At 62.6% G+C, this 55,857-nt stretch carries 56 protein-coding genes, 2 tRNA genes and 1 pseudogene (2 of these 59 cut by a window edge); 36 read left to right on the top strand and 23 right to left on the bottom strand.

Annotation, left to right across the window (positions count from 1 at the left end; all coding sequences use genetic code 11):
• Both QM467_RS13280 and QM467_RS13275 read right to left on the bottom strand, forming a co-directional pair.
• Window positions 1-134 carry the start of a class I SAM-dependent methyltransferase gene (locus QM467_RS13280; protein ID WP_283366809.1) on the bottom strand. The gene continues 526 nt to the left of window position 1, outside the view, so the window shows 134 of its 660 coding nt (coding positions 1-134); the start codon lies at window positions 132-134; its stop codon lies off the left edge, out of view.
• The gene (locus QM467_RS13275; RefSeq protein WP_283366808.1) at window positions 131-1,822 is read right to left on the bottom strand and encodes an AMP-binding protein; all 1,692 of its coding nucleotides are present in this window, start codon (window positions 1,820-1,822) and stop codon (window positions 131-133) included. Before QM467_RS13275 ends, QM467_RS13280 begins: the two co-directional genes overlap by 4 nt.
• A gap of 186 nt (window positions 1,823-2,008) precedes the next feature.
• Between QM467_RS13275 and QM467_RS13270 the strand changes: the two genes are divergently transcribed.
• The 8 genes from QM467_RS13270 to QM467_RS13235 all read left to right on the top strand — a co-directional run bounded on the left by QM467_RS13270 (window position 2,009) and on the right by QM467_RS13235 (window position 7,545).
• The gene (locus tag QM467_RS13270) at window positions 2,009-2,401 is read left to right on the top strand and encodes an MAPEG family protein (protein ID WP_283366807.1); all 393 of its coding nucleotides are present in this window, start codon (window positions 2,009-2,011) and stop codon (window positions 2,399-2,401) included.
• A gap of 306 nt (window positions 2,402-2,707) precedes the next feature.
• Window positions 2,708-4,279 carry a signal recognition particle protein gene (ffh, locus tag QM467_RS13265; protein ID WP_283366806.1) on the top strand — a complete coding sequence of 524 codons (1,572 nt, stop codon included), beginning with the start codon at window positions 2,708-2,710 and terminating at the stop codon, window positions 4,277-4,279.
• A 127-nt stretch (window positions 4,280-4,406) separates the two neighbouring features.
• The gene (gene rpsP / locus QM467_RS13260) at window positions 4,407-4,766 is read left to right on the top strand and encodes a 30S ribosomal protein S16 (RefSeq protein ID WP_283366805.1); all 360 of its coding nucleotides are present in this window, start codon (window positions 4,407-4,409) and stop codon (window positions 4,764-4,766) included.
• Window positions 4,767-4,842: 76 nt separating this feature from the next.
• Window positions 4,843-5,373: a ribosome maturation factor RimM gene (gene rimM, locus QM467_RS13255; protein WP_283366804.1), complete on the top strand. Its 531-nt coding sequence runs from the start codon at window positions 4,843-4,845 to the stop codon at window positions 5,371-5,373.
• Between the two features lie 2 nt (window positions 5,374-5,375).
• Window positions 5,376-6,068 carry a tRNA (guanosine(37)-N1)-methyltransferase TrmD gene (gene trmD, locus QM467_RS13250; protein ID WP_283366827.1) on the top strand — a complete coding sequence of 231 codons (693 nt, stop codon included), beginning with the start codon at window positions 5,376-5,378 and terminating at the stop codon, window positions 6,066-6,068.
• A 49-nt stretch (window positions 6,069-6,117) separates the two neighbouring features.
• Window positions 6,118-6,193: transfer RNA gene (locus QM467_RS13245), tRNA-Thr, on the top strand.
• Between the two features lie 162 nt (window positions 6,194-6,355).
• Complete coding sequence (locus tag QM467_RS13240; RefSeq protein WP_283366803.1) at window positions 6,356-7,327, top strand: tyrosine-type recombinase/integrase; 972 nt, start codon at window positions 6,356-6,358, stop codon at window positions 7,325-7,327.
• A complete protein-coding gene (locus QM467_RS13235) occupies window positions 7,324-7,545 on the top strand; it encodes an integrase (protein WP_283366802.1) in 222 nt (73 codons plus the stop codon). Before QM467_RS13240 ends, QM467_RS13235 begins: the two co-directional genes overlap by 4 nt.
• An 86-nt stretch (window positions 7,546-7,631) precedes the next feature.
• On the opposite strand, the gene QM467_RS13230 is transcribed toward QM467_RS13235, so the two are convergent.
• On the bottom strand, window positions 7,632-9,614 hold the full coding sequence (locus QM467_RS13230; RefSeq protein WP_283366801.1) for a sigma-54-dependent Fis family transcriptional regulator: 1,983 nt from the start codon (window positions 9,612-9,614) through the stop codon (window positions 7,632-7,634).
• A gap of 443 nt (window positions 9,615-10,057) precedes the next feature.
• Between QM467_RS13230 and QM467_RS13225 the strand changes: the two genes are divergently transcribed.
• The 6 genes from QM467_RS13225 (at window position 10,058) to pqqA (ending at window position 15,946) form a co-directional block, all read left to right on the top strand.
• A complete protein-coding gene (locus QM467_RS13225; protein WP_283366800.1) occupies window positions 10,058-10,570 on the top strand; it encodes a QcrA and Rieske domain-containing protein in 513 nt (170 codons plus the stop codon).
• 25 nt (window positions 10,571-10,595) lie between these two features.
• Window positions 10,596-12,317 carry a methanol/ethanol family PQQ-dependent dehydrogenase gene (locus QM467_RS13220; RefSeq protein WP_283366799.1) on the top strand — a complete coding sequence of 574 codons (1,722 nt, stop codon included), beginning with the start codon at window positions 10,596-10,598 and terminating at the stop codon, window positions 12,315-12,317.
• Window positions 12,318-12,392: 75 nt separating this feature from the next.
• Window positions 12,393-12,860, top strand: a complete 468-nt coding sequence (locus QM467_RS13215; protein WP_283366798.1) for a DUF1097 domain-containing protein — start codon at window positions 12,393-12,395, stop codon at window positions 12,858-12,860.
• 30 nt (window positions 12,861-12,890) lie between these two features.
• Window positions 12,891-14,357 carry an aldehyde dehydrogenase gene (aldA, locus tag QM467_RS13210; RefSeq protein WP_283366797.1) on the top strand — a complete coding sequence of 489 codons (1,467 nt, stop codon included), beginning with the start codon at window positions 12,891-12,893 and terminating at the stop codon, window positions 14,355-14,357.
• A 231-nt stretch (window positions 14,358-14,588) separates the two neighbouring features.
• Entirely contained in the window at window positions 14,589-15,470 is an 882-nt protein-coding gene (locus tag QM467_RS13205; protein ID WP_283366796.1) for a transporter, read from the top strand.
• Window positions 15,471-15,772: 302 nt separating this feature from the next.
• Complete coding sequence (pqqA, locus tag QM467_RS19925; protein ID WP_446737777.1) at window positions 15,773-15,946, top strand: pyrroloquinoline quinone precursor peptide PqqA; 174 nt, start codon at window positions 15,773-15,775, stop codon at window positions 15,944-15,946.
• 387 nt (window positions 15,947-16,333) lie between these two features.
• On the opposite strand, the pseudogene QM467_RS13200 reads toward pqqA, so the two are convergent.
• A pseudogene (locus QM467_RS13200) lies at window positions 16,334-16,447 on the bottom strand (IS3 family transposase); the annotation flags it as partial.
• Window positions 16,448-16,594: 147 nt separating this feature from the next.
• Between QM467_RS13200 and QM467_RS13195 the strand changes: the two are divergent.
• The 4 genes from QM467_RS13195 to QM467_RS13180 all read left to right on the top strand — a co-directional run bounded on the left by QM467_RS13195 (window position 16,595) and on the right by QM467_RS13180 (window position 21,371).
• The gene (locus QM467_RS13195; RefSeq protein ID WP_283366795.1) at window positions 16,595-17,131 is read left to right on the top strand and encodes a hypothetical protein; all 537 of its coding nucleotides are present in this window, start codon (window positions 16,595-16,597) and stop codon (window positions 17,129-17,131) included.
• A gap of 433 nt (window positions 17,132-17,564) precedes the next feature.
• On the top strand, window positions 17,565-18,983 hold the full coding sequence (locus QM467_RS13190; protein WP_283366794.1) for a TackOD1 domain-containing metal-binding protein: 1,419 nt from the start codon (window positions 17,565-17,567) through the stop codon (window positions 18,981-18,983).
• 5 nt (window positions 18,984-18,988) lie between these two features.
• Entirely contained in the window at window positions 18,989-20,263 is a 1,275-nt protein-coding gene (locus tag QM467_RS13185; protein ID WP_283366826.1) for a glycosyltransferase, read from the top strand.
• A 28-nt stretch (window positions 20,264-20,291) separates the two neighbouring features.
• Window positions 20,292-21,371, top strand: a complete 1,080-nt coding sequence (locus QM467_RS13180; protein ID WP_283366793.1) for a hypothetical protein — start codon at window positions 20,292-20,294, stop codon at window positions 21,369-21,371.
• 125 nt (window positions 21,372-21,496) lie between these two features.
• Here the strand turns inward: QM467_RS13180 and QM467_RS13175 are convergent, their stop codons facing one another.
• Window positions 21,497-21,706: a cold-shock protein gene (locus QM467_RS13175; RefSeq protein WP_283366792.1), complete on the bottom strand. Its 210-nt coding sequence runs from the start codon at window positions 21,704-21,706 to the stop codon at window positions 21,497-21,499.
• A 269-nt stretch (window positions 21,707-21,975) separates the two neighbouring features.
• Between QM467_RS13175 and QM467_RS13170 the strand changes: the two genes are divergently transcribed.
• Window positions 21,976-22,596, top strand: coding sequence for a tetratricopeptide repeat protein (locus QM467_RS13170; RefSeq protein WP_283366791.1), 621 nt, complete (start codon window positions 21,976-21,978; stop codon window positions 22,594-22,596).
• Between the two features lie 2 nt (window positions 22,597-22,598).
• Here QM467_RS13170 and hemN read toward each other — a convergent pair whose 3' ends face one another.
• Window positions 22,599-23,951, bottom strand: coding sequence for an oxygen-independent coproporphyrinogen III oxidase (gene hemN, locus QM467_RS13165; RefSeq protein ID WP_283366790.1), 1,353 nt, complete (start codon window positions 23,949-23,951; stop codon window positions 22,599-22,601).
• 108 nt (window positions 23,952-24,059) lie between these two features.
• Between hemN and QM467_RS13160 the strand changes: the two genes are divergently transcribed.
• The 3 genes from QM467_RS13160 to cutA are packed head-to-tail and all read left to right on the top strand — an operon-like array spanning window position 24,060 to window position 26,446.
• Window positions 24,060-25,013: a 2-hydroxyacid dehydrogenase gene (locus QM467_RS13160; protein WP_283366789.1), complete on the top strand. Its 954-nt coding sequence runs from the start codon at window positions 24,060-24,062 to the stop codon at window positions 25,011-25,013.
• A gap of 57 nt (window positions 25,014-25,070) precedes the next feature.
• Window positions 25,071-26,123 carry a ferrochelatase gene (gene hemH / locus QM467_RS13155; protein WP_283366788.1) on the top strand — a complete coding sequence of 351 codons (1,053 nt, stop codon included), beginning with the start codon at window positions 25,071-25,073 and terminating at the stop codon, window positions 26,121-26,123.
• Window positions 26,114-26,446, top strand: a complete 333-nt coding sequence (gene cutA / locus QM467_RS13150; RefSeq protein WP_283366787.1) for a divalent-cation tolerance protein CutA — start codon at window positions 26,114-26,116, stop codon at window positions 26,444-26,446. Before hemH ends, cutA begins: the two co-directional genes overlap by 10 nt.
• Window positions 26,447-26,458: 12 nt before the next feature.
• On the opposite strand, the gene QM467_RS13145 is transcribed toward cutA, so the two are convergent.
• Window positions 26,459-27,070 carry a DUF938 domain-containing protein gene (locus tag QM467_RS13145; RefSeq protein ID WP_283366786.1) on the bottom strand — a complete coding sequence of 204 codons (612 nt, stop codon included), beginning with the start codon at window positions 27,068-27,070 and terminating at the stop codon, window positions 26,459-26,461.
• Between the two features lie 257 nt (window positions 27,071-27,327).
• On the opposite strand from QM467_RS13145, the gene QM467_RS13140 reads away from it, so the two are divergent.
• Window positions 27,328-28,161 carry an SDR family NAD(P)-dependent oxidoreductase gene (locus QM467_RS13140; RefSeq protein WP_283366785.1) on the top strand — a complete coding sequence of 278 codons (834 nt, stop codon included), beginning with the start codon at window positions 27,328-27,330 and terminating at the stop codon, window positions 28,159-28,161.
• Here the strand turns inward: QM467_RS13140 and galE are convergent.
• Window positions 28,158-29,150, bottom strand: a complete 993-nt coding sequence (gene galE, locus QM467_RS13135; RefSeq protein ID WP_283366784.1) for a UDP-glucose 4-epimerase GalE — start codon at window positions 29,148-29,150, stop codon at window positions 28,158-28,160. The genes QM467_RS13140 and galE overlap by 4 nt on opposite strands.
• Window positions 29,151-29,341: 191 nt before the next feature.
• Between galE and QM467_RS13130 the strand changes: the two genes are divergently transcribed.
• A complete protein-coding gene (locus QM467_RS13130; protein ID WP_283366783.1) occupies window positions 29,342-30,232 on the top strand; it encodes a UTP--glucose-1-phosphate uridylyltransferase in 891 nt (296 codons plus the stop codon).
• 18 nt (window positions 30,233-30,250) lie between these two features.
• Here QM467_RS13130 and QM467_RS13125 read toward each other — a convergent pair whose 3' ends face one another.
• The 4 genes from QM467_RS13125 to QM467_RS13110 all read right to left on the bottom strand — a co-directional run bounded on the left by QM467_RS13125 (window position 30,251) and on the right by QM467_RS13110 (window position 34,417).
• Entirely contained in the window at window positions 30,251-31,954 is a 1,704-nt protein-coding gene (locus QM467_RS13125; protein WP_283366782.1) for an outer membrane beta-barrel protein, read from the bottom strand.
• A gap of 118 nt (window positions 31,955-32,072) precedes the next feature.
• Window positions 32,073-33,167: an alkene reductase gene (locus tag QM467_RS13120; protein WP_283366781.1), complete on the bottom strand. Its 1,095-nt coding sequence runs from the start codon at window positions 33,165-33,167 to the stop codon at window positions 32,073-32,075.
• A gap of 106 nt (window positions 33,168-33,273) precedes the next feature.
• Complete coding sequence (locus tag QM467_RS13115) at window positions 33,274-33,516, bottom strand: DUF2312 domain-containing protein (RefSeq protein WP_283366780.1); 243 nt, start codon at window positions 33,514-33,516, stop codon at window positions 33,274-33,276.
• Between the two features lie 61 nt (window positions 33,517-33,577).
• A complete protein-coding gene (locus tag QM467_RS13110) occupies window positions 33,578-34,417 on the bottom strand; it encodes an N-formylglutamate amidohydrolase (RefSeq protein ID WP_283366779.1) in 840 nt (279 codons plus the stop codon).
• A gap of 161 nt (window positions 34,418-34,578) precedes the next feature.
• On the opposite strand from QM467_RS13110, the gene QM467_RS13105 reads away from it, so the two are divergent.
• On the top strand, window positions 34,579-35,007 hold the full coding sequence (locus tag QM467_RS13105) for a DUF1036 domain-containing protein (RefSeq protein ID WP_283366778.1): 429 nt from the start codon (window positions 34,579-34,581) through the stop codon (window positions 35,005-35,007).
• 31 nt (window positions 35,008-35,038) lie between these two features.
• Window positions 35,039-36,478: a pyruvate kinase gene (pyk, locus tag QM467_RS13100; RefSeq protein WP_283366777.1), complete on the top strand. Its 1,440-nt coding sequence runs from the start codon at window positions 35,039-35,041 to the stop codon at window positions 36,476-36,478.
• 158 nt (window positions 36,479-36,636) lie between these two features.
• On the opposite strand, the gene argE is transcribed toward pyk, so the two are convergent.
• From argE to QM467_RS13060, 8 genes are all read right to left on the bottom strand, one after another.
• Window positions 36,637-37,812: an acetylornithine deacetylase gene (argE, locus tag QM467_RS13095; protein ID WP_283366776.1), complete on the bottom strand. Its 1,176-nt coding sequence runs from the start codon at window positions 37,810-37,812 to the stop codon at window positions 36,637-36,639.
• Between the two features lie 121 nt (window positions 37,813-37,933).
• Window positions 37,934-38,326 carry a Co2+/Mg2+ efflux protein ApaG gene (apaG, locus tag QM467_RS13090; RefSeq protein ID WP_283366775.1) on the bottom strand — a complete coding sequence of 131 codons (393 nt, stop codon included), beginning with the start codon at window positions 38,324-38,326 and terminating at the stop codon, window positions 37,934-37,936.
• Window positions 38,327-38,409: 83 nt separating this feature from the next.
• Entirely contained in the window at window positions 38,410-38,631 is a 222-nt protein-coding gene (locus tag QM467_RS13085) for a hypothetical protein (protein WP_283366774.1), read from the bottom strand.
• 278 nt (window positions 38,632-38,909) lie between these two features.
• Entirely contained in the window at window positions 38,910-40,136 is a 1,227-nt protein-coding gene (locus tag QM467_RS13080; RefSeq protein ID WP_283366773.1) for a DNA cytosine methyltransferase, read from the bottom strand.
• A 9-nt stretch (window positions 40,137-40,145) separates the two neighbouring features.
• Window positions 40,146-40,421 (bottom strand): hypothetical protein, encoded by a 276-nt coding sequence (locus QM467_RS13075; protein ID WP_283366772.1) that lies wholly within the window; start codon window positions 40,419-40,421, stop codon window positions 40,146-40,148.
• An 87-nt stretch (window positions 40,422-40,508) separates the two neighbouring features.
• Entirely contained in the window at window positions 40,509-40,949 is a 441-nt protein-coding gene (locus QM467_RS13070) for a DUF1178 family protein (RefSeq protein ID WP_283366771.1), read from the bottom strand.
• Window positions 40,946-41,215, bottom strand: coding sequence for a glutaredoxin 3 (gene grxC, locus QM467_RS13065; protein WP_283366770.1), 270 nt, complete (start codon window positions 41,213-41,215; stop codon window positions 40,946-40,948). Before grxC ends, QM467_RS13070 begins: the two co-directional genes overlap by 4 nt.
• A 43-nt stretch (window positions 41,216-41,258) precedes the next feature.
• The gene (locus tag QM467_RS13060) at window positions 41,259-42,044 is read right to left on the bottom strand and encodes a ComF family protein (protein WP_283366769.1); all 786 of its coding nucleotides are present in this window, start codon (window positions 42,042-42,044) and stop codon (window positions 41,259-41,261) included.
• Between the two features lie 92 nt (window positions 42,045-42,136).
• Between QM467_RS13060 and QM467_RS13055 the strand changes: the two genes are divergently transcribed.
• The 3 genes from QM467_RS13055 to QM467_RS13045 all read left to right on the top strand — a co-directional run bounded on the left by QM467_RS13055 (window position 42,137) and on the right by QM467_RS13045 (window position 45,891).
• Window positions 42,137-43,015, top strand: a complete 879-nt coding sequence (locus QM467_RS13055; RefSeq protein ID WP_446737775.1) for a class I SAM-dependent methyltransferase — start codon at window positions 42,137-42,139, stop codon at window positions 43,013-43,015.
• A gap of 132 nt (window positions 43,016-43,147) precedes the next feature.
• Window positions 43,148-43,549, top strand: a complete 402-nt coding sequence (locus QM467_RS13050; RefSeq protein ID WP_283366767.1) for a DUF2946 domain-containing protein — start codon at window positions 43,148-43,150, stop codon at window positions 43,547-43,549.
• 56 nt (window positions 43,550-43,605) lie between these two features.
• Window positions 43,606-45,891: a TonB-dependent receptor gene (locus QM467_RS13045; RefSeq protein WP_283366766.1), complete on the top strand. Its 2,286-nt coding sequence runs from the start codon at window positions 43,606-43,608 to the stop codon at window positions 45,889-45,891.
• A 36-nt stretch (window positions 45,892-45,927) separates the two neighbouring features.
• Here the strand turns inward: QM467_RS13045 and QM467_RS13040 are convergent, their stop codons facing one another.
• Both QM467_RS13040 and QM467_RS13035 read right to left on the bottom strand, forming a co-directional pair.
• On the bottom strand, window positions 45,928-46,443 hold the full coding sequence (locus QM467_RS13040) for a disulfide bond formation protein B (protein ID WP_283366765.1): 516 nt from the start codon (window positions 46,441-46,443) through the stop codon (window positions 45,928-45,930).
• A gap of 4 nt (window positions 46,444-46,447) precedes the next feature.
• Window positions 46,448-47,029: a YqaA family protein gene (locus QM467_RS13035; protein WP_283366764.1), complete on the bottom strand. Its 582-nt coding sequence runs from the start codon at window positions 47,027-47,029 to the stop codon at window positions 46,448-46,450.
• Window positions 47,030-47,264: 235 nt separating this feature from the next.
• Here QM467_RS13035 and QM467_RS13030 point away from each other — a divergent pair.
• The 7 genes from QM467_RS13030 (at window position 47,265) to QM467_RS13000 (ending at window position 55,056) form a co-directional block, all read left to right on the top strand.
• Window positions 47,265-47,349 (top strand) — tRNA-Leu (locus tag QM467_RS13030).
• Between the two features lie 185 nt (window positions 47,350-47,534).
• On the top strand, window positions 47,535-48,761 hold the full coding sequence (locus tag QM467_RS13025) for a tyrosine-type recombinase/integrase (protein ID WP_283366763.1): 1,227 nt from the start codon (window positions 47,535-47,537) through the stop codon (window positions 48,759-48,761).
• 385 nt (window positions 48,762-49,146) lie between these two features.
• Window positions 49,147-49,761, top strand: a complete 615-nt coding sequence (locus tag QM467_RS13020; RefSeq protein WP_283366762.1) for a hypothetical protein — start codon at window positions 49,147-49,149, stop codon at window positions 49,759-49,761.
• A gap of 118 nt (window positions 49,762-49,879) precedes the next feature.
• Window positions 49,880-50,098, top strand: a complete 219-nt coding sequence (locus QM467_RS13015; protein ID WP_283366761.1) for a helix-turn-helix domain-containing protein — start codon at window positions 49,880-49,882, stop codon at window positions 50,096-50,098.
• A gap of 6 nt (window positions 50,099-50,104) precedes the next feature.
• Window positions 50,105-50,830 (top strand): hypothetical protein, encoded by a 726-nt coding sequence (locus QM467_RS13010; protein ID WP_283366760.1) that lies wholly within the window; start codon window positions 50,105-50,107, stop codon window positions 50,828-50,830.
• The gene (locus QM467_RS13005) at window positions 50,827-51,432 is read left to right on the top strand and encodes a hypothetical protein (RefSeq protein WP_283366759.1); all 606 of its coding nucleotides are present in this window, start codon (window positions 50,827-50,829) and stop codon (window positions 51,430-51,432) included. Before QM467_RS13010 ends, QM467_RS13005 begins: the two co-directional genes overlap by 4 nt.
• Window positions 51,433-51,546: 114 nt before the next feature.
• Window positions 51,547-55,056 carry a class I SAM-dependent DNA methyltransferase gene (locus QM467_RS13000; RefSeq protein ID WP_283366758.1) on the top strand — a complete coding sequence of 1,170 codons (3,510 nt, stop codon included), beginning with the start codon at window positions 51,547-51,549 and terminating at the stop codon, window positions 55,054-55,056.
• A gap of 251 nt (window positions 55,057-55,307) precedes the next feature.
• On the opposite strand, the gene QM467_RS12995 is transcribed toward QM467_RS13000, so the two are convergent.
• A protein-coding gene (locus QM467_RS12995) for a hypothetical protein (protein WP_283366757.1) crosses the window boundary here: on the bottom strand, window positions 55,308-55,857 show its 3' portion. It continues 230 nt past the right edge of the window; 550 of the gene's 780 nt are visible here — the last part of the coding sequence; its start codon lies off the right edge, out of view; the stop codon is at window positions 55,308-55,310.

Raw genomic sequence — 55,857 nt, 5'->3', positions numbered from 1 at the left:
AGCTCCTCTTCAGTCTTTTGCCACAGCTCGGTGGCCTCGTCGGCGAGATAAAGCGAGATCTCCGGCGCATGCGGAACGGGCAGCAGCCGGGTCTGCGCGCGGATGAAGGCCTCTCGGTCCAGAATCTGCGTCAATTTTCGAGACTGTCCTTGAGGCTGCGGCGCAGAACCTTGCCGACATTGGATTTCGGCAGTTCGTCGCGGAAGAAGAATTCACGCGGCACCTTATAGCCGGTGAGCCGCTCGCGGCAAAAAGCGCGCAGATCCTCCTCGGTCAGGCCATCCTCGCGCGGCACGACAAAGGCGATCACTTCCTCGCCAGTTGCGGCGAGCGGTCGGCCGATCACAGCCGCCTCGCGCACCTTGGGATGCTCGACCAGCACTTCCTCAACCTCATTGGGATAGACATTGAAGCCCGAGACGATGATGACGTCCTTGAGGCGGTCGACGATCTTGAACTGGCCGTCGGGCAGCATCACGGCGACGTCGCCGGTACGGAAAAAGCCGTCCTTGGTCATGGCGGCCTCGGTCGCCATGGGCCGGTCCCAATAGCCGGCCATCACTTGCGGCCCGCGCGCGCAAATTTCTCCGGCTTCGCCCATCGGGACAGGCTCGCCGGCGGAATTGCGGATCGAGATTTCCGTCGAGGGCAAAGGATAGCCGACCGTTCCGGAAAACTCCTCGAGATCGGGGCGGTTGGCGCAGAGCACGGGCGAGGTCTCGGACAGGCCATAGCCCTCGATGATCGCCTTTCCGCTGAGCTGTCGCCATTTGCGCGCGACCGCCGCCTGCATCGCCATGCCGCCCGCGACGCAGAAGACCACCGAGCTGAAATCGACCTTCCTGATATCGGGATGGTCGGCGAGGACGTTGTAGAGCGTGTTCACGCCGGCGAGAATATGGAAGCTGCTGCCGCGCAGGATCTTGACGAAGCCGGGGATGTCGCGCGGGTTGGCGACGAGCAGGCAGGAGCCGCCGGTGCGCATCTCGAACCAGAAACAGGCCGTCAGCGCATAGATGTGATAGAGCGGCAGGGCGGTGACCATGATCGTCGGCCCGACCTTGGCGAGCTGCGGCGCAAACCAGGCGGCGCTTTGCTCGACATTGGCGACGAGATTGCGGTGGAGCAGCATGGCGCCCTTGGCCGAGCCGGTGGTGCCGCCGGTATATTGCAGCACCGCGATGTCATCCGCCGCCACCTCGACCGCGCGCGGCGACTTGCCCCGTGTCGCGCGCAGCACGGCGGAAAAGGCGATCGCATGAGGCAGATCGCATTTCGGGACCGCCTTCTTCACATGGCGCGAAACGAAATTGACCAGGACGCCCTTGGGGCCGAGCAGGTCTCCGGGCGCGATCAGCACGATGCGCTCCAGCTTCAGGCGATCGGCGACGGCGGCGACGGTCGCGGCGAAATTTTCCAGCACGAAGAGGAAGCGCGGCGACGCGTCGACGATCTGGAACTCAAGCTCGCGCGAGGTGTAGAGCGGATTGACGTTGACGAGTGTCCCGCCCGCCTGAAGCACGCCGAGCATGATCGCGGGATAGGCCATCACATTGGGCGACATGATCGCGACGCGGTCGCCCTTGCGCAATCCGGCGGCCTGCAGCCAGACCGTCACCTGGTCGGCCGCCGCGCCAAGCTGTTCATAGGTCATGCGCGCGCCGAAACTTTCCAGCGCGACGCGCGGGCCATAGGCGGAGCGGCTGCGCCGCCACAGGTCCACCAAAGTCGTGTGGGGGTCGGGCGCGATTTCGGCGGGAACGCCCTCCGGATAATGGGCGATCCAGGGCCTCGCGCCCACGAGCTCCTCGAAAATTTCCATGCGTCTCCTCCGCTCGCCGCTTTGCGCGGTTGTTAGTTTAGTTATGAACTAAATCATCCGCGTCTGGCAAGCCGGTTTATATTCGATTCCCGCCGCGATAGGATCGCTCCGGGCCAAGGCCTAGCATGATCATAACCGGCGAGGCCGTCCATCGTTTCGGCCCGCGGGCGCCAGGGAGCAAGGCTTGTGCATTTTACCGCTCTGATCACTCTCGCGTCGCTTCTTTTCTATGTCTTTCTGGGCGTGGACGTCGCGAGAGCGCGCGTAAGCCGCAATGTCCGTGCGCCGGCCACGACCGGCGATCCCGTTTTCGAGCGCATTTATCGTGTGCAGATGAACACGCTGGAATGGCTGCCGATCTATATCCCCAGCCTCTGGCTGTTTGGCTTTTACGTCTCGGACCTCATCGCGGGGGTCGTTGGCGTGGTCTGGATCGCGGGGCGCTATCTATACAGGACGGGCTATGAGGAGGCGCCGGAAAAGCGGAGCCTCGGATTCATGATCCAGGCGACGGCGGCAGCGGTGCTGCTGTTCGGCGCCGCCATCGCGATCGTCTATCGCCTGGCGACGGGTCATTGAAGCGGACGGCCCCTCGCGCCGGCCCCGCGAAAATTGACTTCCGGCCGGGCCGGGGTTAAAAGGCGCCTTCTCTTAAGTGAGACGATTTTTGCAGACGCCGACCCGCGCCGGACGCGGGAGGCCAACGCCCGGCAGCGCGACGCGCCCCCGGGCGCGTTTTGCTTTGTATCGGCTCACTCAAGAGGCTGCATGTCGGCAGTGGGCGCTGCCCGTCCCACAGGGACGGGCTAGGAGCGAACGCGACGCCGAGCTTATGCGAGGTATGATCGCGACCCGTCGCGATCGACGGAAGATAAGGATTTTTTCATGTTCGAGGGCCTTTCCGAAAAGCTCTCCGGCATATTCGACGGCTTGACGCGGCGCGGCGCCCTCTCCGAGGAGGACGTCAACGTCGCCATGCGCGAAGTGCGCCGCGCCCTGCTTGAGGCGGACGTGGCTCTCGATGTCGTGCGCTCCTTCGTCGACAAGGCGCGCGCGCGCGCCGTCGGCGCGGAAGTGGTGAAATCGATCAAGCCCGGCCAGATGGTCGTCAAGATCGTCAATGACGTCCTGATCGAGACGCTGGGTTCCGACGCCGAGCCGATCGACCTCAACGCCGCCCCGCCGGTGGCGATCATGATGGTCGGCCTGCAGGGCGCGGGCAAGACCACCACCACCGCCAAGATCGCCAAGCGCCTGACCGAGCGTTTCAACAAGCGGGTGCTGATGGCCTCGCTTGACGTGAAGCGTCCGGCGGCGCAGGAACAGCTCGCCATTCTCGGCCGGCAGGTTGATGTCGCCACCCTGCCCATCGTCGCCGGCCAGACCCCGGTGCAGATCGCGCGGCGCGCCGAAGAGGCCGCCCGCTTGCAGGGCTATGACGTCGTCCTGCTCGACACCGCGGGCCGCACCCATATCGACGAGCCGCTGATGGCGGAAATGGCCGAGATCAAGGCCGCCGCCAATCCCCATGAAATCCTGCTGGTCGCCGACGCCCTGACCGGCCAGGACGCCGTCAATCTCGCCAGGAATTTCGACGAGCGCGTCGGCATCACCGGCATCGTGCTCACCCGCGCCGATGGCGATGGCCGCGGCGGCGCCGCTTTGTCGATGCGCGCGGTCACCGGCAAGCCCATCAAGCTGATCGGCACCGGCGAAAAGATGGACGCGCTGGACGATTTCCATCCCCAGCGCATCGCCAACCGCATTCTCGGCATGGGCGACATCGTTGCGCTGGTCGAGAAGGCGGCGGAGACGATTGACGCCGAAAAGGCGCAACGCATCGCCGACAAGATGCGCAAGGGCAAGTTCGACCTTGACGATCTGGCCGACCAACTCGCGCAGGTGGACAAGCTCGGCGGCCTCGGCGGCATCATGGGCATGCTGCCCGGCATGGGCAAGATCAAGGAGCAGATGGCCGCCGCCAAGATCGACGGCAAGATGATCGCCCGCCAGCGCGCCATCATTCTCTCCATGACCCCGCAGGAGCGCCGCAACCCGGACATCCTCAAGGCCTCGCGGAAAAAACGCATCGCGGCTGGTTCGGGCGCGAAGGTCGAGGACGTCAACAAACTGCTGAAGCAGCACCGCACCATGGCCGACATGATGAAATCGCTTGGCGGCGCCAAGCGCGGGCCGATGGCGCAGATGGCGCAGATGTTCGGCCTCGGCGGCGGCATGCCCCAGCCGTCGCCTGAACAGATCGCGGAATTGCAGAACAAATTCGGAGGCGGCGCCGGTATGGGCGCGGGCATTCCGCAAAACCCGCCGCCCGGCGCCTTCCCGCCCAAGCCGAGCCTGCCCGGCTTGCCGGGACTGCCGGGCGCCAAGCCGGGCTTGCCGGGGCTTCCCGGGCTTCCGGGCCTTGGCGGCCTGAACCCGTTCGGGAAGAAGAAATGAGTTTAGCCTCGCGGCGCGTCCGTGGGGTTCGGAACTGCCGGATGAGGGGCCGGCCGTTTTTTCGCTGAAAACTACGCCCGCTCCTCGGCGAAAACCTCCCGCAAGGGACTGATCCAAGGAAAATAAAATGTCGTTGAAAATTCGTCTGTCGCGCGGCGGCGCCAAGAAGCGTCCGTTCTACCGCGTTGTCGTCGCCGACGCCCGCTCGCCGCGTGATGGCCGCTTCATCGAGAAGCTCGGCACCTTCGACCCGCTGGCCCCGAAGGACTCGGAAATCCGCCTCGTCCTCGACGTCGAGAAGGCCAAGGAATGGCTCGGCAAGGGCGCGCAACCGACCGACCGGGTCGCCCGCCTGCTGGACGGCGTCGGCGCCATCAAGCGCGAGCCGCGCAATAATCCGGAAAAGGCCCAGCCGAAGAAGAAGGCCCAGGAGCGCGCCGCCGCCGCCGCCGCGGCCGCCGAAAAGGCCGCCGCCGCTTCGGAATAATCCCGCCAGGGACCGAATTCGGGGCGTCGCCGCTGTGTTCGCGGCGGCGCCTCTTTGCGTTTGAGGGGGCAGGACGATGGACGAAAAAGTTCTGGTCGGCGTTTTCGGCGCGCCCCATGGCGTGCGCGGCGAAATGCGGCTGAAATCCTACATGCAGGACCCGCTCGACATCGCCGATCACGGTCCACTCAGCGACGCCGCCGGCCGCGCCCATGAAATCGTCGCCGCCCGCCTGCTCAAGGACGACGTGCTCGTCGTGCGCGTGAAGGGCGTGGCGGACCGCGACGCCGCGCAGAAGCTGACAAACGAAAAACTGTTTCTTCCGCGTGAAAAGCTGCCGCCGCCGGAGGAAGACGAATTCTATTGCCGCGACCTGATCGGCCTGCGCGCCGAGACGCCCGAGGGCGACCTGATCGGCATGATTGTCGCCGTGCCCAATTACGGCGCTGGCGACATTCTGGAGATCGCTCCGCCGGCCGGCGAAACGGTGCTCTATCCTTTCACGCGCGCCATTGTTCCCGAGGTGGATCTTGCCAGGGGCAGGGTGATCGTCGTTCCGCCCGTCGAGACCGACGGCGAGCCGCGCGGCGACGCGGCGGACGAATGACCATGTGGTCGGCCAGCGTCTTCACGCTTTATCCGGAAATGTTCCCCGGGCCGCTTGGCCGTTCCATGGCCGGGACGGCGCTTGAAAAAGGTCTGTGGGCGCTGGAGGCGAAAAACATCCGCGAGCATGGATTGGGACGCCATCGCGCGGTGGACGACACGCCGGCGGGCGGCGGCCCGGGCATGGTGCTGCGAGCGGACGTGCTCGCGGCGAGCCTCGACGCCGGGCTGGCGCCGGACGATCCGCGACCGCGCCTGCTGATGAGCCCGCGCGGAACGCCTTTGACGCAGAAAATGGCGCGCGCCTTCGCCGGCGGACCGGGCCTGGTCATCGTCTGCGGGCGGTTCGAGGGCGTGGACGAAAGGGTGATTGAAGGCAGGGGCCTCACAGAGGTCTCGGTCGGCGATTACATTCTCTCGGGCGGCGAGATCGCGGCTTTGACCCTGCTCGACTCCTGCGTGCGCCTGCTGCCCGGGGTAATGGGCAAGGACGAATCCGGCTCCGAGGAAAGCTTTGAGGGCGGTCTGCTCGAATATCCGCATTACACCCGTCCGCGCGAGTGGGAGGGAAGAGCGATCCCCGAAACGCTGCTCTCCGGCGATCACGCCCGCATCGCGCGCTGGCGCCGCGAGCAGGCGGAAAAGCTGACGCGCGAGCGGCGGCCGGACCTCGCGAGAAAAGCGGACGAGGCATGATCGCGCCTTGCCAAAGGCGCGCAATCTGCTATGAGGACCGCAGCTTTTCGCCGCAATAGCTCAGCTGGTAGAGCACCTCATTCGTAATGAGGGGGTCGGGGGTTCGAATCCCTCTTGCGGCACCACTTTCCTTTCCGATCCTGTCCGAAATCGTCCATAACTATCTGAAAAACCGAAGCAAATGCTGTGGTTTGGCGTCCCGGCTTGTCTTTTGCCGTCTTAGGGCGTGCCCGTGTAGTCAGGCAATTTGCGGGTTTGGATACACGCTGGCGAAGGCGATACCCGCAATGCCGCTCGCAGACGTTGAAATCAAAAAGGCCAAATCGGCCTTTCAGCCTTACAAAATGCGGGACGAAGGCTGGCTTTTCCTGCTGGTCAAGCCGTCCGGCTCAAAGCTTTGGCAAATGGGCTATCGATTCGCGGGCAAAGAAAAGACGCTCTCAATCGGCATTTATCCGTCCGTTTTGTTGAAGGACGCGCGCGCCAAGCGGGATGAGGCAATGGCGCTGCTGGCGAAGGGTATCGACCCGAGCCAACAAAGGAAGATCGAAAAACAGGAGCGGGTATCGGCTGCGGGCATCACCTTCAAGATCGTGGCCGCCGAATATCAGGACAAACTCAGGCGCGAAGGCCGGGCGCCAGCGATGCTGAACAAGTTAAAGTGGTTGCTTTCGCTCGTTCCGCCCAAATTTGGCGAACGGCCAATAGGCCAGATTTCGACGGTTGAGATTTTGGCGGCGCTGAAATCAGTTGAAGCGCGCGAAAATCTGGGAACCGCCAAGAGGTTGAGGGCAACCGTCGGCGCGGTCATTCGTTACGCCATTGCACCCGGGCGGGCGGAAACCGACCCCACTCTTGCGCTCAAGGGCGCGCTGGTGGCGCCGAAAGCCAAGCATCGCGCCGTTGAGGCCCTTGACGGCCAACCGGAAACCGTCGCCGCACTGAAATTGTTGCCGCTGGTCTTTACCCGGCCCGGCGAATTGCGGATGGCCGAATGGTCCGAGTTCGATCTGGACAGGCGGGTATCGACGATACCCGCGAGCCGCACCAAAATGCGGCGTGAACATCTTGTTCCGCTTGCCTCTCAAGCCCTCACTGTTCTGGCGGATCTGAAAGACATAACTGGCGGTGGGCGGCTGGTTTTTCCGGGCATTCGCTCCAAAGAGCGTCCGATCTGCGAAAACACGCTCAACGCCTCACTGCGCCGCATGGGTTTCAGGCAAGACGAGGTTTCCGCGCGACCGCATCAACCCTGTTGAACGAAAGCGGCAAGTTCAACGCCGCCGCCATCGAACGCGCCCTTGCGCATCAAGAGCCGGACCCGGTTCGCCGCGCCTATGCGCGTGGCGCTTTTTGGGCGGAACGCGTTGAAATGGCGCAATGGTGGGCCGACTATCTCGAAACGCTCAAGCTCGGCGGGCAAATCATCGAGTCACGGCTAGCCGACCTTCGCCGTTTCAGCGGGCGCATCCCATGATACCCCAAATGCGAGGATCCAAGCCGATCAAACTCGATACGCCGCCGCATGCGGGCACACGCAATTGCTCTCGGAATCCGAATTCGTCACGCTTGAAAACGGTCTGAGCCCTTGGGACGTATGATCCCGAAACGCGCGATGCTGCGATAAAGAGTAATGCGCGCTACGCCGAGAGTGCGCGCGGTCGCGGCAATTTCCCAGCGATTGGATTTCAACGCGGCGATCAAACGTTCGCGCCCGACTTTCTGCCGCGCATCGAGAGGCTCGTCAGCGGGAGGCGACGACGATTCTTCTCGCCTTTTTTCGAAGACTTCGGGGGGCAAATCCTTGACCGTGACGAGGGGGCCGTCGACAACAGCCAAACAATAGCGGACGATATTCTGTAACTGCCTGATATTTCCAGGCCAGTCGTAAGCAAGCAAGACCGTCATGGCGCTTTCGTCGAACACAATGTTGTCCCTGTCGCCGGCGGATTCTTTCTGCAATATGCCTTCGATAAGAGCCCGGCGATCCGCGCGTTGGCGTAGGGCGGGTAATTTGAACGTCATTCCCGCCAATCGGAAATAGAGATCCTCACGAAACTTTCCAGAGGCGACCAGATCGCGAATGTCGCGATGCGTAGCGCAGATAACATGGAGAACGACCGGGATGGCCTGCTCCTCGCCGAGAGGATGCACTTCGTTTTGCGCGAGAACACGCAAAAGACGAGACTGCAGGTCAAGCGGCATGTCGCCTATTTCGTCCAAAAACAGCGTCCCTCCGCTCGCTTGGAGAATTTTGCCTTTCATCCCCTTTTTTCGAGCGCCTGTGAACGCGCCGTCGGCGTAACCGAACAACTCGCTTTCAATCAGGGACTCAGGAATGGCGGCGCAATTCAGAGCGACAAATTGCTCGCCTGCGCGTCCACTGGCGCCGTGCAAGGCGCGGGCGAACAGTTCTTTTCCGACGCCTGTTTCTCCCTGCAAAAGGATGGATATGGGTCGATCGACGACGCGCTTCGCCATCTGGATGTTTCGCAGCATCTCCGGATCGTCGCCGGCCAGCGACGCGAGTTCAGGGAAGCCAGAACGGTCGTTCCTTTTGCTGATCGTGTTGTTTGTCGACTGTCTGCTTTGGTAAAAACTCTGGCCAACCGTCACGCTTTTGGGCCAACGCAGAAGCGCAAAATAAGGCCGCCGATCTGCTCCTGCGTGAACCAGCAAGCCATGGCCGGTTTGCGCCGGCGTCTTCGCCAACAGTTCCTCGAATTCAATATCGAAGAGATCGGAGATCGCCCGCCCCAGAATCGTAGGCAAGCCACATCCCGCAAGCTCGCAGAACGCGACACGGTTCGCCCCGATCACGCGGCCCTCCGCGTTGATCGCGAGAAGGCTTTCCGTGGTCGTTTCCAACAGGCCGGCGCGCTCATTCAACTTCAAAATCCAGGACTTCTGGAACTCGCTGAAAAAGGCGGTTGTTTCGATGATATGCGCCGTGCCGGCGATGAATTGTTGCGCAAGAAATTTATCTTTTCGCTCTCCGGAAACGTCGAGCGACGTCGCATTCAAAACGGCCAGCAGATCGCCGCGCGGGCCGAAGATTGGGGCGGCGGTGCAGGTGACGATGCGATGGGCTTCAAGGAAATGCTCGGCCCGATGGACCGTGACCGGCGCCTTTTCAATGATGCACGCGCCAATAGCGTTGGTGCCCTCTTCGGGTTCGTCCCAGCATGCGCCAAGACCAAGTCCACCCCCGAGCAATGTTCCGTGTTGGCTCAAGAATTCAATCGTCACGCCGCTCGCATCCGCCAGCAGCAAGACATATCCGGCGGTGCTCAGCTGCTGATGTGCGCGTATGAAAATTTCGCGTGAATGAGCGAGCAAAGGCTCTACAGGTTCGCGATGCTGACGCAGAGCGGCGCCCGTCAGGACGCGCGGAGCGCGAACGCGGCCGGGGTCCAGCCGATACCCTTCCACCGACCGCCGCCATGACCTGACGATCAATGGATCGAATTCGTCAAGTCGCGCGACGCCGCCGTCCAGAGTCTTCGCGATCAGATCATTCTGATGCGCACTCTTGCTCGAACGCATGTATCCTCCAATAGCGCGCTGTTCTTTTCATTAAAATTGGAAACCTACCACACTTTATATTTCCATCAAACGGATATTGATACAACTGAATATCGTACAACTCGAGTGCTGGCGGGATGTTTTATGTAACTGACGCCTGTGACGGAAGATGTAACACATGTAACACTTTGTATCCATTCTCGCTGCACTGCAAAAGACTATTGCAAATTCAAGATCGAAACAATCTAACAGAATGATTCTGTTGCTAAAATCGGTCAGGGCGGCGACGAGACGTCTTCCGCCGTTACTGCTGGCATGGCCTTTGCGGCATCTCCCAAAAATCAAAAACATGGGAGGATCTGTTGAGGTTCAAGAAAATGCGCACGCCAGGGGGACGAAGCTCCGGTGAGTGCTTAACGCGTCGCACAGCGCTTCACTGTCTCGCGCTATCCATGGCGACCGGCATGTTCGGCGAAGGCGGACCCGCCTTCGCGACTGGAGTCGACAGCGCCAGGCCGCGCGAGGGCGACCGCCTTGTGGCGGAAGATTCCGAGGGGAAGCCCAAGGCGCTTCAGCTGCTGGACATCAAGATTGGCGACAAGCCCTTTGGCGCCTTCCCTTTCAATCCCGCCGACGGAATCAAGCGCGAAGGCTCCCGCCTCAATCGCATCATTCTGGTGCGGTTCGATTCCAGCGAGCTGACGCCCGATCAACTCGCCCGTTCGGCCGACGGCGTCTTCGCCTTCTCCGGGGTCTGCCCGCATCGCGGATGCGACGTGACCGAATGGAACGACAAGGATCGCATGATCCTTTGCTACTGCCATCTTTCGCAATTCGACCCGCGCAATCAAGGCGCGGTCTTTGCCGGGCCGGCGCCTCGCCCCCTTCCAATATTGCCGCTGAAATCGGAGCAAAGCGAAATCGTCATTGCAGGAGAATTCAGCTCCGAGCCGGGCGGTGCGAAAGCAATCGACTAACAAAAAACTCCAGGAGGAAAACAACGTGAAGAAAAGTTCGAAACATTTGGCTTTTGGCGCCTCGATGCTGGCCCTGAGCATTCTGCCCGCCACCGCTTACGATAGCGTGACGGACGCCCGCCTCGCCAGCCCGGAGCCGCAAAACTGGCTGCAATTCAGGGGCAATTACGCAGGCTGGGGCTATAGCCCGCTGGCCAGGATCAACGCCAAGAATGTGTCGAAGCTCAGTGTCGCCTGGGTCTATTCGACAGGCCAGCTCGAAGGCCACCAGTCGCCCCCCATCGTCAACAACGGCCTGATGTTCGTCACCTCGCCCGGCAATCAGGTGATCGCGCTCGACGCCAAAACCGGCGCGGAACTCTGGCGCTACCAGCACCAGGTTCCCGAAGAACTGATGCAATTGCATCCAACCAATCGCGGCGTCGCGCTTTATGGCGACAAGGTCTATTTCGGCACGACGGACGCCAAGCTGATCGCGCTCGACGCCGCGACGGGCAAGGAGGCGTGGCAGGTTCCCGTCGCCGATTGGAAGAGCGGCTATTACATCACGCTCGCTCCCCTCGCGGCGGAAGGCAAGATTCTTGTTGGCTCGTCCGGCGGCGAACTCGGCGTCCGTGGATTTGTGGCCGCGTTCGACGCGAGCACCGGCAAGGAGGCCTGGCGCACCTTCACCATTCCCGCGCCGGGCGAACCCGGCGGCGACAGCTGGCCCGCCGATTCCTATCAACGCGGCGGCGGCTCGACCTGGGTCAGCGGCAGCTACGATCCGAAAACCCGCACCACCTATTGGGGAACGGGAAACGCCGCGCCATGGATGCCCGACACGAGGCCCGGCGACAATCTCTACGCCAACAGCGTGATCGCCCTCGATATCGAGACCGGCAAGCTCAAGGGCTTCCATCAATATCATCAGGCCGACGCCTGGGACTGGGACGAAGTCTCGACGCCCATGCTGATCGATTATCAGCGCGAGGGCAAAACCATCAGCGGCCTGGTTCACGCCGGACGCGACGGCTATCTCTGGCTACTCGAACGCAAGCCGGAATCCATCGGCTATGTCGCCAGCTGGCCCTTTGTCCGGCAGGACGTCTTCACCAGCGTCGATCCCAAGTCCGGACGCCCCACCTACGATCCTTCCAAGACGCCGGGCACCGGAAAAACCGTGCATTTCTGCCCCTCGCTCTGGGGCGGCAAGGACTGGGTTCCCGAAGCCTATAATCCGCAGACCAAGCTGCTCTATGTCCCCGCCAACAACAACCTTTGCTCCGAACTCACGGGCGAGAAGGTCAGCTACAAGGCCGGCAAGCTCTATATTGGCGTCGCCCTCAGCAATATCCTGACCAATGTGCGGATGGACGACAAGGCGCTCGATCACGTCGGCGAAGTGCAGGCGTGGGATCTGAGCACCGGCAAGCAGGTCTGGACGCATAAATACAAGGAAATGAACTGGGGCCCCTTGCTGACCACCGGCGGCGATCTCGTCTTCGGCGGCGGCACCAATGACCGCAAGTTCCACGCCTTCAACGCCAAGACCGGCGACATGCTCTGGGACTTCCCGACCAATTCCGGCGTGACCGGCGTGCCCAGCACGTTCGAGATCGACGGCGAGCAATATGTGGCCGTGCAATCGGGCTGGGGCGTCGACGCCCAACGCATGCAGGGCGCCTTCGACGCGGTCCTGCCGCACAAGACCGTCGTCCCGCAGGGCGGCGCGATCTGGGTGTTCAAACTCCCCAAGCAAGGCTGATGCAGCGGGCGGGCTCGCGTGGCCCGCCCCTCCTTCTCCCTCAATCGTTCCGCGATTTCAAAATTGGTGATGCATATGAAAATCTTGCATGCAATCGCCCTGAGCGTCGCCTTGCTGGTCGCCGCCTGGGTCTATCTGAGCGTCGGCGTTCCAACGCTGCACTTCAATCCCTGGATCGGCTTCGTCGCCTGGGCGGCCTTTTTTGCAGCCGGAGGCGGCGCACAGGCCATTCCCAAGGCGGGATTCGCCGGGTTGGCGGGCATTGGGCTCACCTTCGCGACCTTGCTCGGCGTGCAATATGCGGGCGGTGGATTGCTGCCTTTGGTGGGCCTGGTCACGATCCTCGCTTTCGTGCTGGTCGCAATGGCGGATGTTCCGGCTCTCGCCTTCACGCCCGCCGCGTTTCTCGGCGCCGCCAGCTTTTTCGGCTCATCAAGCCCGCTCGACGCGAGCGCCCTGTTCATAGCCATCACCTGGATGGCGGGCGTCGCTTTTGGCTACGCCTCCGAATCGTTCGGCAAATCTATCGCCCGGCCCGCTTGATCCAACCTTCACTGCGAAATGAGAATTCACATGAACCAGCATATCCAGAATTCGGCCGACGGCCGCGTCGAATCCTATCGGAACTTCATCGACGGACGTTTTTCTGAAGCGCAAAGCGGCAGCGTTGAGGTGTTCAACCCCGCGACGCAGGAGTTTCTGGCGGCGACGCCAAACAGTTCCGAGGCTGCCGTCGACGAGGCCGTCGCGGCGGCGAAGCGAGCGCAACCGGGATGGGAGAGGCTGCCGGCGATCCAGCGCGCAGGCTATTTGCGCCAGATTTCGGCAAAAATTCGCGGCGCGCGCGACCGGCTGGCGGAAATCATCACCCGCGAACAGGGCAAGGTGCTCGGCCTGGCGCGCGTGGAGGTCGACTTCACCGCCGACTATATCGACTATATGGCCGAATGGGCGCGACGTATCGAAGGCGAAATCATTCCCAGCGACAGACCCGGCGAAAGCATCTTCCTGATGCGCAAGCCCATTGGCGTGACGGCGGGAATATTGCCCTGGAATTTCCCGTTTTTCCTGATCGCCAGAAAACTTGCTCCGGCTCTGCTGACCGGCAATACGATCGTCATCAAGCCGAGCGAGGAAACGCCAATCAACGCCTTTGAATTCGCCCGGCTCGTCGCCGAGACGAATCTTCCCGCGGGCGTTTTCAACCTTGTCGGTGGAACCGGCGCGACAGTGGGCGCGCATCTGACGCAACATGCCGATATCGGCCTGATCAGCTTTACCGGCAGCGTGCCGACCGGCATCCGTATCATGCAGGCGGCCGCGCAGAATTTGACGCGCGTCAATCTGGAGTTGGGCGGCAAGGCGCCAGCCATCGTTCTGGCCGACGCCGATCTCGACCTCGCCGCAACCGCAATTGTCGCATCTCGCGTCATCAATACCGGACAGGTCTGTAATTGCGCCGAACGCGTCTATGCCGACAAATCGATCGCCGATTCCCTGATCGAGAACATCGCAGCAAAGATGAAGGCGACGCGCTACGGCGATCCGATGAAGGATCACGATCTGGACATGGGTCCGCTGATCAACGCCGCCGGACTCGCCAAGGTCAGCGCCATGGTGAGCCGCGCGCAAGAACAGGGCGGCGACGTGATTGTCGGAGGCAAAGTCGCCGATCTCGGCGCCGGTCACCATTACGAGCCGACTTTGATTATCGGCTGTCGCGCCGACATGGAAATCATGCGCAAGGAGATCTTCGGCCCCGTGCTGCCGATCCAGACAATCGATGGTCTCGATGAAGCCATCGCCCTCTCCAATGATTCCGATTACGGCCTCACCTCGTCGATCTACACGCGGGATCTCAGCTCCGCGATGCGGGCGATTCAACAGCTGAAATTCGGCGAGACCTATGTCAATCGCGAGAATTTCGAAGCCATGCAGGGATTCCACGCCGGGCGTCGCAAATCCGGAATCGGGGGGGCCGACGGAAAGCACGGGCTTCACGAATATATGGAGACGCACGTCGCCTACATCAAAGTCTGATGCTGCTTAAACCTGCCAACGGGGCCGGCGGCCAACACACGGTCCAGCGGCCCCAGCCAGTTCGCCACCAGTTCTGAGTTTTTGAAAACCAGAGGCGTTCCAGCTCTGGGAAAGCGAACCCGCGCGCCCGGCGCTGCGCAGGAAAGAACGCGGGAGCCAAGTGTGAATAAGACTAGGCAATGAACAGGCGCCGCCGCGTCAAGTAACGAATATCTAGTCATGGAGGATTAAATGAAAAACGCAAAAATTGGAACTGTACTTGCTGTGGGAGCCGGGCTTCTCGGCCTTATGCCTATTGAGCAAGCAAACGCTGGCTCATTTACCCAACAAGGTGAAACTGTCGGTCTCGCAACGGGCGCCCCGCTGCCGGAAGGCCTCTATCTCATCGATATCGCCAGCTATGGCAACAATCGCGGCTCGGGCTACAATTCTGGCCTGGCGGTGCACACTCCGGTGCTGGCCTGGTCGACGCCCTGGACTTTGGCCGGGGCGCGAGTCGAATTTTTGACAACCCCTCCGCAAGTGATCGTCGGCAGTTCCGAACCGGGCAACAAGTCGTTTCTGGCTGCGTTCTACAATCCCTATGGAGCGGTTGCTTTGGCTTGGGATTTGGGGGGCGGCTTCGGCTTCACCAATTATCTTGGCGTTTACTTTCCAATCAACAACGAACTGAATCAGAATTTCTGGGTCTTCAACGAGAGAGCCGCCATCAGCTACACAGCGAATGGATGGAACCTCACGGCCTATACGGTGACTGGCTTGACAGGGACGGATGCGCAGGGTCAGAGAACGGCGCCGGATTATTTCAACTTCGATTTGACTGCTACCAAGACATTCGGAAAGTACATCCTGGGCGGCGGCGCTTTTGGTTCGTTCGACCTCAGCGGCACGAGCTCTCCGACTTACAAGCGGCAGAGCCAATTCGCGCTTGCTATTTTGGCCGGTTACGATTTCGGTTGCTTTACGGGCCAATTGTACTTGTCGCACGACGTGGCAAATAAAAACTATCTGGATAGCAACGGACACGAAGTCTTCGAAACCCGTCTGTGGGCGCATCTGATCGTTCCGCTGTGGGTGGCGCCGAAGCCGACCGTCGTCGCGGCCAAATACTGAAATACAAGAAAGCCGCCGCCGCGCAGTGGTCCTCCCGACACTGAAACGCGAAGCTCTGCGTGTTTGGCGCGGCGGCGGCTTGCAACAATTCGACTTCCGTCACAATCCGCTCTTCACATGACTTTGAAGGGTCAAATATTACCGCCGCCAATACCGCTTATATGAAATCTGCCTGCGTATCGCGAGACAATCAGCAGATCAAACCTCCGTCGGCGGGCTCCCCTCCCGGTCGCGCCAATCGGAGTCAGGCAACCCCGGCATATGCCGGGGTTGCTTGAGCAATCGTGAACTTGAAACGTTCGATGGGGTTTCCTCGACGTTCGATAAACAGCCTCCACATGAAGTGGACCTGTATGGGCGGCCGAGCGCCGCCATTCATCAGAAAAAGGAGAAATAACATGGCTTGGACAACGCCCGAACTCTGTGAGATCTGCGTCGGAATGGAAGTAACCAGCTACTTATCCGCCGAGATCTGAGCGTATAAGACGGATTTGGCGCGAGGTCGCATTTTCTTCGCGCCATTTCGAAACAGGCGGCGTTGAGCAGGGCCGTGAAGGCCGACGAACACGCCGGCTTTCGGGCGCGACATTTTCACAGTCCGCGAAGCCGCCGCCAAGGCGGGGCGACAAACAGGACTGTTGGCGTCCATGGTCGCCGGGCTTGACCGAAGATCTTGATCGGCAATCAGCAAGATAGGGGTCTATTGTGACCGCAGCCTTAATCTGCCCAAGGCCACCTCTGATCCGCTTGGACCCGGTGATAATTCCAGGCGCGGACGACCACCTTGGGTCACAATCGCCAGTCAGGCGCGCCTCAGCAATGGCTGCTTCGCATGAGCTTCTGCCGGTTTTGAAGACACCCGGTTAAGCTGATCCCACCTTCCGCTCGAACTCAACCGGGCTCAGATAGCCGATGGTCGAGTGCCGGCGAACGGTGTTGTAGAAACGCTCGATATAATCGAACAGGTCGGCCTGGCTTCGTCAAACACCTTATCTCGGCGTCCACGAAACCGGCAGCAGCTCAAATGATCCATCGCGCCGTGACGTCCGTACAATTTATCGCAAACCATAAGTCGCCCCTGCTTGCGTCTGATGGCGCTCCAGCAACGTCTTGCGAGCCTCCAAATGCGAATGATCCTGCTAGCCGCCATGGTCGGGTCTGCGGCTCTCGGAGCCACGTCGTTCGACCAAACCCAAGCCCAAACCCAAACCTGCTTTCGAGTTTGCCTTACGTCGAAACACACCTCGTCCGCCATAGAGGACGAGGAGATCCGCAGCTTTATGAAAGGTTGCCGAGACGAGTGTGAGGCGAAGGTGCAGGAAAGGCTCGCTTCACGCGGCATGGCCGGAGAAATCAAGACCTGCATTCCAGAACCGTTGGCCGATGCAGAATTGAAGAAAATTCGCTCGGCAAGTCCTTCTTTTCTCGCCTATGCGAATGCATTCACCTGGGATTTGCACAACATACTGGACAATAAAGTGATCGTCCGCATCGAAATGATCACCCAAAATCTGGGTTTGCAGGATGTCGTCATGTCTTCTGGCGGAACAGCTCTTCCCGGGGAGACCGCAACCTTCCTGATATCTGGCTTCTACGATGGTTATCCGAGCGTACGGGTGACAACGCGAATCAAAGCGATCTTCGCTTGCGAGCTTAAGTGATCGGTAGCCATTCGAACGCGAGATCATGCTTGAACGCCAGCGCGAAGGCGTCGCCAAAGCGGCGGAGAAGCCGGGCGGACTCGCCTGTCGGGCGCTGCTCTCGCGCATGGCGACGAGGAGCCTGCGCCGCCCGTCGCGGGGGTGCGGCGCACCCTCAATAAACGGAGGATCTGTTCTTCACACGCGCCAAAAATGACAATGAATTCGGGCGTTATGGCTCAATTCAATACATAAAGTGACGCAACGATATATCAACACATGCTCTGCTAACGTTACGGCGTGAATTGGACCTGTGTCGTTCGCGAGAACGGAAACGTCGTCGATAAATCTCAGAGAATTCCCGGCTCGCGGCATCGCGCCGGGCGTTTGCAGGAACCGATGATGGAAGGGGCTCGCCAGGTTCCGCGTCGATGTAACGTTGGTCAGTATGTAGATGAGCAAAGCGATTCATCTTGCGAGGCAGGACTTTCCGAAGGCGGCGCTCGTCGATATTTCTGCTCGCGCCGAGTCCTCGGGTCCCGGCCGCCCCCATGGCTCCGATGCGCCGGAGGCCCTGCGGCGTCAAGCTCCCATTCGGCTTCTTGGCGTTCCCGGTCGCCTCAACGAGACGATCCTGCCGGACGAAGCCTGTTTCGCCAATCCGAACGAAACGCCGGACATCGTCCTATTGACGGAGACGAACGCCGCGGCCTTGCTGGCGCGGCGCCTCGGCCGCGGCCCCGCCGCGATTCTCCCCGTCGTCGATGCGACCCGCGGCGGTCGCGGAACGCGGGATCAGCGCCGCGCCGACATCATGCTTGACGGCGCCTCGCAGCGCGAGATCGACGAGGCCGTCGAGATGCTTCGTCCCGCGGTGCGGCGGCTTCGCTCCCTGCCGCGCGACGTGATCGAAACCGAAGACCGTCGCCTGATGCTGCTGGCGCGCCTGTTCGTGCGCGACCGCGCTTTGACGCCGCGAAGCGAGGTCGGCGCCCGCGAAACCTTCGTCTATGACGACGAGGTTGCGATACCGGGCGCGGCGGCGCTCGCGGCGGAACTGGCCAGCCAGGGCCTGATGGAGCGAAAATTCTTCGACAAGACCAATGTCTGCCCCCATTGCGCCTCGGCGCGGATGACGGTGCGCGAATATTGTTCGAGCTGCGGCGGCGCCGACATCGTCGAGGAGCCGATTGTCCATCACCTGAAATGCGCTTGCCAGGGGCCGGAGCGCGACTTCCGGCGCGGCGGCGAGCTGGTTTGCCCCAAATGCCTGCAGCAGCTGAAGAACTTCAGCGTCGATTACGATCGCCCGGGGTCGATCGCCGTCTGCCGATCCTGCAGCCACCTCTCCACCGAACACAAGGTCGGTTTCCTCTGCCTGGATTGCGACTCGCGCATTGATGCGCGGCGCGTCGACAGCACGACCATCTACGCCTATGGCCTGACCGCCGCCGGACGCGCCTGCGTGACCAGCGGGGCGCCGCTCCCGGAAGCTGATGGTGTTTCAATCGGCGGCAGGGTCCGCGCTTTTGCGCGCCGCCACGCCGCGCTCGGGCAGCCCTGCAGCATATTGTTCGCTCGTCTGCACAAGCCGCCGGAGATGCCGGACAGGGCCGACGCCTGGCGTCAGACCTGCGCTTTCTTCGATCAGATCATGCGGGAATGCTTCACGCCCGAAACGGAGATTATCGCTGCCGCACCCGTCTATCTGGCCCTGCTCGGACGCGACCTCAAGGCGGAGGTCGAGCGGCATCTGCCCGATATTCGCCAAAGGCTCGAACGGCATCTCTCGCTCGCGCCGAAAATCGAACTCGCCGTCTTTTCGCCTGACGAAGTGCCGGGGGTCGCGGAGCGGCCGAGAAAAGTTGCGTGAGCGCGATGGAGCTTTTCGAAAATGCACGCGGCCTGCTGGGCTCCCTGTCGGGATGGTCGTTTTTCACGATGTTCGGCATGGTGCTGCTGACGGACGCGCCGCGATTTTTTATTGGGATTCAGGCGACCGCGGCCGCATTCATCCTCCGCGACCACCGGCCTTACGGGCCGCTTCCGCCGCTTCCTCGCGTCTCGATCCTGCTGGCCGGCCATAATGAGGAAGACGCCATCGAAAAATGCGTCCGGTCGCTGCGAAAACAGAGTTTCCACGGCTTCGAAATCGTCTGCGTCGATGATGGATCCAGCGACCGGACCTTTTCGATCATGCGGCGCTTGCAGAGTGAGGGGCTGGTGCAGTCGATCGCTCGCCTGCAGTTGCGCGGCGGCAAGGCGGCGGCCCTCAATCTCGCGGCGCGCATGGCGCATGGCGAGATTTTCATCGTCACGGACTGCGATTGTTCGTTCGAACCCAATGCGATCGAGGAATTGCTGCGCCCGCTCGCGGGGAACGCGTCCATCGGGGCGGTGTCGGGCAATATCCTGGTGCGCAACTGGCGTCGTTCGGTGACCACCGCGATTCAGGCGATCGAATATCTCATCTCCATTTCGCTCGGCAAAACCTACTCGGGCGCGCTCGACCAGGTGTCGTGCATATCAGGCGCCTTTGGCGCCTTCCGACGCAGCGCATGGGTTGCGCAGGGCGGGATGGACACGGGCGGCGAGGATTTTGACTTCACGATACGGCTGCGGCTCGCCGGCTACAAAATCGAATTTGCCCGCCACGCGATTTGCTACACTGACGTGCCTGAAAGTCCCTTCGCCCTGTTGCGCCAGCGCAGCCGCTGGGAGCGGGACGCCTATTGGATCCGCTTCCGCAAATATCGTCGGCTGTTCAATCCATTCGCGCCATCCTTTCGCTGGCTCGAAGCGGCGCACCAGTGGGACTTCTTGCTGTTTACCGCTTTACCGGGCCTCGCTTTTCCCTTCTACCTGGGATGGCTGTTCGCCACATTCGGCGTCGCTGGCGCGACCACCTTGCTTGTGGCGGTCTCCATTGCGCTTTTCGGATTCGACCTCGCTTGTTTCGTCGCCGCGACCCTTGTCACGGGACGTCCGGATTATCTGCATCTTCTGCCATTCGTCCCGGTATACGGTCTGTTTCAGATCTATGTGATGAAATTCCACCGACTTTACGCCTACGCCACCGAGGCGGTCGCCTCCTTGTCCCTGACCGACAATTACGTTCCCAAAAAAGTTCGCGATCTGAATGATTGGCGATGAACCCGCGCGCGGGAGACAGAGAAAGAAAATGGCGATCCATTCCTTGCGTCCCGAGTTCCGGCCCGACAATGCGCGGAACCAGGTGCGCGCCAGCCAGACCCTCGCCCGGCGGCTCTATGTCTTCGGGCTCAGCGCCGGCGCCCTGTGGGTGGTCTATCTTTTCATCGGCTCCCTCGTGCTGCTGGACGCGAGTGGATTGGTTGTGCAGGAGCGCGAGATCGTCACCCAGCCCTTCGACGCGCAGGTTCTTTCCTTTGCGGGGCGGCCAGGCCAGAAAGTCGCGGCGGGCCAGCCGCTCGGCAATGTCGTCTCGACCCAGATGCTGGACCTGATTTCCAGCCTCGTCACCCGCAAGGCGCAACTCGAGGCGCGCCAGACCCAGATCGCGACGCGTCTGGCCGCCATCGAGACGACGCTGCCATCGGCGGAAAGCCGAAGCCGCACGGCGAAGGCCGTGCAGGCGCAGATCGAGAAGGCCGTCGCGTCGGGCTTTTCCACGCGCGTGCGTCAGGCGGAAGCGAGCCGCGACGCTTATGACGCCGCGCGCGAGGTCGAAGCCTTGCGCTCCGAACGCGGCGCGCTTGAAAGCGAGCGCGGCATGGCGAAATTGAATCTGGCGCATCTCGCCGACGCGCTTGACCGCGCGCAGGCGACCTATCGCGACGGAATCGTCGCCAGCCCCGTCGAGGGGACCCTCGGCGCCAAGGTCGCGGAGCCCGGCGCCGTTATGACCCACGGCGAAGTCATGGCGGACGTCTATCACGGTCCCAAATATGTGCTGGCCTATCTGCCGACAAATCGCATGTACGGAATCGCGCATGGCGAGAGGGTGATCGTGACGGATGGCGTGAACCGCGAAAGCGGCCGCGTCGAGAGGATCGAGACGATCACCGATCGGGCGCCGGCCGAATTCCAGTCCAATATGAGCGGCGTGGATCGCAACCAGGTCGCGCGCATCGTCTTCGACGAGCCCACGCAGTTTCCGCTGATGGCGAAGATCAAGGTGACCGGACCCTATGGCCTGTCGAGCGTGCTTGACGGCGCGCGCTGGGCCATGGCGTCATGGCGCAGCGAAGCTACGGCCGCGCCCGTCCAATCCGCGCATTGAATGGCCGGGGCCGACGCGTCCGCGGCCGCAAAAAATAAAAAAGGCCGGGCGAACCCGACCTTCTCCTAAACGCCTCGATGGCCTACGCCAGTACATCCGTGGTCACGGACCAGAAGCGTTATTCGTTACGCAGCCTGAAGATTCTCGGCCGCGCTCTTGCCGCTACGGTTGTCCTTGACAATGTCGAAGCTGAGCTTCTGGCCTTCCACGATCGTGCGCATGCCCGAGCGTTCGACGGCGGAGATGTGGACGAAAACGTCCGCGCCGCCATCGTCGGGCTGGATGAAGCCGAAGCCCTTGGTCGAATTGAAGAACTTGACGGTTCCGATAGTCATGACGATTTCCTTTTGATCGGTCACGGGAGATGCCCGCCACGCTGAGGCGCGGCTGGCGGTTCAGGTCGATTTTGGGAGAGGAAGATCGTCAGCGGCGCCATTGGCGCGAAAACAAAGTTCAGCAGCAAGATCGATGGCGCATTCATAGCGATGAAATGTGTCGACTGCAAGGCCGCGTTCCACTTTATGCTTTATGTGCCGATGACCGGGCGGTTCGCCGGTTTTTGCTTCCATTTGGCGCGGGCGTAAAAATCAGCTTTAATCATTCCATGCAGGCGCTTCGCTTTATTTTCCTGTCCGCTTTCGCGGCTGTCGGCTTCTTCGCTTTCGCGGCTTTTGGCCTCGCGGTCCCCTCGCGCGCCGCGCCGCCCGAGAGGAGCGTGGCGAGGCCGATCGCGGCCGAGGCGCGGCAGAAGGCGCTGACCGAATTATTCGCGAAATTGCGACAGGCGCCGGACGCACAGGCCGCCGCGCAGATCCGCAGCTTCATCGTCCGGCTGTGGGGACATTCCGGCTCGCCCACGGCCGACCTGCTGATGGCCCGCTCCGAAAGCCTGATGAAAAGCGCAAAGGGGCCGGAGGCCGCGGCCCTGCTCGACCGCATCGTGGCGCTCTATCCGGATTGGACGCTCGGCTGGCGGCGGCGGGCGCAATCGGCCCTGCTTCAGGGCGACAGCGAAGGCGCCATGCTTGATCTGGACCACGCTCTCGGCGTCGAGTCGCGCGACTTCATGGCGATGAGCGAACTGGCGACGCTGATGCGCGCCGAAGGGCGCAATGTCCCCGCGCTGGAGTTGCTGCGCCGCGCGCTGGAATTAGACCCGCGGAACGACCAGCTCCGCCAAGAGGCCGAGACGCTCGAACGTCAGATCGAGGGCAATCGGATCTAGTGTCACACCGCCACGCTGTGGCGGGCGGCGCGGGTCGGCAGATAGGCGTCGAACGCGGCCGCGACAAGGCGCATGAAGGGGCGCCCGGCCTCTGTGATCGAGACCCGCCGCCCCTCCTGCGACGCAACGCCCTCCCGGATCAGCTGCGCCAAATCCGCTTCCGCCGCATCGAAGGCCGCGACGTCGCCCAGCATGTTTTCCGCGATCACGCCGTAATCGACGGAAAAATCGCACATCAGCCGCTCGATCACCGCCGCGCGCGCGAGATCGTCGCGGGAGAGGGCGATTCCCTTCACAGTGGCGAAGCGCCCGGCCTCGATAGCGCGCCGCCACGACCCGACATCCGCCGCGTTCTGGGCGTAGCCCTGCGGCAACCGCCCTATCGAGGAAGCGCCGAAGGGCAGCAAGGCCTCGGCCTGGTCCACCGTATAGCCCTGGAAATTGCGCCGCAGATTGCCGGCCCGGAGCGCGACGGCCATCGGGTCGTCGGGCAGCGCGAAATGATCGAGTCCGATGGCGACATAGCCCCGATCCGCCAGGGTCTTGCGCGCGGTCGCGGCCTGGCGCAGCCGTTCCGCCGCGCCGGGCAGGGCGGCGGCGTCGATCAGCGTCTGCCGCTTGGCGAACCAGGGCGCGTGGGCGTAGCCGAAAAGCGCCAGCCGGCTCGGGGCCAGCGAGGCCGCGAGTTCGGCGGTGTTGACCACGTCTTCCTCGGTCTGGAAGGGCAGGCCATACATCAGGTCGAGATTGATGGCGCGGAAGCCCGCGACGCGCAGCAGGCCGACGGCGCGCTCGACAACCTCGAAGGGCTGGATGCGGCCAATGGCCTTCTGCACATGCGGGTTGAAATCCTGCACGCCGAGGCTGACGCGGTTGAAGCCCGCCCCGGCAAGAGCAAGGGCGAGATCGCCGTCAACATGACGCGGGTCGAGTTCGATCGAAATTTCGGCTTTGGCCGAAAAATTGAAATGCCCGCGCAGGGAATCCGTGAGCGCGCGCAACCGGGCGCCGCCGAGCAGGCCCGGCGTGCCGCCGCCCCAATGGGCGTGGACCACCTCCCGCGCGGGCGAAGTCCTGGCGACCATGTCAATTTCGCGCGCAAGGGTCTCGGCATAGGCGTCGAGCGGCTCATTCTTGCGCGTGGCCCGGGTGTGGCAGCCGCAATAAGTGCACAGCTCGCGGCAGTAAGGCACGTGGAGGTAAAGCGACAGGCGCGTGTCGACCGGCAAGGCGCCGAGCCATTCCGCGAACTGGTCCGGCCCGACCGCATCGGAGAAATGCGGCGCGGTGGGATAGCTCGTGTAACGAGGAACCGACTTCTCGGCGAGAACCAGATTTGATGGAATGGCGGTCATCTGGACTTTTTCTCATTCATCGTCGAGACAGACCTTGATGCGGATCAATGAACGGGACGAATGTTGGCGGCGTGGAGGCCGTGCAACATGGCCGCCCCGGAGGTTCCCATGCCGTCGTCATTCCCCGGTTTTCGCGTTCTCGTTCCAGATCCCTTGCCGGCCGGGGGGCTGGCGCGGCTGACCAAGACCTTCGACGCGCTGAAGCTCTGGGAGGAAGCCGACCGCGCGGCGGCCCTGCGCGCGGCGGCGCCGGACATTCGCGGCCTCGCCTCGACCGGCGCGCAAAGGATCGATTCCGTCTTTCTCGATCTTTTCCCGAAGCTCGAAATCGTCGCCAATCTGGGCGTCGGCTATGACCATATCGATGTCGCGGCGGCGCGGGCGAGGGGCGTCGTGGTGACCAATACGCCGGGCGTCCTGGTCGATGAGGTCGCGGATGCGACGATGGGGCTGCTGCTCTGCGCCGTGCGCCAATTGCCGCAGGCGGATTCCTTCGTGCGGCGCGGCGACTGGACGAGGGGGCCGTTCCCGCTGTCCGCCTCGCTCAAGGGGCGTGTGCTTGGCGTGCTCGGACTGGGCGATATCGGTCGGGCCATCGCGCGGCGGGCCGAGGCCTTCGGCCTGAAAATCGCCTATCATAATCGCAGCCGCCGCGACGATGTTTCCTACGCTTATGCCGCCTCGCCGGTGGAGTTGGCGCAGGCCTGCGACATTCTCGTCGTGGCCGCGCCGGGAGGGCCGCAGACGCGCCATATCGTCGGGGCGCGCGTGCTGGAAGCGTTGGGGCCGCGGGGAATCCTCGTCAATATCGCGCGCGGGTCGCTCGTCGATACGGCGGCTCTCATCGCGGCCTTGCAGCAGGGAAAGATCCAAACAGCCGCGCTCGACGTATTCGCGACGGAGCCCGACGTTCCCGCGGAATTGCGCGCGATGCCGCAGGTCATTCTGGCGCCTCACATCGGCTCGGCCTCGGTCGCGACGCGCGAGGCGATGGCCGATCTCGTGGTTGAAAACCTGACGTCATGGGCGTCGGGCGCGGGGGCCGTGACGCCTGTGGCGTGATTGCGCTCGTCGCCGCGGGCCGGGCAGGCTAGAACAAAGCCTCAATCAGGATTTTGCATGTTTTCCGCACGTTCTCCCTCTTCGGCACCCGCCCATCCCCCCGTCGCTTTCGGCAAGATCGGGGTCCTGCTGGTCAATCTCGGCACGCCGGACGGGACCGGCTATTGGCCGATGCGCCGCTATCTCGCCGAATTCCTGTCCGACCGCCGGGTGATCGAGGTTCCGCGCGCGCTGTGGCTGCCGCTATTGCATCTGGTGATCCTCACCACGCGCCCGTCACGCAAGGGCAAGGATTACGAGACGATCTGGAACAAGGAGCGCAATGAAGGGCCGCTCAAGACGGTCACGCGCGCGCAGGCGGAAAAGCTGGCGGAACGCATCGCCGGCGGCGCCTTTGGGGCAGGCGGCGGGAAGATCGTGGTGGATTGGGCCATGCGATATGGCGAACCCTCGGTCGCCTCGCGCATTGCGGCGCTTCAGGCGCAAGGCTGCGACCGGTTGCTGGTCGTGCCGCTCTATCCGCAATATTGCGCGGCGACCAACGCCACTGTCGCAGATTGCGCCTTCGACGCGCTGAAGGCCTTGCGCTGGCAGCCTACGCTCCGCATCGCCGCGCCCTTCTACGATCGCCCGTCCTATATCGACGCCCTCGCAAAGTCTTTGCGCGACGGGCTGGCGAAGCTGGATTTCGAGCCGGAGCGGATCGTCGTCTCCTGGCACGGCATTCCGCAGGACTATTTCGACAAGGGCGATCCCTATTTCTGCCATTGCGCCAAGACTACGCGCCTGCTCAGCGAGGCGACCGGGCTTGGCGAGAAAATGCTGATGACCTTCCAGTCGCGGTTGGGGCCGAAGGAATGGCTCAAGCCCTACACGATCGAAACCGTGAAGGCGCTTCCCGCGCAGGGCGTCAGGAAGATCGTCGTGATTGCGCCGGGCTTTGTCGCCGATTGTCTCGAGACGCTGGAGGAGCTGGCCGTCGAGAACCGCCACGCCTTTCTGGAGGCTGGCGGCGCGCATTTCGCCGTATTGCCATGTCTGAACGATAGCATCGAGGGAATCGATATGATCGCCGATGTCGTGCGGACGGAGGTTTCAGGATGGATATGAGCGCATTCTGCGTCGTGCAGACGACGATTGACGACGAGGTTCGGGCGGAGGATATCGCCGAGGCCCTGATCGAGCGCAAACTCGCGGCCTGCGTGCAGATCGCGCCAGTGACCAGCCATTATGTCTGGCAAGGCGCGCCCGCCAAGGAGAAGGAATTCCTGCTCGCGGCCAAGGCGCGCGTGGCGGATTTTGCGCAGATCGCCGCCGTCCTGCGCGAATTGCATTCCTACCAGACGCCGGAAATCATCGCCTTGCCGATCCTGACCGGCGACGCCGCCTACCTCGACTGGGCGCGGCAGGCGACCGAGCGCGCGGACGGCTGAGGGCCCCGCTTTTCAGGGAACGTCGCGGCGGCGGAAAATCACGCTCAGATTATTGGCGGGCATTTCGATGATTTCGGGCCAGCCGAAGCCCGCGATCTCGCCGCAGGCGGCGACCGCCTCCAGATCGCGCACGCCCCAGGCGGCGTCCTGCGCGCGCAGGCTCGCGTCGAAGGCCTCATTGCTCGGCGCGGTATGAGCGCCATTGCGCTTGTACGGCCCGTAAAGATAGAGCGGCGCGCCCGGCGGCAGGATTTGGCGGGCGCCGGCGAACAGGCCTTCGGTCGCGGCCCAGGGCGAAATATGGATCATGTTGAGGCAGATCAGCGCATCAGCCCGGTCGATTGGCCAGCGCGGCGATGTGGCGTCGAGATCGAGCGGCGGGCGCACATTGGCGACGCCGGAGGCCGCAATCCACGCCGCAATGCTGGCGCGCGCGCTGGCGCCAGGGTCGGTGGGGAGGAAGGTCAGTTTCGGCAATTGCGCCGCGAAATGAACGACATGCTCGCCCGAGCCGCTGGCGATCTCCACAGCCAAGCCCTCTTCGGGCAGGATCGCGCGCAGCACGGCGAGGATCGGATCGCGGTTGCGGCGCGTGGCCGGCGCGTAAAGGCGAGGGTCATCCATGGCGGCATTATCGCCCGAACACAAGCAGATGGAAACGTCTGTTTCCGCGTTGCAACGCGAACGCCCTCGCTTGATACAAATTCTCCTTGACCGCGACATGTCGCGGTCAAGGAATTCCTCGCATAAGCCAAAAGGGCGTCGGAGGACGCCCGCCTTACGACGAGCTATTGGGCGCAGTCGCGCCTAACCGGGACGTACAGGTTTTCACCTGTAAGTCCCGGTATAAGATCGTGCGCCCGAAAAGCCGGAGGCAGTGTTTGCGCAGAAGTGGCCCCGTTCTCATCACCGGCTGTTCGAGCGGCGTCGGCCACGCCGCCGCGAAGATGTTTCGCGCCGCCGGGTTCGAAACCTTCGCCACGGCGCGCGATCCCGCCGCGCTCGACGATCTTCGCGCCCTCGGCTGCCATGTGCTGGCCCTCGACGTCGCCGACGAAGAGGCGCGCTGCGCCGCTGTCGCGGCGGTCGAGCGCGAATTCGGCGCGGTCGGCGTGCTGGTGAATAACGCCGGCTATGGCCAATATGGCCCCATAGAGGAAATTTCGCTCGACCTCATGCGGCGCCAGTTCGAGACCAATGTGTTCGGCGGCCTGCGGCTGTCGCAACTGGTCCTGCCGGGAATGCGGCGCGCCGGGACGGGCCGCATCGTCACTGTGAGTTCGGTGGCCGGCCGCGTCGCGGTTCTGGGCGGCGGCGCCTATCACGCCTCCAAATTCGCCTTGGAGGCTCTCGCCGACGCCTTGCGGCCCGAAGTCGAGCCCTTCGGCGTCAAGGTGGTGAATGTGCTGCCGGGGCCGATCGCCACCCATTTCGAGGCGACGCTGCTGAAATCCATCCCCGACGGCGGCGCTGACAGCCCCTATGCGGCGTTCCGGAAAAATCTCGCCCGGCGCATGCATGAATTCCTTGATCCGCGCGGCTTCGGCGTCATGACCGCAGAGCACGTCGCGCGAGCCGTGCTCAAGGCGGCCACGGCGGCCCATCCGCGCACGCGCTACAATGTCGGCTTCATCGCCCGCTTCGGCCCGCTCGGCCGTGCGCTGACGCCGGACCGGATCGTGGATTTCGTGACGCGCCGGGACGTGTCGGGCTAACTGGCCGCCTTTTCCGCCAGCAGCGTCTTCTCCCAGGCCAGCGCCTGGCGCACGATTTCTTCGAGATTGTCGTGAATTGGCGCCCAGCCGAGCTTTTCCCGCGCCCGTTCATTGGCGGCGACGATCGCCGCCGGATCGCCGGCGCGGCGTCCCGAAATCTTCACGTCGAAATCGACGCCGGAGACGCGCTTCACCGTCTCGATCACTTCCAGCACGGAATAGCCGCGCTTGTAGCCGCAATTGCAGGTCAGGCTCTCGCCGCCCGCGCGCAAATGATTCAGCGCGGCCATGTGGGCGCGGGCGAGATCGGTGACCTGAATGTAGTCGCGCAGGCACGAGCCGTCCGGGGTCGGGTAATCCACGCCGAAAACCTCCATGCTCGGGCGCATGCCCAGCGCCGCCTGCACGGCGACCTTGATGAGATGAGTCGCGTTGGGGCTGGATTGGCCGGTGCGGCCCTTGGGATCGGCGCCGGCGACGTTGAAATAGCGCAGCGCGACATAGCGCAGGCCATGGGCGCGGGAAACATCTTCCAGCATCCATTCGACCATGAGCTTGGAGCGGCCATAGGGCGAAACCGGCTTGAGGCTCTCGCCCTCGGTGACCGGGTTCATCTCCGGTTCGCCATAGACGGCGGCGGTGGAGGAGAAGATGAAATGCTTTACGCCTTGTTCGACTGCGCAGGCCAGCAGGCTGCGGGCGGAGGCGGTGTTGTTGAGATAATAGCCGAGCGGATCGGCGACCGATTCGGGCACAATGATCTTGGCCGCAAAATGGATGATCGCCTTCACGCCCCGGCTCGAAAGCAGGTCCCTGACAAGGGGCTCATCGCCGAAGTCGCCGACGATCAGCTCGGCTTGCGGCGGCACGGAGGCGCGGCGCCCGGTCGAAAGATTGTCGAGCACGACGACCTTTTCGCCTGCGTCCAGCAGTTCGAGCACCATATGCGAGCCGATATAGCCGGCGCCGCCAGTCACGAGAACGGTCATCCAACGTCCTTTTTCGAATTCCTCCCGCGCCGCGCGGGCCGGGGCAGTTTTAGAGCAAAAAAGCCGGGCTGCGAAGCGGCGCCGGTCAGAAAGGCTAATTTCAACTTTCTTGGCGGAACCTGTCCGGCGGTGATAAGAACCTGCCGGCCCAGCCGTAATCTTCCATCACTTCTCAGCGAAGCGGATGTTCCATGCAGAAAAAGCGAATTCGTAAAGCTGTCTTCCCGGTCGCCGGCCTCGGCACGCGCGTGCTGCCCGCCACCAAGACCGTTCCGAAGGAAATGCTGACCGTGGTCGATCGCCCGGTTCTGCAGCATTGCGTCGAAGAGGCGCGCGAGGCGGGCATCGAGCATTTCGTCTTCGTCACCGGCCGCAACAAGGCGGTGATCGAGGATCATTTCGACATCGCCTATGAGATGGAAGAAACCCTGCAGCGCCGCGGCAAGCTCAAGGAGCTGGAGGGGCTTCAGGCCGATCTTCCGGCAGCGGGAGCGACCAGCTTCACCCGCCAGCAATTGCCGCTCGGCCTCGGCCACGCCGTGTGGTGCGCGCGCGACATCATCGGCGACGAGCCCTTCGCCGTGCTGCTGCCCGACATGATCACCTTGCCGGGCGCGGGCGGCAAGCGCTGCCTGCAGCAATGCCTCGACACCTATAACGAGCATGGCGGCAATGTCATCGCGGTCGAGCAGGTCCCGATGGAGGACACCCATCAATATGGCGTCGTCGCCAAGGGCCAGGACTTCGGGGCTTCCTTCGAGATCGCCGGCATGGTCGAAAAGCCCGCCAAGGGGACCGCGCCGTCCAATTACATCATTTCCGGCCGCTATGTGCTGGAGCCGCAGATCTTCGACCTGCTCGCCAAGGGCCAGAAGGGCGCCGGCGGCGAAATTCAGCTCACCGATTCGATGATCGAACTGGCCAAAACCCAGAAATTCTTCGCCCGTCATTTCGACGGCAAGACCTATGACACCGGCTCGAAGCTTGGCTTCCTCGCCGCCAATGTCGCGTTCGCGCTGGCCCGCCCGGACATCGAGCCGGGCTTCCGCGCCGAGCTGAAGCGCATCGTCGGGACCTTGTGACCAACCCGCCTGCGCCTATCACTGCTGAAGGCGCAGGCCCACCGTCATGATATTGGCGGTAAAGTCCGAGCCCGCCTGATTGGACGTCATGCGCTGGAAGGCGTAGGCGCCCTTGAGGACGATGCTGCGGGTCAGGTTGTATTCCGCCTTCACCCCCGCCGAATAATAGGTCTGGACCAGCGATGCGCCGGGATAGTTTTCGGTCTGGATCCCGGCGGTGGCGGTGATGGTGAGGTCGCGGCGCAAGGCGTGCGCGACTTCCAGCGTCCCGGTGCGCGTGATCGTCCCGGAAGCGCCGGCCACCGTGGTTTCGTCCATCGTGGTCAGGGTGCGCAGCGTTACCCGGGTCAGCGGCGTGGCGGTCCACACCAGCGAAATGTCGAACACCGGGCCGCGCAGATTGGCCAGGCGCGGGTCCTGATAATTGCGGTCGGCATAGCCCGCCGAGGCGGAGCCGACCAGCAGGCGCGTCAATTCGAAGGTCGAGCCCGCGCTCACCGAGGCGCCGGTGGAATTACGCGCATAGCCGGAAGTGCCATAGGTCGTGTCGTGGATGCGATCATCCACGACGCCCTCGACGAAGGGCTTTACCCCCGGCGTGAGTACATAGCTCGCGCGCAGCGTCACGCCGTAATCGTCATAGGAATCGCGCGAGAGATATTGCGTCGAGCCGTCGGCGAAATGCGCGTCGGCCCAGTAATTCCGCTCGAACGAGCCGCGCAGGGTCACTTCAGTCCGGTTGAAGACCTGGCTGACGCCCAGGCCCCCGCCGAAGGTCGCCACGAGCGGGCGCGAGGCCAACTGGGTCGAGGCGCCATTGTTGTAGAGATTGGGCGACGACTGGTACTGCGTCGAAAGCGTGTAATTGCCGTCGATATTGATCCTGGTGTCGCGCGCGACGTCGAGGCGGGTCAGGAACTTGCCCGTACCATCCGGCGCATTGGCGCTGGATTGGCTGAAATAATCATTATAGCCCAGCCGCATCTCTCCGGCGAAGCTGTGGTTCGACCAGTCCGAGACGCCCGCAAGACCGATTTCCTCGCGCAGGAATGTCGAGCCGCGCAGGTTGCCCGAGCCGGTCGAGGCCTGGTTGGGGTTGGAGTTATAGCCGAAACTTGTCTCCGAATAGGCGTGTGCGCGCAAGGGGCCAGCGTCGAAGCCGATCGGGGCGAAGGGCTCCGGGTCGATTTTCGGCTTTGGGCGCTGCGGTATCGGCGCGGGCAGGGCGGTCGTCGGCGACGGCGCGAGCAAGGCCGGGTCCATCGTTTCGGTGCGCAGGCCGAGAGCGTTCCGGCGACGGGCCTCGGCCGATGTGGGATAGGCGGCGAGGTCCGGCAGCGGATGGGCGAAGCTTTTGCGGTTCGATTTCGCCACCGGCTTGAACGGGCGCGGCTTGCCGTAATTGGCGGCGGATGCGGCGGGCCGGGGGATCGCCGTGTCGGGATAATAAGCGTCGGGCAGCGGCGTCGTCGTCGAAGGCGTCGCGCCGGGAATGGACGGCGCCCCGGCGCCGGGGCGCGCCGCGGGCGCCGAGTCCTGCGTCAGCTCGGGATCATGGGTCGTGGGCCGGAAATCCGCGCTTTGCGCCAGCGCGGCGCCGGAAAGCGCAGCAAGAGCTGCGCCAGCCAGGGCGAGCGCGGGCAGGCGCGCGCGCGCCTTGCCCGGATCGCGGAGCGATCGCGCGCAAGGGATGACGGTCTCGCGACGCGGTTCGACGGACAAGCTCTGGCCTCGCGGGGCGGCGGACCGGGCCGCCACAACTCAGGCCAGCGTTAGGCTCTTATGGTTAATGGAGCCTTACGTTTCATGGTTAACCAAACCTTGCCCGACGCCGCGACGCTCAAGCCGTGAGCGCGGGATAATCGGTGTAACCCTCGGCGCCGCCGCCATAAAGCGTCTTCACGTCCAGCGCGTTCAGCGGCGCGTCGCGGCGCAGGCGCTCGACGAGGTCAGGGTTTGCGATGAAGGGCCGACCGAAGGCGATGAGATCCGCAGCGCCCGTCGCCACCGCCTGCGTCGCCAACGCGCGGTCGTAGGAGTTATTGGCGACATAGGCGCCACGGAAGGCCTTGCGCAAGGCGGCGAAATCGAACGGGGCGATATCGCGCGGGCCGCCGGTCGCGCCCTCGATAAGGTGGATATAGCCAAGCTTGCGGGCGTCGAGCTGGCCGACGAGATAGTCGAATACGGCCTGCGGCGCGCTGTCGCTGACGTCATTGGCCGGGCTGACCGGCGAGAGCCTGATGCCGACGCGGCCCGGCGGCAGGATTTTCGTGATCGCGTCGACGACTTCGAGGGTCAGGCGGCAGCGGTTCTCGATCGAGCCGCCATAGGCGTCCGTACGATGGCTGGAGCCGTCCTTCTGGAACTGGTCGAGCAGATAGCCGTTGGCCGCGTGGATTTCGACGCCGTCGAACCCGGCTTCCTTCGCCCACTCGGCGGCGCGGGCGTAATCGGCGACGATGCCGGGGATTTCACTCAGCTCCAGCGCGCGCGGTTCGGAGACATCGACAAAGCCGCTGGCGGCGAAGGTCTTGGAATTGGCGCGGATGGCGGAAGGCGCGACGGGGGCGGCGCCATTCGCCTGCAGCGAGACGTGGGAGATTCGACCGACATGCCAGAGCTGGATGAAAATCTTGCCGCCGGCGTCATGCACGGCGTCGTTGATTCGGCGCCAGCCGCGCGCCTGCTCGTTGGTATAGATGCCCGGCGTATGGATATAGCCCTGGCCCTGCTGCGAAATCTGGGAGGCCTCGGTCACGATCAGGCCCGCGCTGGCGCGCTGGCGGTAATATTCGACCATCAGGTCGTTGGGCGCGTCGGTTCCGGGCGTGGCGCGGTTGCGCGTCAGCGGCGCCATGACGACGCGATTGGCGAGGCTGAGGTCGCCGAGCTGATAAGGCTGGAACAATTTATCGGCATGATGGGCGGACATGAAGGCGCTCCTGGCTGATTTCCAGCCGGGAGCTAAGCATGGCGCCGCGGCGCCGCAATGGCCCGCGACGCTCCGCCGCGGCAAGGCCGCCTATGCAAAAACGAAATCAGCCCTCGCCCAGCGCCGAGAGATAGAGGTCGAGAATTTCCTCCTCCTCGCGCCGCTTGGTTTCGTCCTGCTTGCGGATCGAGACGATTTTCCGCATGATTTTAGCGTCATAGCCATTGCCCTTGGCTTCGGCATAGACGTCCTTGATATCGTCCGCGAGCGCCTTTTTCTCTTCTTCGAGCCGTTCGATACGCTCGATAAAGGATTTCAAATGGCCGCCGTCGAGCGTGCTGGTGCTCATTGTCCGCCTGTGTTCTGTTTGGGAAATTGGGCCCCTGAATTGGACCAGAGCGGCCCCGTCGTCAAGCGGGCGCGCCGATCGGGAGGTCGGGATCGACGCGCGAGCCGAAATATTCCACCTTCTTCGTGTCCTCATCGCCAAGGATCGGCGGAAGGATGCGCGCGAGCCGCATGGCCCAGGCCTCGCATTGCTCCGGCGTCTCGACCAGGTCCTGCCGGATCTCAATCAGCGCGCCGGGCAGGCCGCGCCGGGTCGAATGCTCATACATGCTGTCGCCGATCAGCGCGCCGTCATAGGGCTCGTTGTCGCCGACGACGAAATTTTCTGCTCGCAAGGCCTCTGTCAGCAGTCTGGCGAGACGGGGGTCCTGGTCCCACAATATGCCGGCCTGCCAGGGCCGCGAGCAGCCCTTGAAACAAGGCGTGAAGGAATGGATTCCGAGCAGCAGGGGCGTCAGGCCGCGCCCAAGGACCGCTTCGACCATCTCCGCGCCGGCGCGGCGATAGGGCCGCCAGTAGGTTTCGATTCGCCGGGAGATTTCATCGGCGCCGATGCGGGCGTTGCCCGGAATGAGCGCCCCGTCAGAAATGCGCATGACCAAAGTGGGGTCGTCCTCGCCGCGATTGGGGTCAATGAGCAGGCGGGAGAACAGGGCCAGCGCCGCCGAGGCGCCGGTCAGCTCCGCGAGCCGTCGCGTCACCTGCTCGGCGCCGATGTCATAGGCGATATGGCGCCGGAGCGAATCAGGCGGCAGGCCGAGATCGCCATAGGCCGGCGGCAGCGCGTTGCGCGCATGGTCGCAGAACAGGATCAGGCGCTGGTCCGCCGACCCCGCGATCAGGTCGAGTGGCCGGAAGGCGTCGGCGACGCGCGGGGAAGAGTCGTCGGAGTGGATTTTCAAGGGGCGCTACAAACTCTCGCTTCTAAATCAAATCTAATGCAAAGCGCATCGACGCGGTCAAGCAATGTGTTTAAAAGACTTTTTGGCGCCCCGGCGTCACGCCTTGGCGATGCGTTTCAACTTTTTTGGGGCTGTTCACACCAATTCGGGGAAGGAGCGCGATGAGCAGGGCGCTTAAGCTTTCATGGCCGGCGGCCGCCTTCATTCTGGCCGCCGCGCAAACCGCGCCCGCCCGCGCCGATTTCCGTCTTTGCAACAACACCAATGCGCGCGTCAGCGTCGCCATCGCCTATACGAATGGAGCGAGCTGGGTGAGCGAGGGCTGGTGGAACGTCAAGGCCAGCAATTGCGAGACCCTTTTGCGCGGGCCTCTCGCCGCTCAATATTATTACATTTACGCGATGGACGAGCGCGGCGGCGAATGGAAGGGCAAAGCCTTCATGTGCACGCGCGACCGCGAGTTCCGCATTGACGGCCGCGAGGACTGTTTTGTGCGCGGCTTCGACCGGTCGGGCTTTTTCGAAGTCGACACCGGCAAGGACGCCAAGAACTGGACGGTGCAACTGACCGATCCCGGACAGCAGCACTGAAACTCAAACAAAAAACATCCGAGGGAACCCCATGAACAGGCGCAGCCGCCGATGTAAGATTCTGGCCACTCTCGGCCCGGCCTCCAATGACGAGGCCTCGGTCGAAAAACTTTGGCGCGCCGGCGCCGATGTGTTCCGCATCAATATGAGCCACGCCGATCCCGAGGCCATGCGGGAGACCGTCGCCATGATCCGGGCGGTCGAGGCCCGCGTCGGCCAGCCGATCGGCATTCTGGTCGATCTGCAGGGGCCGAAGCTGCGCGTTGGAACTTTTGCGGGCGGCGGCGTGGATCTTCTGGTCGGCCAGACCTTTTCCTTCGATTCCGATCCGACGCCCGGCGACGCCGAGCGCGTCTGCCTGCCGCATCCCGAAATCCTCTCGGCGCTGGCGCCCGGCCATAAATTGCTGATCGACGACGGCAAGCTCCGCTTGCATGTGGTCGAGGCCACGGGCGACCGCGCCCTGACGAAGGTCGATGTCGGCGGCCGCATTTCCAACCGCAAGGGCGTCAGCCTGCCGGATACGGAAATCGCCGTCGCGGCCATGACCCCGAAGGATCGCGTCGATCTCGAAGCGGCGGTCGAGACGGGCGTCGACTGGATCGCCCTGTCCTTCGTGCAGCGGGCTACCGACGTTCTGGAGGTCAAGCGCCTGACTGGCGATCGCGCCTTTGTCCTGGCCAAGATCGAAAAGCCTCAGGCCATCGCCCGGCTCGACGAAATCATGGCGGTCGCCGACGCTTTGATGGTGGCGCGCGGCGATCTCGGCGTGGAAATGCCGCTGGAGAAAGTGCCGGGCCTCCAAAAGAGAATCACCCGCGAGGCGCGCCGGTTGGGCCGCCCGGTGGTGGTGGCGACGCAGATGCTCGAAAGCATGATTTCCGCGCCCGCGCCGACCCGCGCGGAAGTCTCGGACGTCGCGACCGCCGTCTTTGAGGGCGGCGACGCCATCATGCTCTCGGCGGAAAGCGCGTCCGGCAAATATCCCTTCGAGGCGGTGACGATGATGAACCGCATCGCCGAGGAGGTCGAGCAGGACAATATCTATCGCGCGATCATCGCCGCCCAGCGCGCCGCGCCGGAGCGCACCGGCGCCGACGCGGTGGCGGTCGCGGCCCGCGACATGACGGAAACGCTCGATCTCAAGGCGATCGTCGCCTGGACCTCGTCGGGCGCGACGGCCTTGCGCGTGGCGCGCGAGCGCCCGCGCGCGCCGATTCTGGCGCTGACTCCCAATCGCGATACGGCGCGGCGGCTGACGGCGGTGTGGGGCGTGGAATCGGTCATCACCAAGGACGCCAAAGACGTCGACGACATGGCCAATCGCGCCTGCAAATTCGCCGTGCGCCAGGGCCTCGCCGCCGTGGGCGACCGCATCCTGATCATCGCCGGCGTTCCTTTCGGGACGCCCGGCGCGACCAATATGCTGCGCCTCGCCTTCATCGGCGAAGACGGTCTGCGGGCGGAATAGCGCGAATTTTACCAGGTTTCACAGGTGAGAGCCTGTGAGTCCTGGTTAGACGCGACTGCGCCCAATAGCCCGTCGAAAGACAAGCGTATCGTGACGCCTTTCCGGTCTATGCGAGGGTTTCCTTGGCCGCGATGAGTCGCGGTCATGGCGAAACGGCGTCAGATCGACATTTGGCCGGTCAGACGGCGCAGGAACGCGACCCCTTCGGCCAGCTGCGCGATATCGACATATTCGTCGGGCTGATGGGCCTGGTCGATGCTGCCTGGCCCGCAGATTACGGCCGGCAGGCCGCCGAACTGGAACTGCCCGGCCTCGGTCGCATAGGGCACGGCGATGGTGTGATTGGCCTTGGCGAGCGCCAAGGCCAGCGTGGAGGCTGCCGAATCCGGCTCCGCGCGCAGCCCGGGCGCCTCGATCTCGACGAAGGTCTCGATCTTCGCATTGGGGAAGCCGCCGAAACGCCCGGCGGCGAGCGTGGCGCTGAAGGCTTCGAATTTCTCCAGCGCCTGATTTTGCGGGACGTGTGGCAGGCCGCGGAACTCCCAGTAGAATTCACATTGCCGCGCCATGATGTTGCGCGCCGTGCCGCCCTGGATGATGCCGACATGCACGGTGGAAAAGGCTGGCTCGAATCGCCCCAGCGGATCGCGCTCGGCCTGCAGCTCCAGCCCGATCCGCTCCAGCGCGGCGACCAGTTCGCAGGCGATATGGACCGCGCTGACGCCAAGCCATGGCTTGGACGAATGGGCTTCGTGGCCGGTGACGCAGGTGCGATAGGTGGCGATGCTCTTGTGGGCGTCGGCGACCTGCATCATGGTCGGCTCGCCGATCACGGCCAGCGCGGGACGCGGCAGGTCGCGGCCGAAGCGCGCGATGGTGTCGAGGCAGCCGGCGCAGGTCGTCTCCTCATCATAGCTCAGCATGATGTGGATCGGCTTCTTTAGCGGCGCGGCCAGGAATTCCGGCGCCATCGCGAGGCAGATGGCGTCAAAGCCCTTCATGTCGCACGTGCCGCGCCCGAACAGCCTTTCGCCGTCGCGGCGCAGGACGAAGGGCGGCGAACTCCAATTCTGTCCCGTGACGGGCACGACGTCGGTATGGCCCGACAGCACCACGCCGCCGTCCTCATCCGGCCCGAAGGTCACGAAAAGCGCGGCCTTGTCGCCCTCGGCGTTGGGAATCCGGGTGAAGCGCGCGCCGAGGCCGAGCAGGTAATCCTCGACGAAGTCGATCAGCGGCAGATTGCTGCGCGAGGATTCGGTGTCGAAGGCCACCAGCCGGTCGAGCAGCGCAATGGCCCGGTCAAGTGTGGAATCGGCGGAAACATGCGTCATGAATGGAATTCCATCGGCGCCTTCGCGGCCTTCCGCCCTAGCAGTTTACGCGCCAATCGGGGCGGCGCAAGCCGGCCCAAGCGCCTAACGCGGCGAGGCGACAGCCGAATGACAGCCGCCCTCAATTGAGGACGCGGCGCTCCATCGGGCTGTCGAGCGAGAAAGGCGGAATTTCCGCGTCGAACGAGCGGCCGTTGGCGTCGACCATGCGATAGGTCCCCGACATCAGGCCGGAGGACGTGGTCAATCCGCAGCCCGACGTATAGCTGAAGCTGGCCCCGGGATCGATGATCGGCGTCTCTCCGACGACGCCGGGACCGTTGACGGTCTCGACCCTGCCGTTGGCGTCGGTGATGCGCCAGGTGCGCTCCAGAAGCTGAACCTGGACGTCGCCATGATTGGCGATCTCGATCGTATAGGTCCAGAAATAGCGGTTGAGCGACCCGTCGCTGCGCTCTGGCGCGAAGACGGGAGTGGCGGTGATTTGGATTTCGTGGGTGATCGCGCGATACATGCGGCGAATTTGCCTCGGGACCGGCGCTGCGTCGAGCCTAATTTTTCGGCGCAGCGCGTTTTTTAGGCGGCGGGGCGAGAGTTTTACGCCGCGCGACGGGCCTGAAGGCTGCGCGCGGTGGAGACGCCGACGAGAACGACGATGCCGCCGGCCTCATTGGTCACGCGAATATGGCCGCCGTGCGACTGGTCGGCGGCGACGGCGAGGATCTCGCGCCAAAGGGCGCTGTTGTCGGACACGCGCAACGATTTGATGTCGCGGCGGGCGCCCGTCGGGTCGATCATCTGGAAGTGATACAGGGTCATGGCGACCTCATCGTCGGCAAGGTCCTTTGCGACGTGCGCGGCTTAGCAAAATAATATGACGATCAGATTATATTGACGCCAGGGCGGAGCATTTTTCGGGCCATTTTCGGGCTCTTGTTGAGTATGATGCTTTACAGAAGCTTAATGCCCCCGCTTTACGGCCTTTTTGTGTAGAAAACAACGAATAAATTTGATGTTATTGTTTTGGCATGAACCGTTGCCGGTTCGGCAACGCAACAATCTACTATTGCGATCGCGAGATGCACGGCGGCGGACGTTTATTCGGCGGCGGCCATCTTTTGGACCGCCGGCGCCCGCAACAAGGGCTGCAGCAAATGTTCGGCAAGATGGCGCACGACGGGAGCGCAGAGGCCGTCGCCGCATAATTTATAGGCGGCGCTGGCGCTTTCGGGCAGCACATAGGAGTCGGGCAAGCCCATCAGACGGGCGGTTTCGCGCGGCGATAGCAGCCGGGTTCGAATCGTCTCGCCACGGACCTCGATCAAGGTCTGGCGGGAGCTGCCTCCGCCCGGCGTGCGCAAGCAGCCGGCCACGCCGTCGAAACGGACCTCGGCCCTTTGGCGCTTCTGGCCGTTTTCATCTGTTCGGGTGCGCCGATAGACGGCGCCGACGACGCGCCGCCCGCTGGCCTGAATGTCCGCAATTTTCTGCCGATGGGCTGGGGCCATCAGCGTCAGCAGGCGCGCGGTCGCTTCGGCCGGACGCCAGGGAGCGTCGGCGGGGGCGCCTTCGAGCAGGTCGGCGAGCTCGGCGTTGCGCAGCGGGGGCGCGGGCAGTCGCCACCACACCCAATCCGCCGCCAAAGCCTCGGGCAGGGCGGCGTGGGCGGCGAGAAGCGCGGGCGAAGACCACAAAGGCTCCGGCGCTTCGGCGGTAAGGGACGCCTCTTGCGCCTGTGCGGCGAATAGCGATTTGTCCAGCGCGACAAAAAACACGCGCGGGCGCGATTGCGGCGTGAACCAGCGCGCGTCGAGCGTCAGCGCGCCGACGCGATAGCCGATCTCGTCCAACGCGGCGACCAGGGCGCGGAAATCCCGCTTGCCATGCGAGGTCAGCACGCCGGCGACATTTTCCAGCACGATGGCGCGCGGCGCCCGGTTCCCGGCGCGAAGGGCGCGCATCTTTTCATGGAACAGCCAGAAGGCGCCGCTGCGCGTCTTCACTTCGTCGCCCGCGGCGCCCATGCCTCTGCCGCCGCCAGCCAGGGAAAGGTCCTGGCAGGGAAAGGAGGCCCAGGCGAGATCGGCCCGGCCGGGGAGGTCCCGCGGAGAAATTGCGGCGAGATCGCCGCCGACGAAATCCGCGTCGCCCCAGTTGGCGTGATAGGAGACGGCCTTGTCCGGATCAATGTCATTGGCGAAGAGGCAGGACCAATCCGCGCCGAGGCCCGCGCGGGCCATGCCGCCGCCAGCGAAAAATTCGTAGAAGGTGAGGCTTTGTCGGGGCATCTGGCTGCGAAGAGTGAGACTGCGCGGAAGAATCATGTCTCTCATTCAGTTCACAATGGCGCAGGTTTCGCCAGCGCGGCCGTCGCGCCGTCCCCAGAAAGCAGCGGAAAATCCGGCGGCTTCGGCCTGTATCATCACACATTCGAAGGCGCGGCGCTCAGCCGTGGCGCGCTTCTCGCCGCCGTCATATTCGATCAGCGCGGCGCGTTCTTCATAAAGGTCGCGCCAGTCGTCCGGCAGCAGGTCGAGCAGGTCGCGCCAGTCTGCGCGCAGCGGCCGCGCGCCGCCGGAATGAACCAAGAGAGAAAGGCCTTGCGCCATATGCGCCTCCCGAGCCAAGTCGTCGCTGCCAATGTTCTTATTTTGTTCTTGCGTAAAAGGCAAGCAGAAAACCTGGGAGTTGGTTTGTCAGCCCCGGTCTTCGGGCAGGATCGGCATGGGCAGGATGGAGACGCCTTCCTCCATCAGGTCGCGCGCCTCTTCGAGCGAGGCCTGGCCACGGATCGGGCGCACAGGCGCCGCGCCATCGTGAATCCGGCGCGCCTCCGTCGGGAATTCGGCGCCGACGTCCACCGTGGCGGCGACGATCTTGGCGTGAAGCTCATGCGCCATCGTCCGCAATTCGCGGTCGCTTTCGCCGAGCAGCGCGACATTCTGCTTCACCGGCGCGGCCGCTGTGCGCTTCTTGCGGGCAACCGCAGGAGCCATCACCGCCTTGCTGACTTTCGTCACATTGCAATGCGGGCAGGAGACGAGATCGTTCTCGATCTGGAAATCATAGGAATCATTGCTGGCGAACCAGCTTTCGAATTCATGGCTGTTTTCGCAGACGAGGGAAAAACGGATCATGGCGCGACCCGATCCGTCAGAAGAGGGTCGAGTTCGCCAGCGAACTCCAGCGCGTAGAGATCGTCGCAGCCGCCGATATGTCTATCGCCGATGAAAATCTGCGGCACGGTCCTGCTTCCGCTGGCGCGCGCGGTCATTTCGGCGCGTTTGGGCGGGTCGAAATCCACCGGGATTTCATCGAAGCGCGCGCCTTTCTCCGTCAGCAGCGCCTTGGCGCGTATGCAATAGGGGCAGGTCGCGGTGGTATAGATTACGATCTTGGGCATGGGCTGTTCTAATTCGGACCGCGCGCGCGGGCAATGGAAACCTTCACGATTCCGTTACAACCCGGGCGAAAACCAGCGCGTCGACGCGCTTCGCCCCCGCCCGGAGCAAAATGCGGGCCGCGGCGTTCAGCGTCGCGCCGGAGGTCATCACGTCGTCGACCAGCACGATTTTGCGGCCTTCGGCCTCGATCCGCCGCGCCGAGGGAACGTCGAAGGCGTCCTGGATGTTCCGGGCGCGCAGCCGACGGGTGAGCCCGACCTGCGGCGGCGTGGGCTTGATGCGGTTCAGCAGTTCGGTTTCGACGGGGACGGCGGAGGCCTTGCTCACGGCGCTGGCGAGCGCGGCGGCCTGGTTGAAGCGCCGGCGGGCGAGGCGCGTCCAATGCAGAGGAATCGGGATGAGCAGGTCGGCGTCGCGGAGCAATTCCTCGCCGGCGCGGGCCATCCAGAGGCCCATCGGGGCGGCCAGCTCGCCGCGATCGCCATATTTCAGTCGGTGGACGAGTTGGCGGGCGGGTCCCTCCTCGAAGCGGGCGACCGCCCGGGCGCGATGGAACACGGGCGGGTCCGCCAGCGCGGCGGGCGAGATCGTGCGGCCGCTTTCCCCCGCCGCGAGATCGATTTCGAACGGGGTTCCGAGCCGCTCGCAAAAGGGGCGCTCGATGAAGCGCATCGCGCTCCAGCAGGCCGGGCACAGGCCGCCATGCGCGGCGATGGCGCGGCGGCAGGCAAGGCAGGAGGGCGGATAGAGCAGGTCGAGCGCGACCCCGCCCGCCCTTTTCAGGGCGCGCGCGCCCTGTCGAAGCCAGGTCGGCGTCCGGAGCAGCATGGGATCGAACCGCAACATGCCGCGATACTAGCCGCTCGCTATTCCGCGCGCAAAATTTTGACGCCGCGCGGCGCAGGGGGCATAAGGGCGTGGTGTCGAACCCGCCGCTCATCTTCGATCGCGCCCTTTGGCGCAAACGCCTGACGCGCGCGCTGCGCGCAGAAAATCCTTGCGATTTCGTGGCGACGCGCGTGGCGGAGGACTTGGCTTTCCGCCTCTCGACGGTCAGCCGCCCTTTTCCGCGCGCGCTCGATCTCGGGTCGCCGCATCCGGCCATAGCCCAGGCGCTGGCCGCGCCCGGACGTCTGCTGGTGCGCGCCGCGCCGGTCGAGGCGGCTCTGGGCGAGGAGGGGCTGCGGCTGGTCGCGGACGACGAGGCCTTGCCCTTCGCGCCGCAAAGTTTCGACCTCGTTGTCAGCGCGCTCAATCTGCAATTCGCCAATGACGTGCCGGGCGTTTTCGCGCAGGCCCGCCGGGCGCTGGCGCCGGACGGCCTGCTGCTCGCCGCGCTCGTCGGCGGCCAGACGCTGGCGGAATTGCGCGCCTGCCTCGCGCAGGCGCAGGAGGAGATCGAAGGCGGCGCCAGCCCGCGCGTGGCGCCTTTCGCCGATTTGCGCGATCTCGGCGGCTTGTTGCAGCGCGCCGGCCTCGCCTTGCCGGTGACCGATTGCGACGCCTTTACCGTCCGCTATCGCGACGTCTTCGGCCTGATGCGCGACCTGCGCTTCATGGGCGCGACCAATGTGCTCGCAGCCGGGGCGCGCAGACCGCTGCGCCGCGACGTATTGTTGCGAATGGCGGCGATTTATGCGGAGAAATTCGCTGATCCTGACGGCAAGATCCGCGCGAGTTTCGAAATCATCTGGGCTTCGGGCTGGGCGCCGCATGAGAGCCAGCAGAAGCCGCTCGCGCCCGGCTCGGCGCAGGCCAAACTCAGCGACGCGCTCGGCGATAAGAGCGGCGATTTTTAGCGCCGAGCCCGGAGCCGGGATTCATGCCAGTGTGGCGGAAATGCTGCGGCGACGCCCCAAAAGCGGCCTTGGGGCAGAATCGCGACATCTTGCCCGTTGCCGCAAACATGGCGATGCCTTAGCCAAAACATGATGGCGAAGGCGTGGACCAAAGAGCGGGGCTATTTGCGCGCGATCGTGATGATCGCGCTCGCCTATGTTCTTGCGCTTGCGCCCGTCCTCTCGTCTCGCCTCCAGCCCGGCGCGGTCCTGGAAGCCGGGCTGGATCGCGCCAGCGCCTGGACGATCTGCGCCCCGGACGGGTCAGTTTCTGATCGTGATCACGACGGCGGGCGCCCCGCCGGTCATGGTCACGAACATTGCGCCCTGTGCTGGACCTTTGCGGCGCCGCTCGCGTCGCCAATGGCCGCGACGGGCTTCCCGACCCGCTATCGCGTCGCCGTCGCGCCTGATTTCCCGACTGCTATCCTTTCGCTGCGCCATTCCGGCTGGTCGACCAGCTGGTCGGCGCGCGCGCCGCCTTTCGCCGCTTGATCGGCCGCGAGGATTCGCTCCTCGCCTGACGTATTCAAGCCTCGAAAGCCCTCATCATGTCGAAAATCGCGTCCTGCCTGCTGGCGGGCGTCGCGCTCTCGCCTTTTGCCGCGCACGCCCAGCAAGCCTCTCCCTTGCCCAATATCGATGTCTATGCGGACCGTTATGCGTCCGAAGACGGTCCGTCCTCGCGCAATGGCAAGCCCACGCTGAACGCCACGATCATCTCCCGCAACGCCATCGCCACCCGCGCCCCGGTCACCAATGACGCCGCGCGCATGCTGTCGGGTACGCCGGGCGTGAGTCTCCAGACCGGCGGCCCGGTTTCGAGTCTGCCGATCATTCACGGCCTCAATGACGATCGCAACGTGGTCGTGCTGGGCGGCGTGCCGATCAGCTCGGCCTGCGCCAACCACATGAACCCGCCGCTGTCCTATATCGACCCGGTCGCCATCGGCTCGGTCGAAGTGCTGACGGTCAATGTGCCAGTGAGCAAGGGAGGCGATTCGATCGGCGGCTCGATCATCGTCAACCCGCGCGATCCCGTCTTCGCCGGCGCCCCGGCGCCAGCCGTCGTGAAGGGCGCGGAACCCGCCGCCGTCGAGGGACCGGCGGCCATCCTCTGGCCGCTCAGCCCCGGCGTCGTCGCCTCGGGCTCGGTTTCGACCTTTTACCGCTCGAATGGCGACGCCCTGAGCGTGTCGGGCCACGCCAATGTGGCGACCGATCATTTCAGCCTGCAATATGACGGAGCCTGGAGCAAAGCGGGCAATTACAACGCGGGCGACGGCTCGGTCGTGCGCTCGACAGGCTATGAGGCGCAGAACCAGTCCGCCACCCTGTCCTATCGCAACGAGGATCAGCTCCTCGCCTTCCACTATGCGTTCCAGAACATTCCCTATCAGGGCTTCGTCAACCAATACATGGACATGCTGGGGAATCTCGGCAACACCTTCGACCTGTCCTACAAGGGCGGCTTCGCCTGGGGCCGACTGGAGGCCAGCGCCTATTATCACCTGACCCAGCACTACATGAACTTTCTGGAGGACCGGGTCGGCTATGTCACCACGCCGCGGACCGGCATGCCGATGTATGTCAACGGCCAGGACTATGGCTACAAGCTCAAGGGCGAGATCATCGCGAGCCAGATCGATCTGGTGCGCGTCGGCAATGAGCTGCACATGCAGACGCTCAACGAGTGGTGGCCGCCGGTCCTACCGTCCGGGATGGGCATGCGCGGCATGGGCATGGGCATGGGGAAGAGCATGATGTGCTGCTCGACCTTCGTGAACGTCAATAACGGCCAGCGCAACGTGCTCAGCACCTATGCCGAGTGGGAGCGGCGCTGGACAAACCAATGGTCGACGCTCGTCGGCGTGCGCAATGACACGGTCTGGATGAACGCGGGCGACGTCCAGGGCTACAACATGATGATGTATGGCATGAACGCGGCGGCGTTCAACGCCCAGGATCATGCAAGGACGAGCATCAATTTCGACGCCGCGGCGCTCGTGCGCTATTACGTCGATCCTTCCGCGCAATATGAGTTCGGCTATACGCGCAAGACGCGCTCGCCGAGCATTTACGAGCGCTATGCGTGGTCCACCAATGCGATGGCCGCCTCGATGATCGGCTGGTTTGGCGACGGCAACGGCTATGTCGGCAATCTCAACCTGAATCCGGAAGTCGCGCATACGATCGCCGCGACGGCGCATTGGAGCGATCCGGCGCAACAAGCCTGGGACGTCAAGCTGACGCCCTATTTCACCTATGTGCAGGACTATATCGACGTCGACCAGATCGGCGTGATCGGCAAGGGCCCCAACGCCGCCAACCTGCTGCGGTTCGCCAATCACAACGCCGAGCTCTATGGCTTCGACATCTCGGGCCGCGCCCTGATCGCCCATACGGCGGATTATGGCGACTTCTCGATCTCCGGCGCCGGCGGCCATGTGCGCGGCTGGCGCACCGACGCGTCCATGAATCTTTACCACATGATGCCGCTGAACGGGAAAGCGGCGCTCGAAAACGCCATCGTCATCTTCGGCGGGCGCCTGACCAGCACGGTGGAAGTTCAGGCGGCCGCGGCCAAGACGCTCGTCCAGTCCGTGCGTCTCGAGCCGACCACGCCGGCCTATGCGATCGTCAATTTGCGCACGTCCTTTGAATACAGGAACCTGCGCTTTGACCTGGGCGTCGAGAACCTCGGCAACCAGATGTATTACAGCCCGCTCGGCGGCATCGACATCGCGGACTGGAAAGCGGGCGCAAATGCGCTGCTCCATACGCCGGTCGCGGCGATCGGACGGACGATCTATGGCGGCGTGACCGCCAGATTCTGAAAACCGAAGCCCGGCGCCGGCCCTTCGGCGCCGGGCTCAGCTCTTTTTCGGCGCCGTCGCGCCAAGAGCGGCGACCAGAGCGATTCCGGCGGAAACCAGCACGTTCCAGTCGGCCAGAGACAGGCCGAGGATGCGCAGCGAAACCTCGTCGCATCGTATGATGCGCATGGTCTCCATCTGCTTGCGAAAATCTTCCATCGAGACCGGCTTGACGAAATCGCCGGTGCAATCCGTGGGCCCGGGCCAGAATTTCCATTCGACGCCGGCGTGATAGGCGCCAGCGACCGCGCTGGCGACGAAGATCACGGCGAGAAGGCCAAGGATAAGCCGGGCCGCGAAGGGCTGCGCATTGCGGGCCAGGAAAATTGCAGCCGTCGCCAGCGGCAGCGTCGCGTAATAGGGATAGCGCTGCTTCAGGCATAATTCACAGGGCTCGAAGCCGAGGGACTGGAAGGTCCAGGCCCCGGCGAGCGTGACCGCCGCGCCCAGCAGCACGAGCGAGGCGGCGGGCAGAGGCTGCAGGAGGGATCGAATTTGCTCGAATTTGGTCATGGCGTCACACCAGATGGACCGCGGCCCAGAAGCCGAACACGATGATCGCCAGCAGGATCGCGATGAACCAGGCGAAATGCTTGTCCATCCAGACACGGACCGTGTCGCCGTAGCGATTCATCGCCGCCGCGACCAGGAAGAAGCGCGCGCCGCGCGTGATCATTGAAAGCACGATGAACAGCGGCAGACTATAGCCGAGCAGGCCGCTGACGATGGTGACAAGCTTGAAGGGAATCGGCGTGAGGCCCTTTACCAGGATGAAGGCCCAGCCCCATTGCGCGTAAAACTCCCGCAGCGCGCCGATGCGCGGCCCATAGCCGTAAAGCGCAATGATGTAATGGCCGACCGTGTCATAGAGCAAGGCCCCGATTGCATAGCCAAGGATGCCGCCCAGCACCGACGCGATGGTGCAGACCAGCGCATAGAACCAGGCCTTCTGCGGCTTGGCCAGCGACATGGGCAGCAGGATGAGATCGGGCGGCAGCGGAAAGAACGAGCTTTCGGCGAAAGCGATTCCGGCGAGGGCGAGCGTCGCATGGCGGCTTTCGGCCAGCGACAGCGTCCAGTCATAAAGCCTTTTGAACATCCGAATCCGATCCGTTGCGAACGCGCGGGTTTGTAGCACTTTCGCTCAGGCTCGGCCAAGGCAAGCTTGCTGATCTTATCCCCAAAAGCGGTCAGCGCCTTGTCAAAGGAGGGACGCCCTTTTCGGCGCCGATCGCAAGCCTGCGTCAAAAATGCGGAATCGCGCGCTCGCGGCGATTGACGGGAAGAAGTTGCACGCTATGATCCGCGCCGCTTCCGGGCTGTTCGCCCGCGTTGCCCCTGTGGCGGAATTGGTAGACGCGCTCGACTCAAAATCGAGTTCCGCAAGGAGTGCTGGTTCGATCCCGGCCAGGGGCACCACTTTCATATCCGAGACTGTCCGCAACAGTCCGTAACTGTCTGAAAAACAATAGCTATCATCCTCGTGTGGCGTCCAGGACTGTCTTTCTCTGTCCGAGGATGCCCGCTTGCAGCCACGATTTTTGCGGGTAGAATCGCGGGCGCCCTCAAGCAAGGGGCGAAAATCCTACCCGCAGGCGCCCGCAATGCCGCTCACAGACGTTGAAATCCGAAACGCGAAGCCTCGCGCCAAGCCCTACAAGCTGTCCGATGGCGGATGGCTCTATTTGCTGGTTGAGCCATCGGGTTCGAAACTCTGGCGCATGGGCTATCGGTTTGCGGGTAAGGAAAAGACCTTATCGCTGGGCGCTTACCCGCAACTGGCGCTGAAAGATGCCCGCAACAAGCGGGATGAAGCGAAGGCCCTGGCCGCGTCGGGCGTCGATCCGGGAGAGCGCCGCAAGACGGTCAAGGCGCGCGAGGCATTGGAGCGCGTCAACACATTCGACGCCATCGCCAGCGAAATGCTCGAAAAGAAGCGCCGGGAAGGCAAGACCGAAAAAACCCTGGCGAAAAACGAATGGGCGCTGGGATTCGTCCGTCCGAGCCTTGGCGCTCGACCGATTCATGAAATCACGGCGCCCGAAATTCTCGCCTGCTTGCGCGCGGTTGAAGAACGCGGGCGGCATGAGACTGCGGTGCGGCTGCGCGCGCTGGTAGGGCAAGTTTTTCGCTATGCCATTGCGACCGGACGATGCGGCAACGATCCGACCTTCGCTTTGCGAGGCGCGCTGACGACGCCAACCGTGAGACATAGGCCGGCTATTGTCGAGCCGGTTCCTTTTGGTGGGTTGCTTCGCGCGATCAATGGCTATGCCGGCGATCCGATGACACGCATCGCCTTGCAACTGCTTTCGCTGACATTTGTCAGGCCGGGCGAACTGCGGAACGCCGAATGGGCGGAATTTGATCTGGACGCGGCTGTCTGGTCGATTCCAGCGGGTAGGATGAAAATGCGGCGCCCGCATCGCGTTCCGCTGGCGTCGCAAGCCGTGGCGTTGCTCAGGGAATTGCACGACGGGACGGGCCGCTGCCGACTGTTGTTCCCCGGCCTTCGTTCCGTCGAACGGCCAATGTCCGAAAACACTTTGAACGGCGCGCTAAGACGGCTTGGTTTTGCTCAGGACGAAATGACGGCGCACGGTTTCCGCGCCGCCGCATCGTCCATGCTGAACGAAAGCGGCAAGTGGAGCGGCGACGCAATCGAACGCCAATTGGCCCACGCGGACCCGGACGAAGTGCGCCGCGCCTATGCGCGCGCCGACTTCTGGCCTGAGCGGGTCGAGATGATGACGTGGTGGGCGGATTATCTCGACCGGCTCAAAGCGGGCGGCGAGGTTGTCACCTTGCGGCCTGCCACCGGGCGGGACTGAACAGCATGGGCGACGTGCTGAAATTCACGGGGCAGACTTGCCCGATTTTTTATCCCTGGCGCGAAACGGTCGAATGGAATGGCCGGGCCTTGTCCATATTGCTGGTGCGCAAAGAGGAAAGCTGAGGCCCCCAGGGGGGATTGAATCTCTGGAGGGTCGCGGCGATTGTACCGGTTCCATACCTCTGCGCACAAAGCCGCGAATAAAAAGAAAAAAGTTGGAGACGTGGCTTTTGCGCATAGACGGGCAAATCCTGTGTTTCTGGTTTGTCCCGAATCGTTCGCGGCGGTAAGCTGGCGTTTGCGCGGATAGGACAGCCATCCGACAAGCCGGGACGCATCGCCCGGTTTCCGCGTGTTTCTGCGATGCTTGCGGATGCGCGCGGATGGGAAAAGATCTTTCGGATTCGAAATTTTATAGGCTTCTCTGTGACGCCTTTGTTGAAAACATCGAAGAAAAGGCCGAATCGTTCTTGGAAATGTCACTATGTGACCCAAAAGATATAAATGAAGTTAAAGCTGCCAAAAAGATAGTTCGCGAGTGTCACAATTATTTGATTGAGACGATAGAATATATTTTTAATGACGATGAAGAGACAAAAGCCAACGTATTAAAGGCACTGCATCTAATTGTTGCTCACTCGTACCAAATCGGCTCAACTGCGATTATATCGAAATCAACAAGGAAATTTTGCAATTATATAAATACAATTAATGCAAGAAACGCGCGTCGCAAAGATAACATTCAGATGATTATTGAGACATGCGCAAAAGAAACTTGGCAGAAAAAACCCAGACTGCGCAGCAATCTAAACCAAACTGCTCGCGAAATTCGCGCCACCGTTATGGCCGAAATTAGTGAGGCGTTCGGAAGCACTCCACCGAAAAGCTGGGAGCCGGCTGGCGAGACGACAGAAATCGAGCGAATCAGAAAACGCCTTGCTACGGCGTCGAAGACGAACAGGAGCCAAATCGGTGACCTCGCTACCCCGGACAATTGATATTCGTCCGAAAAAATCGCCGGACGAATGTCGTTGGTCCGTGGAAAAGTCGGCTACTGGCTGACAAGCGCGAACATTGCAATACTAATTCGGATCGCCAAGAACAGGAGGCGATTCGATGACACAAATTGAAACGGTTCGAACTGACGACAAGCGCGCTTTTCACGTCAAGGAAGCGGCCAAAATCTACGGCCTGAGCCGCAGCACGCTTTACAAGCAAATGCAGACTGGAACGCTGCGCACCGTCAAGATCGGCGGGCGTCGGCTGATTCCGCGCGATGCGATTGAGGCGCTTATTTCCGTGGACGCCAGAAAGGGCGCTGAGGCCAGGGAGTAAAATCCGATGGCCAAAGCCACAAAACACGCCGACCGCCCCCATGCGCGCATTTATGCCCACTGGCTAGAATTGCCCGCGTGGCTCGCGATCCGGCGCGAAGCGCAGCTCCTGCTTGTTCACATGTTGTGCGATTATCGCCCGGCCAAAAACAGCCGCCTGGAATGGAGCCTGACGCGGGTTCAAAAGGCTGTGGGTTGCAGCCGGACGATAGCCAGCGAGAGCCTGACGGACCTCGAAAAGAACGGTTGGCTCGCCGTTTGCCGCGTCGGACGATTTTCCGGCAGTCGTCAAACTTCTCTCTATCGGCTCACTATGTTCCCCAGCGAGGTCGAAGGCCTCCCCAAAACGGAAGAATTTTTACGCATCCGCAACCCAGCGCGCCCCGGTCGCAATAAGAACCGGACAGGTTTCAATAAGACGCCTGACAAGTCCTTGTTAAAACCGCAACAGGTTCTTGTTGAAACCGCGAACGGCAAAATCCCTGAAAAAACTGCGGCCAAACCAAAGGCGCTAATTCACGGAAAAAACGATTTATTTCCGCCTCAAACCAATTCCGAGCCGGTTGCGCTGGGAACCCTCGCGACACAGCTATTATCAGCATCTGGGTTTGCTGGCCTTGGCGCCAATGATTGCCGAGGGGCGGCGCGCGAAGCCTTGCGAAGCGCAGCGGCGCCGCCCCTTGCGCCTTCCGCCGTTCGCAATCCCGTCGCCTCAAATCGTAGGAGGTTTTGACCATGCCGCGCCCTCGCCAACGTGTTCGCCTCGAAGACGGCCTCAAACTGGACCTGAACCGTCTCATTCGACAAAACCTTGTGCGCCCCGGCGCGACCTGGAGCGGCACGATCCGTTGGAGCTATCGCTATTCCGGCGAAGAAATTTCGTCCGGCTCGATTAAGGCCGAAATGACCTATGAGCGGCGCGGATGGCTGCAAATTAACATCGGCGGCTCTGTTCAAATGATTGATCTGGTCTCTGCCCCGCGCCATTTCGGCGGGCGGCAATGGTATTTTATTTGCCCTTGCACGAATCGGCGCGCCTCGACCTTGTGGCGGCCTCCCGGCTCGTCAATCTTCGCCAGTCGTCAAACATGGGGGCGGCAAGTCGCCTATCGCTCGCAATTCGAGACCGATTACGACCGCGCCTTGTCGGCTGCGCACGACATTCGCTTTGCGTTGGGCGGCATGGATCACGTTGCAATTATCGACGGATTTCCGCCGCCAAAACCGAAGGGAATGCACTGGCGCACGTTTGAAGAGAAAATCAACCGCTGCGAAGCCTATGAGGCCGTTTGTAATCAAAGGCTTATGCAATTCTTGGAGCGTTTGAACAGATAAAATTCGCAACAGATTTCGATTGCCGATTTGCACAGCCCCGAAAATCAGCCATTTTGACGGCATCGCATTTGATTCATTCTCGATTGCCTCGCCAGTCCGCACCCGAAACGGCGCATGAACATCGCACCGCCTCAACCTTCCGCTAACATTGAAAGCTTTATCGCCCGTTGGTCCGGCGGCGACGGCGGGCAAGAGCGCGCCAATTATGCCTTGTTCCTTGCCGAGCTTTGCGATGTGCTAGGAGCGGCGCGTCCCGATCAGGCTTCGCACGACGCCTCGACCAACGCTTATACGTTCGAGCGCGCCGTAACCTTCCGCGAACCGGACGGCTCCAAATCGGCGGGCCGGATCGATCTCTATAAGCGCGGCTGTTTCGTGCTGGAGGCCAAGCAAAGCCGCCGCCCCGGCGCGGCCAAGGCGGCGCCCGAACAAGGCGACCTGTTGGCGGCGGAAGAAATCGACGCCACGCCGCGCGGCAAGCGAACCGCGACGCGGGCATGGGACGTGCTCATGATGAGCGCGCGGCGGCAGGCGGAAGATTACGCCAAGGCCCTGCCCGTCACTGAAGGTTGGCCGCCCTTTCTGATCGTCTGCGACGTTGGCCATTGCTTTGAGATTTTCGCGGACTTTTCCGGCCAGGGCAAAAACTATGCGCAATTTCCCGACCGGCAGGGCTTTCGGATTTATCTCGAAGACCTTCGCGACGCCGAAGTCCGCGAACGCCTTCGCCTGATCTGGCACGATCCGCATAAGCTGGATCCGACCAAGATCGCCGCCAAGGCGACAAGAAAAATAGCCGAACGGCTGGCCAAGGTCTCAAAGCACCTTGAAGAGGCGCGGGACAAGGACGGCAAACCGGTTCATGACCCGGAAGCCGTGGCGCTGTTTTTGATGCGCTGTCTGTTCACGATGTTTGCCGAAGACGTTGAGCTTTTGCCCAAGGGCAGCTTTCGCGACATTCTGCAAAAATGCGTCGCCAAGCCTGAGCTTTTTCCGCGCCTGATCGGCCAGCTTTGGGAGGCAATGGATACGGGCGGCTTTTCCTATGCGCTCGAACGCGACGTGCTCAAATTCAACGGCTATCTGTTCAAGGACCGCACCGCCCTGAAATTGCCGCGCGAGGAAATCAGCGAGCTTTACGAGGCCTCCAAGGCCGATTGGCGGCAAGTCGAACCGGCCATTTTCGGAACCCTGCTTGAGCAGGCACTGAACCCGGCAGAGCGCCGCAAGCTGGGTGCCCATTACACGCCGCGCGCCTATGTCGAACGGCTTGTGGTGACGACCGTGCTGGAACCGCTCAAGGCGGAATGGGCCAATGTTCAGGCCGCCGCCGAATCCCGCCGCGCGTCTGGTGACCCCAAGGCCGCCAGAGCCATCGTGAACGCCTTTCACGACAAGCTTTGCGGCCTGCGCATTCTCGATCCGGCCTGCGGAACCGGAAACTTCCTATATGTCTCGCTTGAATTGATGAAGCGGCTTGAGGGCGAAGTTTTGGAGGCGTCCGCCTCTCTGGCCGAACAGGCCCGCTTCATGGGCTATGAGGCCAAGACAATCGATCCGCACCAATTTTTGGGGCTGGAGGTCAATCCGCGCGCGGCGGCGATTGCCGAGCTGGTTTTATGGATCGGCTATCTGCAATGGCATTTCCGCACGCGTGGCGGCGTCCCGCCTGAGCCAATCCTGCGCGACTTCAAAACCATCAAGGTCATGGATTCCGTTCTCGCCTGGGACGGTAAGGAACTGGCGCGCGACGAACAGGGGCGCCCGCTGGAGCGGATCGACACAGAAGGGCGTCAATTCGAAGTCTGGCGCTATCGGAACCCGAAACGCCCGGAATGGCCGACCGCCGATTACATAGTCGGCAATCCGCCCTTTGTAGGTGCCAAATATCTACGAGAGCGCCTTGGTTACGATTATGCGCAGGCCCTCTGGGCGGCCCATCCGCAAATGAACGAAAGCGCCGATTTCGTCATGTATTGGTGGGACCGCGCGGCGGAGCTTTTGACCTGCAAGGGAACCGCGCTTCAACGGTTTGGCTTCGTCACCACCAATTCGCTGAGCCAAGTTTTTCAGCGCCGCGTCATGGAACGGCATTTGAAAGCCAAAACGCCAGTTTCGCTATTGATGGCGATTGCCGATCATCCCTGGACCAAGGCGACGCGCGACGCGGCGGCAGTACGCATCGCCATGACGGTCGCGGCGAAGGGCAGGCAGGACGGCGTTTTGTTTGAGGTTGTGCGCGAAGAAGGCCTTGAGACCGATGCGCCACATATCGAGCTTTCGGAAAAGCGCGGAACGATCAACAGCGATTTGACGATTGGTGCCGATGTGACCAAGGCGGCGGCGCTGGCCTCCAATGATTTTATTTGTTCTCCCGGCGTCAAGCTGCATGGCGACGGCTTCATTGTCACGCCCGCCGAAGCCGAATATTTAGGGCTTGGACGGCGGCCTGAACTGGAAAAGCATATTCGGCTGTATCGCAATGGCCGCGATTTGTTGGCCACGCCGCGCGGCGTCATGGTCATTGATCTTTTCGGCCTCGAACAAGACGAAGTCCGCCACCGCTTCCCGGAAGTTTATCAGCACGTCCTGGCCAGTGTGAAAGAGAGCAAGGACGCGCAAGGTAGGCCGAACGGGCGCGACGTGAACAATCGCGAATCCTACCGGCTGAATTGGTGGGTGTTCGGTGAGCCGCGTCGCGAGTTTCGTCCCGCGCTAGAGGGACTTTCGCGTTACATCGTGACGCCAGTAACTGCAAAGCATAGAATTTTTCAATTCATGCCTACTGCGGTATTATCAGATGATGCGCTAATGTGCTTTGGTCTTCACGATGGAGTGCAGCTCGGAATTTTGTCTTCTTATGTTTTTTTGATTTGGTTTAAAGCGAATAATTCAACTCTAGAAAATAGGCCTCGCTTCATCAAGTCTTCATGCTTTGATCCGTTTCCCTTCCCGTGGCCCTCGGAGGACTTGAAATCCGCCATTCGCGCCACGGCGGAAGAACTGGACGCGTTGCGCAAACAGGTTCAGGCGGAAAGCCCCAGCCTGACCCTCACGCAAATTTATAACGTGCTGGAAAAGTTGCGCGCCAGCGTCGCGCTCAACGCGGACGAAGAGGCGATCAAGACCAAGGGGCTGGTTCTGATCGTCAAGGAATTGCACGACAGACTCGACGCCCTTGTAGCGAAAGCCTATGGCTGGCCGGAAAATCTTTCAGACGAAGAGATTCTGCAAAAGCTCGTCGCCTTGAACGCCGAACGCGCGGCGGAGGAAAAGCGCGGCCTGATCCGCTGGCTTCGCCCCGATTATCAGATGCGGCGGGCGGGCGTCGCCGTCGCCACGGCGCCAAAGGTTAGGGAAGACCAATTGGAAGCCCCGCTGGTCGCGGCGGCGGCCAAGCTGCAAAAGCCGTCCTTCCCGACCGGCGATCTGGAGCGCACGGCGGCGGTTTTCGATGCGCTGATGGGCGCCAGCGCCCCACTGGACGAAAAAACCATTGCCAGGGGCTTCCGGCAGGGCGCCAAGGTCGAAGCCGCCATAGCCCGCGTTCTCGCCTCGCTGGCGCGCCTTGGCCACGTCCACTCCAGCGACGGCAAAACCTTCGCCCTCCGCCGCAGGGCCTAAGCCCGTTTGGTACGAAGTGCGCACGTTGGTACGCGCCCCCTACGGGCGCGAGGGCTGGGCTTGCAGAAAATTGAAGGGCCGGACCTGAGCCGGGCGAATGCCTCAAAGAATAAAGCAAATCAGAACATTTTAGGGGGTAAGAGGCTTGAGCTGTGCTGATGGTTTGCGCGATGGTTCGCGCCCCCAACGCGCGCGAGTGCTTGTGCGCACCGGACCGCGAACCGTTTGGCGATCTCCACCCGAAATATCAATCATATCACCGCTCCAGATGGCGGCTCGATCTGATCCCAAGCATCTGCAATCGTTGCGCACGCAGCCTCGGAATTCTTAAACCGGGAAACGGAGTTGGTCGGGGCCGGATAAATATGGCCTGACTGCGCATCGATGGTTAGGCAAAGGCGCTGCTCTGCCTCTGCTGCTTCGTCGGTAATGGTTCCCGGCAACCCAAGAACGCCGAACAATATGGCCGATTGCCATTCGCCTACCGCCGCAGGAAGGGGTTTTCCTTTCGCGTAGCGAAGCATGCCGCCACCGACCCTTATTTTGTTGGTCTTCGTTAATCTCCGAAGCTTGAATTGCAAAACAATGTTTAGCTTTGTGCCGCCCAATGATGCAACAATAGCTCGCCCGGGCGCTAATCGATCAGCCTCAGGAATATGCAATCTATCTGAAATAGTAGCGAAGCGTGTTATATAGTCAGCATTATGATCGTTTACATCGCGTTCAAAATCGCTGTCTGCCAACTTGTTTCTTATCCGATCCGCCTCGGATAGAAGGAAGTCATTATTTTCATAATCTCTA

Origin of the sequence: Rhodoblastus sp. 17X3, from assembly GCF_030056575.1 — a bacterium.
In the GTDB taxonomy this organism is placed as follows: domain Bacteria; phylum Pseudomonadota; class Alphaproteobacteria; order Rhizobiales; family Beijerinckiaceae; genus Rhodoblastus.
The sequence above is the reverse complement of the archived record's forward strand: the minus strand, read 5'-3'. Positions and strand labels throughout refer to the sequence as shown.

Coding starts and splice junctions, on each gene's coding strand:
- QM467_RS13275 (WP_283366808.1), bottom strand. CDS start 1,822: ATGGAAATTTTCGAGGAGCTCGTGGGCGCGAGGCCCTGGATCGCCCAT.
- ffh (WP_283366806.1), top strand. CDS start 2,708: ATGTTCGAGGGCCTTTCCGAAAAGCTCTCCGGCATATTCGACGGCTTG.
- rpsP (WP_283366805.1), top strand. CDS start 4,407: ATGTCGTTGAAAATTCGTCTGTCGCGCGGCGGCGCCAAGAAGCGTCCG.
- rimM (WP_283366804.1), top strand. CDS start 4,843: ATGGACGAAAAAGTTCTGGTCGGCGTTTTCGGCGCGCCCCATGGCGTG.
- trmD (WP_283366827.1), top strand. CDS start 5,376: ATGTGGTCGGCCAGCGTCTTCACGCTTTATCCGGAAATGTTCCCCGGG.
- QM467_RS13240 (WP_283366803.1), top strand. CDS start 6,356: ATGCCGCTCGCAGACGTTGAAATCAAAAAGGCCAAATCGGCCTTTCAG.
- QM467_RS13230 (WP_283366801.1), bottom strand. CDS start 9,614: ATGCGTTCGAGCAAGAGTGCGCATCAGAATGATCTGATCGCGAAGACT.
- QM467_RS13225 (WP_283366800.1), top strand. CDS start 10,058: ATGTTCGGCGAAGGCGGACCCGCCTTCGCGACTGGAGTCGACAGCGCC.
- QM467_RS13215 (WP_283366798.1), top strand. CDS start 12,393: ATGAAAATCTTGCATGCAATCGCCCTGAGCGTCGCCTTGCTGGTCGCC.
- aldA (WP_283366797.1), top strand. CDS start 12,891: ATGAACCAGCATATCCAGAATTCGGCCGACGGCCGCGTCGAATCCTAT.
- QM467_RS13205 (WP_283366796.1), top strand. CDS start 14,589: ATGAAAAACGCAAAAATTGGAACTGTACTTGCTGTGGGAGCCGGGCTT.
- pqqA (WP_446737777.1), top strand. CDS start 15,773: ATGGGGTTTCCTCGACGTTCGATAAACAGCCTCCACATGAAGTGGACC.
- QM467_RS13195 (WP_283366795.1), top strand. CDS start 16,595: ATGCGAATGATCCTGCTAGCCGCCATGGTCGGGTCTGCGGCTCTCGGA.
- QM467_RS13190 (WP_283366794.1), top strand. CDS start 17,565: ATGAGCAAAGCGATTCATCTTGCGAGGCAGGACTTTCCGAAGGCGGCG.
- QM467_RS13185 (WP_283366826.1), top strand. CDS start 18,989: ATGGAGCTTTTCGAAAATGCACGCGGCCTGCTGGGCTCCCTGTCGGGA.
- QM467_RS13180 (WP_283366793.1), top strand. CDS start 20,292: ATGGCGATCCATTCCTTGCGTCCCGAGTTCCGGCCCGACAATGCGCGG.
- QM467_RS13175 (WP_283366792.1), bottom strand. CDS start 21,706: ATGACTATCGGAACCGTCAAGTTCTTCAATTCGACCAAGGGCTTCGGC.
- QM467_RS13170 (WP_283366791.1), top strand. CDS start 21,976: ATGCAGGCGCTTCGCTTTATTTTCCTGTCCGCTTTCGCGGCTGTCGGC.
- hemN (WP_283366790.1), bottom strand. CDS start 23,951: ATGACCGCCATTCCATCAAATCTGGTTCTCGCCGAGAAGTCGGTTCCT.
- QM467_RS13160 (WP_283366789.1), top strand. CDS start 24,060: ATGCCGTCGTCATTCCCCGGTTTTCGCGTTCTCGTTCCAGATCCCTTG.
- hemH (WP_283366788.1), top strand. CDS start 25,071: ATGTTTTCCGCACGTTCTCCCTCTTCGGCACCCGCCCATCCCCCCGTC.
- cutA (WP_283366787.1), top strand. CDS start 26,114: ATGGATATGAGCGCATTCTGCGTCGTGCAGACGACGATTGACGACGAG.
- QM467_RS13145 (WP_283366786.1), bottom strand. CDS start 27,070: ATGGATGACCCTCGCCTTTACGCGCCGGCCACGCGCCGCAACCGCGAT.
- galE (WP_283366784.1), bottom strand. CDS start 29,150: ATGACCGTTCTCGTGACTGGCGGCGCCGGCTATATCGGCTCGCATATG.
- QM467_RS13130 (WP_283366783.1), top strand. CDS start 29,342: ATGCAGAAAAAGCGAATTCGTAAAGCTGTCTTCCCGGTCGCCGGCCTC.
- QM467_RS13120 (WP_283366781.1), bottom strand. CDS start 33,167: ATGTCCGCCCATCATGCCGATAAATTGTTCCAGCCTTATCAGCTCGGC.
- QM467_RS13115 (WP_283366780.1), bottom strand. CDS start 33,516: ATGAGCACCAGCACGCTCGACGGCGGCCATTTGAAATCCTTTATCGAG.
- QM467_RS13105 (WP_283366778.1), top strand. CDS start 34,579: ATGAGCAGGGCGCTTAAGCTTTCATGGCCGGCGGCCGCCTTCATTCTG.
- pyk (WP_283366777.1), top strand. CDS start 35,039: ATGAACAGGCGCAGCCGCCGATGTAAGATTCTGGCCACTCTCGGCCCG.
- argE (WP_283366776.1), bottom strand. CDS start 37,812: ATGACGCATGTTTCCGCCGATTCCACACTTGACCGGGCCATTGCGCTG.
- apaG (WP_283366775.1), bottom strand. CDS start 38,326: ATGTATCGCGCGATCACCCACGAAATCCAAATCACCGCCACTCCCGTC.
- QM467_RS13085 (WP_283366774.1), bottom strand. CDS start 38,631: ATGACCCTGTATCACTTCCAGATGATCGACCCGACGGGCGCCCGCCGC.
- QM467_RS13080 (WP_283366773.1), bottom strand. CDS start 40,136: ATGATTCTTCCGCGCAGTCTCACTCTTCGCAGCCAGATGCCCCGACAA.
- QM467_RS13075 (WP_283366772.1), bottom strand. CDS start 40,421: ATGGCGCAAGGCCTTTCTCTCTTGGTTCATTCCGGCGGCGCGCGGCCG.
- QM467_RS13070 (WP_283366771.1), bottom strand. CDS start 40,949: ATGATCCGTTTTTCCCTCGTCTGCGAAAACAGCCATGAATTCGAAAGC.
- grxC (WP_283366770.1), bottom strand. CDS start 41,215: ATGCCCAAGATCGTAATCTATACCACCGCGACCTGCCCCTATTGCATA.
- QM467_RS13060 (WP_283366769.1), bottom strand. CDS start 42,044: ATGCTGCTCCGGACGCCGACCTGGCTTCGACAGGGCGCGCGCGCCCTG.
- QM467_RS13050 (WP_283366767.1), top strand. CDS start 43,148: ATGGCGAAGGCGTGGACCAAAGAGCGGGGCTATTTGCGCGCGATCGTG.
- QM467_RS13045 (WP_283366766.1), top strand. CDS start 43,606: ATGTCGAAAATCGCGTCCTGCCTGCTGGCGGGCGTCGCGCTCTCGCCT.
- QM467_RS13040 (WP_283366765.1), bottom strand. CDS start 46,443: ATGACCAAATTCGAGCAAATTCGATCCCTCCTGCAGCCTCTGCCCGCC.
- QM467_RS13035 (WP_283366764.1), bottom strand. CDS start 47,029: ATGTTCAAAAGGCTTTATGACTGGACGCTGTCGCTGGCCGAAAGCCGC.
- QM467_RS13025 (WP_283366763.1), top strand. CDS start 47,535: ATGCCGCTCACAGACGTTGAAATCCGAAACGCGAAGCCTCGCGCCAAG.
- QM467_RS13020 (WP_283366762.1), top strand. CDS start 49,147: ATGGGAAAAGATCTTTCGGATTCGAAATTTTATAGGCTTCTCTGTGAC.
- QM467_RS13015 (WP_283366761.1), top strand. CDS start 49,880: ATGACACAAATTGAAACGGTTCGAACTGACGACAAGCGCGCTTTTCAC.
- QM467_RS13010 (WP_283366760.1), top strand. CDS start 50,105: ATGGCCAAAGCCACAAAACACGCCGACCGCCCCCATGCGCGCATTTAT.
- QM467_RS13000 (WP_283366758.1), top strand. CDS start 51,547: ATGAACATCGCACCGCCTCAACCTTCCGCTAACATTGAAAGCTTTATC.